The organism is Mangrovimonas aestuarii, assembly GCF_028767185.1.
Lineage (GTDB): Bacteria > Bacteroidota > Bacteroidia > Flavobacteriales > Flavobacteriaceae > Mangrovimonas_B > Mangrovimonas_B aestuarii.
Genome location: NZ_JARACK010000003.1, coordinates 115,344 through 173,014, shown reverse-complemented (window position 1 = coordinate 173,014; position 57,671 = coordinate 115,344). Strand labels below are relative to the sequence as shown.

General features: G+C 37.2%; 54 protein-coding genes and 1 tRNA gene (2 of these 55 cut by a window edge). 42 read left to right on the top strand and 13 right to left on the bottom strand.

Annotated features, from left to right (window positions below; genetic code table 11):
- Positions 1 to 211: the end of a hybrid sensor histidine kinase/response regulator gene (locus PWU04_RS05495; protein ID WP_274474858.1), read on the top strand. The gene continues 1,850 nt to the left of window position 1, outside the view; the window shows 211 of its 2,061 coding nt (coding positions 1,851-2,061); its start codon lies off the left edge, out of view; the stop codon is at positions 209 to 211.
- A gap of 146 nt (positions 212 to 357) precedes the next feature.
- Here PWU04_RS05495 and PWU04_RS05490 read toward each other — a convergent pair whose 3' ends face one another.
- Together PWU04_RS05490 and PWU04_RS05485 are read right to left on the bottom strand one after the other, a co-directional pair.
- Complete coding sequence (locus tag PWU04_RS05490; RefSeq protein WP_274474856.1) at positions 358 to 1,800, bottom strand: SLC13 family permease; 1,443 nt, start codon at positions 1,798 to 1,800, stop codon at positions 358 to 360.
- A gap of 7 nt (positions 1,801 to 1,807) precedes the next feature.
- A complete protein-coding gene (locus PWU04_RS05485; RefSeq protein WP_274474854.1) occupies positions 1,808 to 2,740 on the bottom strand; it encodes a hypothetical protein in 933 nt (310 codons plus the stop codon).
- Between the two features lie 81 nt (positions 2,741 to 2,821).
- On the opposite strand from PWU04_RS05485, the gene pdxR reads away from it, so the two are divergent.
- The 8 genes from pdxR (at position 2,822) to PWU04_RS05445 (ending at position 12,979) form a co-directional block, all read left to right on the top strand.
- Positions 2,822 to 4,339: a MocR-like pyridoxine biosynthesis transcription factor PdxR gene (pdxR, locus tag PWU04_RS05480; protein ID WP_274474852.1), complete on the top strand. Its 1,518-nt coding sequence runs from the start codon at positions 2,822 to 2,824 to the stop codon at positions 4,337 to 4,339.
- 101 nt (positions 4,340 to 4,440) lie between these two features.
- The gene (locus PWU04_RS05475; protein ID WP_274474851.1) at positions 4,441 to 5,289 is read left to right on the top strand and encodes a T9SS type A sorting domain-containing protein; all 849 of its coding nucleotides are present in this window, start codon (positions 4,441 to 4,443) and stop codon (positions 5,287 to 5,289) included.
- A 24-nt stretch (positions 5,290 to 5,313) separates the two neighbouring features.
- Positions 5,314 to 6,321 (top strand): lamin tail domain-containing protein, encoded by a 1,008-nt coding sequence (locus tag PWU04_RS05470; RefSeq protein WP_274474850.1) that lies wholly within the window; start codon positions 5,314 to 5,316, stop codon positions 6,319 to 6,321.
- Between the two features lie 9 nt (positions 6,322 to 6,330).
- A complete protein-coding gene (gene dcuC / locus PWU04_RS05465) occupies positions 6,331 to 7,698 on the top strand; it encodes a C4-dicarboxylate transporter DcuC (protein WP_274474849.1) in 1,368 nt (455 codons plus the stop codon).
- Positions 7,699 to 7,702: 4 nt separating this feature from the next.
- Positions 7,703 to 8,854: a beta-aspartyl-peptidase gene (iadA, locus tag PWU04_RS05460; protein ID WP_274474848.1), complete on the top strand. Its 1,152-nt coding sequence runs from the start codon at positions 7,703 to 7,705 to the stop codon at positions 8,852 to 8,854.
- Between the two features lie 10 nt (positions 8,855 to 8,864).
- A complete protein-coding gene (locus PWU04_RS05455) occupies positions 8,865 to 10,166 on the top strand; it encodes a porin (RefSeq protein ID WP_274474847.1) in 1,302 nt (433 codons plus the stop codon).
- A 1-nt stretch (position 10,167) separates the two neighbouring features.
- Complete coding sequence (locus PWU04_RS05450; RefSeq protein ID WP_274474846.1) at positions 10,168 to 11,709, top strand: M14 family metallopeptidase; 1,542 nt, start codon at positions 10,168 to 10,170, stop codon at positions 11,707 to 11,709.
- A gap of 1 nt (position 11,710) precedes the next feature.
- Positions 11,711 to 12,979 (top strand): hypothetical protein, encoded by a 1,269-nt coding sequence (locus PWU04_RS05445; protein WP_274474844.1) that lies wholly within the window; start codon positions 11,711 to 11,713, stop codon positions 12,977 to 12,979.
- Positions 12,980 to 13,233: 254 nt separating this feature from the next.
- Here the strand turns inward: PWU04_RS05445 and PWU04_RS05440 are convergent.
- A tRNA-Leu gene (locus PWU04_RS05440) sits at positions 13,234 to 13,315 on the bottom strand.
- A 160-nt stretch (positions 13,316 to 13,475) separates the two neighbouring features.
- Between PWU04_RS05440 and PWU04_RS05435 the strand changes: the two genes are divergently transcribed.
- From PWU04_RS05435 to pth, 3 genes are all read left to right on the top strand, one after another.
- On the top strand, positions 13,476 to 14,417 hold the full coding sequence (locus PWU04_RS05435; RefSeq protein WP_274474843.1) for a ribose-phosphate pyrophosphokinase: 942 nt from the start codon (positions 13,476 to 13,478) through the stop codon (positions 14,415 to 14,417).
- A 14-nt stretch (positions 14,418 to 14,431) separates the two neighbouring features.
- Positions 14,432 to 15,061 carry a 50S ribosomal protein L25/general stress protein Ctc gene (locus PWU04_RS05430; protein WP_274474842.1) on the top strand — a complete coding sequence of 210 codons (630 nt, stop codon included), beginning with the start codon at positions 14,432 to 14,434 and terminating at the stop codon, positions 15,059 to 15,061.
- Between the two features lie 78 nt (positions 15,062 to 15,139).
- Positions 15,140 to 15,772 (top strand): aminoacyl-tRNA hydrolase, encoded by a 633-nt coding sequence (gene pth / locus PWU04_RS05425; RefSeq protein ID WP_274474840.1) that lies wholly within the window; start codon positions 15,140 to 15,142, stop codon positions 15,770 to 15,772.
- Positions 15,773 to 15,844: 72 nt separating this feature from the next.
- Here the strand turns inward: pth and PWU04_RS05420 are convergent, their stop codons facing one another.
- Positions 15,845 to 18,496: a zinc-dependent metalloprotease gene (locus PWU04_RS05420; protein ID WP_274474839.1), complete on the bottom strand. Its 2,652-nt coding sequence runs from the start codon at positions 18,494 to 18,496 to the stop codon at positions 15,845 to 15,847.
- A gap of 294 nt (positions 18,497 to 18,790) precedes the next feature.
- Between PWU04_RS05420 and PWU04_RS05415 the strand changes: the two genes are divergently transcribed.
- The 10 genes from PWU04_RS05415 to PWU04_RS05370 all read left to right on the top strand — a co-directional run bounded on the left by PWU04_RS05415 (position 18,791) and on the right by PWU04_RS05370 (position 30,856).
- Entirely contained in the window at positions 18,791 to 20,413 is a 1,623-nt protein-coding gene (locus tag PWU04_RS05415; protein WP_274474837.1) for a M43 family zinc metalloprotease, read from the top strand.
- Positions 20,414 to 20,494: 81 nt separating this feature from the next.
- Entirely contained in the window at positions 20,495 to 21,430 is a 936-nt protein-coding gene (locus PWU04_RS05410; RefSeq protein WP_274474836.1) for a bifunctional riboflavin kinase/FAD synthetase, read from the top strand.
- Positions 21,423 to 22,733: an HTTM domain-containing protein gene (locus tag PWU04_RS05405; protein WP_274474834.1), complete on the top strand. Its 1,311-nt coding sequence runs from the start codon at positions 21,423 to 21,425 to the stop codon at positions 22,731 to 22,733. The genes PWU04_RS05410 and PWU04_RS05405 overlap by 8 nt, the downstream gene beginning before the upstream one ends.
- A 96-nt stretch (positions 22,734 to 22,829) precedes the next feature.
- Positions 22,830 to 24,101, top strand: coding sequence for a serine--tRNA ligase (gene serS, locus PWU04_RS05400; RefSeq protein ID WP_274474833.1), 1,272 nt, complete (start codon positions 22,830 to 22,832; stop codon positions 24,099 to 24,101).
- Between the two features lie 473 nt (positions 24,102 to 24,574).
- Positions 24,575 to 26,347 (top strand): tetratricopeptide repeat protein, encoded by a 1,773-nt coding sequence (locus PWU04_RS05395; protein WP_274474832.1) that lies wholly within the window; start codon positions 24,575 to 24,577, stop codon positions 26,345 to 26,347.
- 102 nt (positions 26,348 to 26,449) lie between these two features.
- On the top strand, positions 26,450 to 26,776 hold the full coding sequence (locus PWU04_RS05390; protein ID WP_274474831.1) for a DUF4286 family protein: 327 nt from the start codon (positions 26,450 to 26,452) through the stop codon (positions 26,774 to 26,776).
- Between the two features lie 54 nt (positions 26,777 to 26,830).
- Positions 26,831 to 27,622: a 16S rRNA (adenine(1518)-N(6)/adenine(1519)-N(6))-dimethyltransferase RsmA gene (gene rsmA, locus PWU04_RS05385; RefSeq protein WP_274475021.1), complete on the top strand. Its 792-nt coding sequence runs from the start codon at positions 26,831 to 26,833 to the stop codon at positions 27,620 to 27,622.
- An 8-nt stretch (positions 27,623 to 27,630) separates the two neighbouring features.
- On the top strand, positions 27,631 to 29,001 hold the full coding sequence (gene mgtE / locus PWU04_RS05380; RefSeq protein ID WP_274474830.1) for a magnesium transporter: 1,371 nt from the start codon (positions 27,631 to 27,633) through the stop codon (positions 28,999 to 29,001).
- Between the two features lie 72 nt (positions 29,002 to 29,073).
- The gene (locus PWU04_RS05375; RefSeq protein ID WP_274474828.1) at positions 29,074 to 30,009 is read left to right on the top strand and encodes a 2-hydroxyacid dehydrogenase; all 936 of its coding nucleotides are present in this window, start codon (positions 29,074 to 29,076) and stop codon (positions 30,007 to 30,009) included.
- Positions 30,010 to 30,151: 142 nt separating this feature from the next.
- Complete coding sequence (locus PWU04_RS05370; protein WP_274474827.1) at positions 30,152 to 30,856, top strand: DUF2490 domain-containing protein; 705 nt, start codon at positions 30,152 to 30,154, stop codon at positions 30,854 to 30,856.
- 7 nt (positions 30,857 to 30,863) lie between these two features.
- Here the strand turns inward: PWU04_RS05370 and PWU04_RS05365 are convergent, their stop codons facing one another.
- The 5 genes from PWU04_RS05365 to PWU04_RS05345 form a co-directional block, all read right to left on the bottom strand.
- On the bottom strand, positions 30,864 to 31,781 hold the full coding sequence (locus PWU04_RS05365) for a DMT family transporter (protein WP_274474825.1): 918 nt from the start codon (positions 31,779 to 31,781) through the stop codon (positions 30,864 to 30,866).
- Positions 31,782 to 31,881: 100 nt separating this feature from the next.
- Positions 31,882 to 32,319 (bottom strand): LexA family protein, encoded by a 438-nt coding sequence (locus tag PWU04_RS05360; protein ID WP_274474824.1) that lies wholly within the window; start codon positions 32,317 to 32,319, stop codon positions 31,882 to 31,884.
- Positions 32,316 to 33,572 carry a Y-family DNA polymerase gene (locus PWU04_RS05355; RefSeq protein ID WP_274474823.1) on the bottom strand — a complete coding sequence of 419 codons (1,257 nt, stop codon included), beginning with the start codon at positions 33,570 to 33,572 and terminating at the stop codon, positions 32,316 to 32,318. The genes PWU04_RS05360 and PWU04_RS05355 overlap by 4 nt, the downstream gene beginning before the upstream one ends.
- 88 nt (positions 33,573 to 33,660) lie before the next feature.
- A complete protein-coding gene (locus PWU04_RS05350; RefSeq protein WP_274474822.1) occupies positions 33,661 to 33,867 on the bottom strand; it encodes a helix-turn-helix domain-containing protein in 207 nt (68 codons plus the stop codon).
- Positions 33,868 to 33,869: 2 nt separating this feature from the next.
- A complete protein-coding gene (locus PWU04_RS05345; protein WP_274474821.1) occupies positions 33,870 to 34,385 on the bottom strand; it encodes a DUF2975 domain-containing protein in 516 nt (171 codons plus the stop codon).
- Between the two features lie 123 nt (positions 34,386 to 34,508).
- Between PWU04_RS05345 and PWU04_RS05340 the strand changes: the two genes are divergently transcribed.
- The 10 genes from PWU04_RS05340 to PWU04_RS05295 all read left to right on the top strand — a co-directional run bounded on the left by PWU04_RS05340 (position 34,509) and on the right by PWU04_RS05295 (position 43,585).
- On the top strand, positions 34,509 to 35,060 hold the full coding sequence (locus PWU04_RS05340; RefSeq protein ID WP_274474820.1) for a hypothetical protein: 552 nt from the start codon (positions 34,509 to 34,511) through the stop codon (positions 35,058 to 35,060).
- A gap of 8 nt (positions 35,061 to 35,068) precedes the next feature.
- Positions 35,069 to 36,232 carry an aminotransferase class I/II-fold pyridoxal phosphate-dependent enzyme gene (locus tag PWU04_RS05335; RefSeq protein ID WP_274474818.1) on the top strand — a complete coding sequence of 388 codons (1,164 nt, stop codon included), beginning with the start codon at positions 35,069 to 35,071 and terminating at the stop codon, positions 36,230 to 36,232.
- A gap of 19 nt (positions 36,233 to 36,251) precedes the next feature.
- On the top strand, positions 36,252 to 36,875 hold the full coding sequence (gene bioD, locus PWU04_RS05330) for a dethiobiotin synthase (protein ID WP_274474817.1): 624 nt from the start codon (positions 36,252 to 36,254) through the stop codon (positions 36,873 to 36,875).
- Between the two features lie 109 nt (positions 36,876 to 36,984).
- Entirely contained in the window at positions 36,985 to 37,263 is a 279-nt protein-coding gene (locus tag PWU04_RS05325; protein ID WP_274474816.1) for a GIY-YIG nuclease family protein, read from the top strand.
- 40 nt (positions 37,264 to 37,303) lie between these two features.
- Positions 37,304 to 38,569 carry an adenosylmethionine--8-amino-7-oxononanoate transaminase gene (gene bioA, locus PWU04_RS05320; RefSeq protein ID WP_274475020.1) on the top strand — a complete coding sequence of 422 codons (1,266 nt, stop codon included), beginning with the start codon at positions 37,304 to 37,306 and terminating at the stop codon, positions 38,567 to 38,569.
- Positions 38,570 to 38,649: 80 nt separating this feature from the next.
- On the top strand, positions 38,650 to 39,801 hold the full coding sequence (locus tag PWU04_RS05315) for a beta-ketoacyl synthase N-terminal-like domain-containing protein (RefSeq protein WP_274475018.1): 1,152 nt from the start codon (positions 38,650 to 38,652) through the stop codon (positions 39,799 to 39,801).
- 26 nt (positions 39,802 to 39,827) lie between these two features.
- Positions 39,828 to 40,796 (top strand): alpha/beta fold hydrolase, encoded by a 969-nt coding sequence (locus PWU04_RS05310; protein WP_274474815.1) that lies wholly within the window; start codon positions 39,828 to 39,830, stop codon positions 40,794 to 40,796.
- 32 nt (positions 40,797 to 40,828) lie between these two features.
- Complete coding sequence (gene bioB, locus PWU04_RS05305) at positions 40,829 to 41,914, top strand: biotin synthase BioB (protein ID WP_274474814.1); 1,086 nt, start codon at positions 40,829 to 40,831, stop codon at positions 41,912 to 41,914.
- Between the two features lie 102 nt (positions 41,915 to 42,016).
- Positions 42,017 to 43,129, top strand: a complete 1,113-nt coding sequence (locus PWU04_RS05300) for an NAD(P)/FAD-dependent oxidoreductase (protein WP_274474812.1) — start codon at positions 42,017 to 42,019, stop codon at positions 43,127 to 43,129.
- A complete protein-coding gene (locus PWU04_RS05295) occupies positions 43,130 to 43,585 on the top strand; it encodes a GreA/GreB family elongation factor (protein ID WP_319946478.1) in 456 nt (151 codons plus the stop codon).
- Here PWU04_RS05295 and PWU04_RS05290 read toward each other — a convergent pair.
- Positions 43,580 to 44,536 carry an ABC transporter ATP-binding protein gene (locus PWU04_RS05290; RefSeq protein ID WP_274474811.1) on the bottom strand — a complete coding sequence of 319 codons (957 nt, stop codon included), beginning with the start codon at positions 44,534 to 44,536 and terminating at the stop codon, positions 43,580 to 43,582. The two genes, PWU04_RS05295 and PWU04_RS05290, sit on opposite strands and share 6 nt — an antisense overlap.
- A gap of 459 nt (positions 44,537 to 44,995) precedes the next feature.
- Here PWU04_RS05290 and PWU04_RS05285 point away from each other — a divergent pair, with 459 nt between their 5' ends.
- The 8 genes from PWU04_RS05285 to PWU04_RS05250 all read left to right on the top strand — a co-directional run bounded on the left by PWU04_RS05285 (position 44,996) and on the right by PWU04_RS05250 (position 52,999).
- Positions 44,996 to 45,958, top strand: coding sequence for a hypothetical protein (locus PWU04_RS05285; protein WP_274474810.1), 963 nt, complete (start codon positions 44,996 to 44,998; stop codon positions 45,956 to 45,958).
- A gap of 51 nt (positions 45,959 to 46,009) precedes the next feature.
- Entirely contained in the window at positions 46,010 to 46,456 is a 447-nt protein-coding gene (locus PWU04_RS05280; protein WP_274474808.1) for a hypothetical protein, read from the top strand.
- Positions 46,457 to 46,547: 91 nt separating this feature from the next.
- Positions 46,548 to 48,005 (top strand): oligosaccharide flippase family protein, encoded by a 1,458-nt coding sequence (locus PWU04_RS05275; RefSeq protein ID WP_274474806.1) that lies wholly within the window; start codon positions 46,548 to 46,550, stop codon positions 48,003 to 48,005.
- A gap of 39 nt (positions 48,006 to 48,044) precedes the next feature.
- Positions 48,045 to 48,479: a dUTP diphosphatase gene (gene dut, locus PWU04_RS05270; RefSeq protein ID WP_274474805.1), complete on the top strand. Its 435-nt coding sequence runs from the start codon at positions 48,045 to 48,047 to the stop codon at positions 48,477 to 48,479.
- A gap of 81 nt (positions 48,480 to 48,560) precedes the next feature.
- Positions 48,561 to 49,580 (top strand): sugar phosphate nucleotidyltransferase, encoded by a 1,020-nt coding sequence (locus PWU04_RS05265; RefSeq protein ID WP_274474804.1) that lies wholly within the window; start codon positions 48,561 to 48,563, stop codon positions 49,578 to 49,580.
- Positions 49,581 to 49,613: 33 nt separating this feature from the next.
- Positions 49,614 to 50,975 (top strand): tetratricopeptide repeat protein, encoded by a 1,362-nt coding sequence (locus tag PWU04_RS05260; RefSeq protein WP_274474802.1) that lies wholly within the window; start codon positions 49,614 to 49,616, stop codon positions 50,973 to 50,975.
- Positions 50,975 to 51,754: a DUF4292 domain-containing protein gene (locus PWU04_RS05255; RefSeq protein WP_274474801.1), complete on the top strand. Its 780-nt coding sequence runs from the start codon at positions 50,975 to 50,977 to the stop codon at positions 51,752 to 51,754. Before PWU04_RS05260 ends, PWU04_RS05255 begins: the two co-directional genes overlap by 1 nt.
- Positions 51,755 to 52,999: a murein hydrolase activator EnvC family protein gene (locus PWU04_RS05250; protein ID WP_274474800.1), complete on the top strand. Its 1,245-nt coding sequence runs from the start codon at positions 51,755 to 51,757 to the stop codon at positions 52,997 to 52,999.
- 3 nt (positions 53,000 to 53,002) lie between these two features.
- Here the strand turns inward: PWU04_RS05250 and PWU04_RS05245 are convergent, their stop codons facing one another.
- Both PWU04_RS05245 and PWU04_RS05240 read right to left on the bottom strand, forming a co-directional pair.
- A complete protein-coding gene (locus PWU04_RS05245; RefSeq protein ID WP_274474799.1) occupies positions 53,003 to 53,512 on the bottom strand; it encodes an acyl-CoA thioesterase in 510 nt (169 codons plus the stop codon).
- Positions 53,513 to 53,646: 134 nt separating this feature from the next.
- On the bottom strand, positions 53,647 to 54,615 hold the full coding sequence (locus PWU04_RS05240) for an HU domain-containing protein (RefSeq protein WP_274474798.1): 969 nt from the start codon (positions 54,613 to 54,615) through the stop codon (positions 53,647 to 53,649).
- A gap of 103 nt (positions 54,616 to 54,718) precedes the next feature.
- Between PWU04_RS05240 and dprA the strand changes: the two genes are divergently transcribed.
- A complete protein-coding gene (gene dprA, locus PWU04_RS05235; RefSeq protein WP_274475015.1) occupies positions 54,719 to 55,816 on the top strand; it encodes a DNA-processing protein DprA in 1,098 nt (365 codons plus the stop codon).
- On the opposite strand, the gene trpS is transcribed toward dprA, so the two are convergent.
- Positions 55,813 to 56,781, bottom strand: a complete 969-nt coding sequence (trpS, locus tag PWU04_RS05230) for a tryptophan--tRNA ligase (protein WP_274474797.1) — start codon at positions 56,779 to 56,781, stop codon at positions 55,813 to 55,815. The genes dprA and trpS overlap by 4 nt on opposite strands.
- A 444-nt stretch (positions 56,782 to 57,225) precedes the next feature.
- Between trpS and PWU04_RS05225 the strand changes: the two genes are divergently transcribed.
- A protein-coding gene (locus tag PWU04_RS05225; RefSeq protein ID WP_274474796.1) for a lysophospholipid acyltransferase family protein crosses the window boundary here: on the top strand, positions 57,226 to 57,671 show its 5' portion. The gene runs 325 nt beyond the window's last position; only the first 446 of its 771 coding nucleotides appear in the window; its start codon is at positions 57,226 to 57,228; its stop codon lies off the right edge, out of view.

The following is a 57,671-nucleotide window of genomic DNA, read 5'->3' as shown; positions in this document are numbered from 1 at the left end:
GCCGGAAATGGATGGTTTTCAGGCGACCAAACAGATTAGGGAAAATCTCAAGGATGTAATTATTTTTGGTTATTCTGCAAATGTAACCAAAGAGGCTAAGGATAAATCGAAAGAAGTGGGGATGAATGCTTATCTTATTAAGCCTGTGTCTCGTGAAAAATTGTTCAAATTTATTAGGAAGTACTTTAAGGATTCGTATTCTATGAAATAATTAAACGTTACATTTTTGTAGATCCTTTATTTAGAATGTTGATTTTTTACTCATAGAGATTTGGGAGATAAGGAATTAAAAATCCAGTACTTTTTATGGTTCATTGAGTGTTTTTAATTTGGAGCTATTCATGTTAAGTATACTTTTTAGATTAAACCCCATATTAACGGTAGAATATAATAAACAGTAAAGGTCATAAGGATAATGGAAATAATGTTCATCCAAATCCCCTTTTTTACCATATCCTCAATTTTTAGATACCCAGAACCAAAAACCACTGCATTTGGAGGTGTAGCAACAGGGAGCATAAATGCACAAGAAGCGGCTAGAGTTGCGCTTACCAAAAGTAAATAGGGATGAATGTTTACAATTTTGGCCAAAGGAACTAGAACAGGTAATAACATAGCTGTAGTAGCCATGTTTGAGGTTATTTCGGTTAGGAAATTAACGGCAGTAATTATAATTAAAATTAAAATAAAAACTGAAAATCCAGTAAATGATGTTAACTGTTCCCCAATCCAAGTGGCTAGTCCACTTGACTCAAAGCCTAGAGCTAATGCCATTCCTCCGCCAAAAAGAATTAATATCCCCCAGGGTAACTTAGTTGCATCTTCCCAGGATATTAATGCTTCTTCTCCATTTTTCCTTGGTACTAAAAATAAAATTATTGAGGCTAGAATAGCTATAATAGTATCGTCAATTTGAGGAAGCCACTTTGAAAGTAAAAATGATCTACAAATCCAAGATGCTGCAGTGAGTGAAAATATTAGTAAAACGGCTTTTTCTTCATAGGATATCTTACCTAAACTTAATAACTGTCTTTGAATTTCTAACTTGCCTCCTGGAAATTCTTTTTGTTTAAACTTAAAAGCAATTTTAGTAAGGTAGATCCAGCATCCTATAAGCAGGATTACGCTTATTGGGAAGCCAAACAAAAACCACTGGGCAAAAGTAATTTCACTATTATAAGTTCTTTCAATCACCCCTGCCAAGACTAAATTTGGTGGAGTGCCTATAAGAGTCGCAATTCCACCTATTGAGGCGCTATAAGCAATGGCAAGCATGAGTGCCTTTCCAAAAATTAGATTTTCATTTTGTATAGTGTTGGGGTTGTCCTCCAATTGGAGAACTATTGCTATACCTACTGGAAGAATCATGACTGCTGTTGCAGTGTTAGAGATCCACATGGATAATAGGGCAGTGGCAACCATAAAACCCAGAATGATCTTATTTACATTGGTGCCTACAATTCTAATAATGTTTAAGGCGATACGTTTATGTAAGTTCCACTTTTCAATTGTAATTGCTAAAATAAAGCCACCTAGAAAAAGAAAAATATATTTATGGCCATAGGATGCTGTGGTGTCCCCTAGGGAAAGCCCTCCAGACAAGGGGAATAAAACAATAGGCAGTAAGGCGGTTACGGGGATAGCTACTGCTTCGGTAATCCACCAAACAGCAATCCAAGCTGTAGAAGCCAAAACAGCATTGCCTTGAGGGCTTAAGCCCTCCGGATGAATCCATAATTTAATTAAAATAAATAGTATCGGGCCTAAAATTAGGCCAAGCCGTTTTTTTGTGAAATTCATTTTAAAGTTAGTTGAATAATAAATCTGCGGCGCTTTGTGATGCAGTTATGTAATTATGATCCGCATCATTGTTAATGTAAAGTTCCCAATTAAATGAAATTGTTTGCTCTTGGGCTAAGTTTTGACTGAATTCAAAAAAATTCACAGCCCTTTCAAGTCGGTTTAGTCCCTGTGCATCTGCAAATTGATTGTGTCTTAAACCAGGTGAGTTTGGATCGTTGTCGTTTTCTCCTACTTGAATTATTAGGTTTTTTGAGAAAAGGTTATCGAGGGAGGATGATTGTAGAAGGCTTTCATTGAATCCATAGGGAAAAGTAATGCTTGAATCTGGAAAGGTGTACCAACCAGAGGCTGATGCTACGGCCCTATAGACTCTGGCGTTAGGCTTGAACATAAGAAATCTATGGACGAATTGCCCTCCTGCAGAATGGCCATACATATAATATGAGTTATTGGTGTTGTTAATTTCATTTTTCATATAATCAAACAAAGGTTCAATAATTGAAAACGCCCAGTCCATTTCCTGGTTTAGGGTGTCTGGGGAGGGGTTATCGCCGTCTTCGAAAACATTTCCTAAATTATATCCGTCACCTCCAGGGTAGTTTGTTTGTGAAAATTCTGGAGCAATTGCTATAAAGCCGTATTCGTTAGCTTTAGTAATCATACTATTTCTATAATCTTCTGCATTTCGCCCCGCTCCATGAAGTACAAAAACTAGAGGGGCTGTTTGCGTTGTGTTTTCTGGAACGTAATAAAATACATTCAAAGATTTGCTTCCATTAGAGGTAGAATAGTTAAAAGAAGTTGTGCCAGGCCCTACATTGATATTTTCCGTGGGGTTTGAGTTAGAGTCATTTGAGTCATCATCACTATTGCATGAAATGAAGAGAATTGTCAAAAGGACAAACAAGAGAATATTATTGTTTTTTATTGATTTCATTTACTAATCTGTAAGTTTTCGTTTAAAAAAATAAAATAATCTTAAAAAGAATTATTTTTAAAATACCAATCATCTAAAATAATGAATACCAAAAATAAGTTTGCTGTCGAACGGATACAAAATGAATACTTATACCAAGTTAAGCAATATCCAAATAACAAATATGTTATGTTGTATAGGTCTATAAAACAATGTATCCTAAACACAGAGCTGCCCAATGACTGGGTTTTGCCTTCTACTAGAATTCTTTCCGAAGAGCTTGATTTGTCAAGGACTACAATAATAAAAGCTTATGAATTGCTTAGCTTGGAGAAGTTAATCGTCTCAAAAGTTGGTTCTGGAAATAGAATATCAAGTGAATCTTGGGTAAGAAAAAATGGCAAAAAAAATATTGCTTCAAAAATAAACTGTAATGATTATCCTAAAATATCGAGAAAAGGGTTATCCTATCTTAATAATATCTCGTTAATAAATAGATTGCCAAATGAAAATATCGCATTTAGACCAGGTTTGCCTCCACTAGACGTTTTTCCCGTGAATAAATGGAAAAATCTTCTAAACACTTATTGGAGACATGTAAAGTCTTCTTCACTTTCTTATTCACAGACTACTGGTCTAAATGAACTAAAAAATAGTGTTTGCAATTATTTGAACATCAGTAGAAAAATAAAATGCAGTCCAGATCAGATTATAATTGTTTCTGGATCTTTACAATCCTTATATCTAATATCTAATACCCTAATAGATGAAGGAGATTGTGTTGTCTTAGAAAATCCCGTTTTCCCAAATGTTCATTCGGTCTTTAAAAGTATTGGAGCAGATATTGTACCTGTAGGTGTTGATCGAGAGGGAGTTTCGTTGCGTTCCTTAAAGAGTATCAATAATAAGAAACCTAAGTTAATTCATGTGACACCTTCTAACCATTATCCTTTAGGGATAAAAATGAGTCTAGAAAGACGTAAGGAAATTTTAAGTTGGGCATCGAAACATAAAGCTTTAATAATTGAAAATGATTACGAAAATGAAATTGCAAACACAACTGATCAAACTCCTTCTATATATAGCATAGATACTGAGGATAGAACTATTTATATGGGTACTTTCAATCGTTTATTGCATCCTTCTATTCGTTTAGCTTATATGGTTGTTCCTTCCTATTTAGTCGAGACGGTTCAGGCGCTTCAGGAGCACTCTCATCGTTTTGTTTCCCCTTCCATCCAGGTGGTTATGAACCAGTTTATTGAAAAGAATTACTTGTTCCAACACATTAAAAGTAGTGTTCAAGTTGCGAAAGAGAGATACGAGTTATTTTGTTTAGAGTTTAACGCCTGTTGCAAAACCATGTATGTGGAAAAACTGCCATTTTCAAGTTTTCATCTAGTTGCCTATTTTAAGAAAGAGATTACACCTGGTCAGGAATCAAAAATAATTGTCAAACTTAATCAAAACAAGATAACGGCTTTTTCATTGAGTAAATGTTATATCGGTATTCCTGAAAAGTTTGGATTAATTATTGGTTATTCCTCAGTTCGATCATCTATTATGAAACGAAAAATAAAAAAAATGACTGAATTAGTTGATTGTGAGTTGTTAGGTTGATTTTATTGGTATTATTTTTTTTTGTCAATTGGTATCTTTTGTAGTCTGAGCTTCTCGTTAAATTGTAGTTTGATTAATTATTACTTCTAAAACCACTAATTATGAAAAAAAACTACTTTTTACTCTTATTATTGAGTGCGATGACCTTTGTTTCTGCTAACTTGTTTGGGCAGGACCTTGAGCTTAAGGGTGTTATAGATTTTACAGTTCCTGAAGGAGGAAGCTCAGGAAAAGCTATACATCTATATGTGATAAACAATATTACTGATTTAAGTCTGTATGGAATAGGGGTTGCAAATAATGGAGGAGGAACAGATGGAGAGGAATACACCTTTCCCGTGATGGCTGCAAATGCAGGTGACCATATTTTATTGCCTAGAGATACTGCTGCTATGACAAGTTATATGGAAAGCTTAAACCAGTTTGATATTGTTATAGAAGCCGATGTAGCAACTCAGAATGGTGATGATGCGATAGAGTTGTTTTTTAACGGAGCTGTAATTGAAACATTTGGGGATGTTGACTGTCAGCCGTCAGAGGATGGAGTGACAACAACTTGTCCGAACTTTGATTATTATGAGAATGCCTGGGCTTATAAAAATGGGTCAACCTGGGTTTTTGCTGAGGCCTTTTGTACAGATGATGGCACTACAACGTCTGCATCATCATCTTGTCCTTATCCTTTTTCGGATCCTAGTCTTTCTGTTCTAGAATTTAAAAACTCTTCATTTTCTGTTTTTCCAAATCCTGTAACAGATGGTCAATTAAATATAGAGACCTCTTTTCAAGGGCCAAAACTATATGTCATTTATGATCTTAATGGTCGAGTTGTTTATGAAGAGACTAAAGGTGGTTCTGTGTTAAATGTAAGTCATTTGAATTCTGGAGTTTATTTGTTGAAAATTGAGGTGGATAATCAATTTCAAACAACTAAGTTAATTATTAAATAATATTCCCAAAAATACCTTTAACAGATGAGCACCATCAGTTTTAAGTTTAAAATACCTGCGATATTTTTTGTTTTGTCTGTATTCTTGTCATGTTCAACAGATGATGTCGATCCCTCTCTTGTAGAGGTAGGTGTAAGTGATACAAGTTTGAGTGAAACTGATGGTGTTGTTATTTTAACGGCAACCTTAAACGCTCCAGCTCCAAAAAATATATCCATTCCTTTAACCTTTGAAGGGTCTGCCACATTGAATGAAGATTATGAATCATCTGCAAATTCTATCGAAATAGATTCAGGTGATAGTTCTGGGCAAATTCTAATAATGGGCGTCCAAGATAATATGGTAGAGGAAATTGAAACCATAATAATTATAGTTGGAGAGAATGAAAATTTTGTTTCATTAACAAGTTTCGAAATCAATATTGATGTTTTGGATGCAGATTCTGACTCAGATAATGATGGTGTTGTTGACTCAGAGGATGAATGTCCGGATACTCCTGGTCCAGCAGATAATAATGGGTGTCCATTTCTTGGCTTTATCATTAATGAGGTAAATTATGACCCAGCTCCAGAATTAGATGGAGATGCCAACGGTGATGGTGTTAGGGAACCTAATGAAGATGAATTTATAGAGTTTTTTAATTCAGGACCAGATTTAGATATAAGTGGTTATACAATTTCAGATGCAGAGACTTTAAGACATACTTTCCCTACAGGGACAATTGTTCCGTCAAATAGTGCTATTGTTGTTTTTGGTGGAGGCACACCAACAGGAACGTTTGGAGGAGCATTAGTTCAAACCGCTTCAGAGGGGTTGCTGAACATGAATAATGCAGGTGATTTTGTAACCGTTCAGGATGCAGATGGTAATGTTGTTGTAACATTTGATGTAGAAGTTCTATCTGATAATCCGAATGAATCTTATACGCGAAATCCAGATATTACCGGAGAATTTGTCCAACATGCAGGGATAGACGAGGCTAATGGAGCATTGTTTTCACCAGGAACTAAGGTAGATGGTACTTCATTTTAAGTTGGTATTATGGATGGATTCGGGCCAATAATATCGTTAGTTTTTATCGCTGCTGCTGCATGGTTGCTACTAAAAAAGTACCACCCTCATGCTGTGCTTATTATTTCGGGTTTGTTAATGCTGGGTGTTTCTATGGTTTTAGAGCAAAAAATGCCAGCACTGCAAAAACCTACAGGGTTTTCAATATTTGATTTGTTTAGATACATTAAGGAGTCGTTTTCCAAGACCAATGCCGGAGTAGGGCTTATGATTATGGCTATTGGCGGATTCGTTGCTTATATTGGTAAAATAGATGCTTCTAATGCTCTTGTACATGTTTCTATGAAACCACTGAAATGGTTTAAGTCTCATCCCTACGTGGCGGCATCGTTGGTGATTCCTATTGGTCAAATTTTGTTTGTGGCAATACCCTCTGCTGCCGGCTTAGGGCTGTTGCTTATGGCTTCACTTTTTCCTATACTAATTAATATTGGAGTAAGTAGGTTGTCTGCAGTATCTGTAATTACTGCAAGTACGGCGTTTGGTATGGGGCCGGCATCGGCTATTACTGTCAGTGCCACTAGTATTGCAAAAATAGATGTTATCACATACTTTTTAGATCATCAGATCTTATTAGTCTTACCCTTAAGTGTTTCTATGATGATTACTTATTTCTTCGTCAATCGTTATTTTGACGCAAAAGATGTGGAGACAAATAATACAGTACATAAAAAAGTAGAGGAGAAGCCATTGGCTGTACCGCTTATTTATGCCGTAATACCAGTACTTCCGATAATCTTACTCATTGTATTTTCTGAGTTGTTTAACTTTTTTTCTAGGCCTATAACGCTGGATACTACTACAGCCATGTTTATTAGTTTGTTTATAGCTATGCTTTTTGAGCTTATAAGGACAAAAAGTGTAAAGGTGGTATTGGGATCCTTCAAAATATTTTGGGGAGGTATGGGAGATATTTTTAAAACCGTTGTAACTCTTATTATTGCTGCAGATATTTTTGCAAAGGGTTTGATTAGTCTAGGGTTTATAGATGGGCTAATCAATATTTCTACTAGTATGGGCTTAGGGGCTATTGGAATAGGTATTGTAATGACCGTTATGATCTTTCTAGCCTCAATGCTTATGGGGAGTGGTAATGCATCATTTTTTGCTTTTGGCCCTTTGGTTCCAAAGATTGCAACTAAACTAGGTGTGAAAAGCACTTCAATTATTTTACCAATGCAATTATCGGCTTCTATGGGGAGAACGGTTTCTCCTGTTGCAGGGGTTATTATAGCTGTTTCTGAAATTGCAGGTGTTTCAACTCTCGCAATAGTAAAACGAAACTTAATTCCTTTAACAGTAGCGTTGATAGTAATGCTTTGTTTTCATTTTTTATAATTCTATGCTAACATTAATAAAAAACGCAGATTTATATACTCCTGAGTCCTTGGGTAATCAGGATATTTTAATATCTGGTGAAAAAATAATAGCTGTTTCAGATAATTTAGATGGCTGTCGAGAGTTTGCTAAAGTTTTGGATTTCAGTGGGAAAATTGTGACTCCTGGGCTTATTGACCAGCATATTCATATTACAGGTGCTGGAGGTAAAAATGGATTCTCATCCATGACTCCTGAGGTAACATTAAGTGAGTTAATTTCATGTGGTACAACAACAGTGGTAGGCTTATTGGGTACCGATGGAACAGCTAGAAATATTCGAAGTTTATTTAGTAAAGCCAAGGCCTTAGAGCAGGAGGGGATTTCTGCCTATATGTTTTGTGGTTATTATGGAGTAGATTCAGTAACTATCACAGACAGTATTCAAGGGGATATGATATTTGTTGACAATGTTCTTGGGTGCAAAATAGCAATTAGCGATGTGCGTTCATCGTATCCTACTTCTAGGGAGTTGTTGAGAAAGCTTAGGGAAGTCAGGGTTGGAGGATTCATAGGAAATAAAAAAGGAATCTTACATATCCATTTGGGTAACTTAAATACCAAAATGGATATACTGTTTGATTTAGTTGAAACGTATCAGTTTCCCATTGAGCACATTTCTCCCACACATGTGGGGAGAACAAAAGAACTCTTTGATCAGGCAATTGAATTTGCCAAGCTTGGAGGAATAATTGATATAACTACAGGTGCTTCAAAATACACTGATCCATATAAATCTGTACAATATGCTCTTGAGCGAGGGGTGTCTATTGATAAAATGAGCTTTAGTTCAGATGGACATGCTGGTTTATCGGTTTTTGATAATAAGGGAAGGCAGATTGGTGTAAAAAAGGCTCCCATTGATCAAAATTTAGAACAGGTTATACATTTGATTAAACTGGGTGGGGTAAAAATAGGTGATGCTTTTAGGTTAATAACTACTAATCCAGCAACAAATTTAGGTCTAAAAAATAAGGGTAGGATTGCTGTTGGCTGTGATGCTGATTTATGCGCATTTAATACTGAGTTTGAACTAAAGGATGTTTTTGCAAGAGGTCAACAAATGATGAGTGACTCCAAAATATTGGTAAAAGGAAATTTTGAAACCAAGAAATAACAGCATTAATATGAAACAATATAAATTATTGCCATTAATTGGTTTTTTGTTTTTGATTCATCAAATACAAGGGCAAAATATTCGCTTGAATACCTATTCGTTTGGTGAAGGTCTGCAGTTTAGTACAGAAGATGGTAAAGAACTTAAAATTAGTGGCTATTTACAACCTTATGCAGAAACCAAGAGTTATACGGATGTAGAGGAGCTAGATAATCAAAACAGGTTTAGGATGCGTCGAGCTCGATTGAGAATTGAGGGGAATTCTAGTAACAAAAGGTTTTCTTACAGGTTTCAAGCTGATTTAAGTGGGTCTTCTGAAGTTGATGATGCGGCAGATAGTTACTTGATGGATGCTTATGTTTCGTATAGTATTACAAATAGAATCAATGTTTCTTTTGGGCAACGCTCAACCTATACAGATAATAGAGAGTTATTTATGAATTCTTATGCTTTACAATTGATTGAGCGTAGCAGAGTAACTTCGGCTTTTGCATCTATTCGTGAATTTGGTTTATTCATGCAAGGCCGATTTAGAACAGGGGGAGGAACTTTTCTAAAACCCTATTTTGTGTTAACAAATGGTGATGGTCGAAATGTGTTTGGCAAAGATCATGGAGGTTTAAAAGTAGGTGGTAGGGTAGACTTTTTGCCATTTGGTTTGTTTACAAATTTCGGGCAGTTTAGACAAGTAGATGTTGTCAGGGAGCGGTCGCCTAAATTAGTGGTTGGGGTTAACTATAGTCTTAATAATGGTATGAGCAGTAGGCGTGGGCGGGAAAGTGGCGCTATAATTTATCTTAATGATTCTGATGAGGAATCTCTGCCTGATTATACCAAATTTGGAGTTGATTTCCTTTTCAAATATCTCGGGTTTTCTGCTTTAGGAGAATTTGTGAAAACAACTGCGTCTGTTCCTTCAGATATTACTCAACGTGTGAGAAATGATGGGACGGTTTCCACTACGTTTGAGGTTAATGGTATTCAGGATGTTGAAAACTACGTGAAAGGTAGAATGATGCTTGGGGAAGGGTATAATATACAAATGGGTTATTTGTTTAAAAGTGGATACTCTGTTGATGCAAGATTCACCCATTTGGAGGCAGATGAACATTCTTTTTTAAATAATGGAACCTTCTATAGTAGGCCTAATTATTACACCATTGGAGTAACTAAATACTTAGCCAGGAACTATGGTGCTAAAATACAAACTTCATTTACATACATTGAAGGGGATACTATCAATGATTTTAATAGCAACCCTATTGATGGTAATGAGTGGATTGCACGATTAATGTTAACCTTTTCCTTTTAAGATGAAAAAAATTAGTCTAGTATTTCTCTGTTTTTTATATGTAATACCTGCTGTTTCACAACTTAATCCTCAATCTAAGAAGATTACCGAGCGATATTTTAAGGATGCGGATACCTTGGGTCTAGTAACGCCAGCACTAAAGAAAAAAAGAGGATTTACCAATTATGATGAGCTAATTCAGTTTATAAGTTCGCTTAAAGAAACTTACCCAGATAAGGTCGAAATGACTTTTATTGGTGAGAGTCAGAAAGGGTATAAAATTCCTTTAGTTAAGCTCACAAATCCAGATTCAGACAAGGAAAAAATAAAGGTTTGGATGCAGGGAGGGCTTCACGGTAACGAACCTGCAAGCACAGAAGGGTTGCTATATCTGTTACACAGTTTATTAAACAAAAACGATTGTAGGTACTTGTTGGATAGGATTGAGCTAGCAGTGATTCCTATGGCAAATATTGATGGCTATCTCAAGCACAGTCGTTATGCGGCTAATGGGTTGGATTTAAACCGTGACCAAACTAAACTAATGGCGCCGGAAACTATTGTTCTAAAAGAAGCTGCTTCTGCATTTAATCCAGAAGTGGTTGTTGATTTTCATGAGTATAATGCCTTTCGTCGTGACTTTTCTAAGATGGGGTCTTTTGGTATAGCCTCAGTGTATGATATTATGTTTTTATATTCAGGAAACCTTAATGTTCCTGAAAACATGAAAGATTTAACGAAGTCTGTGTTTGTGAAAAATGCAAGAGAGATTCTTGATGAAAATAACCTTAGGTATCATGATTATATGTCCACTACAGATTACTATGGAGATATTCACTTTAACCTTGGCTCAATAAACGCCAGATCAAGTGCGACTTCTTATGCATTAACAAATGCCGTTTCTACTTTAATAGAAGTGAGAGGCGTAAATCTAGGAAGAACCTCATTTCAGCGCCGAATAGCGACTACCTATCTAGTAGGAATATCTTATTTAAAGTCAGCTTATGAAAATGTAACGCTAGTTAAATCTGAAATAGATAAGGCAATAACCACCGAAATAAAAAGTACGGTAACTAGTAAACGAAAAGTTCAAGAAGGTAGTATAGAGGTTCTAGATTTAGATACTAAAGAGATTATTGATATGAATGTGATGATAAGAAATGCTTTAGAGTCTAGTCCTGAATTGGTTAGGGATAAGCCTCAAGCTTATATAATTGACAAAAAGTACGAAAATCTAATTGAAAAATTAAACACCTTAGGGATAAAAACTAATGTGTTAGGTGAAGAAACGGAGTTTAATGTTGATTGTTATAAAGTGATAGATTTTGATAAGGAAGATAAGCCTTATGAGAAAATGATTCGTCAATCTGTAAAGACTAAACTTGTTAAAAAATCATTGGTTTTTCCAGTAGGAACATATTTTATTTCAACAGATCAAAAAAATGCCCCATTACTAACAGAACTATTAGAGCCAGAGGCTTTAAACGGCTTTGTAAGCTTTGGAGTTTTAAAAGTAAAATATAATCAAGAATTACCTATATACAGATTATCTAAAAAGAATTAATATGCAATCAATTATTAAAAAATCAATTTTCCTATTCATATTATTCGGCATAAACGTTTTAAGTGCTCAAGAACCCCAAGAGCTTGAAGAAGGTCAGGAATATCAAGAAGTCCAGTATACCCTTAAAAACCAAGCAAACTTTAAACTAGGTGAAGGATTAAATTTTTCTTTTAATGAAGGGGCCTATCAGTTTAATTTAGGAGGATTCATTCAGCCAGCTGTAAATTATGAAAAGATAGAGGATATGGATGCGGAATATGAATTCAACTCAAAGCGAACCTATTTAATTGTTGGGGGTAAAGCTGTTAAGGAGAAAGTAAGTTTTTTAATTCAAACAGATTTTAGTTTAAGCCAATCCCTTTTGGATGCCTGGATAGCGTATCACCCTTTTCAATGGTTAACCATTACAGGAGGGCAAAAGCAAACATTCCTTAATAATCGAGAAATGTTGTACAGAGAAGATAAACTTCAATTTACTGATAGAAGTTACCTCAGTAGGTTATACAGTAATACAGGGCGTGAATTTGGACTGTTTGTGGAAGGTAAGTTTGGTAGTAAAATTGGTATTGCTCCTAGCTTTGCAGTTACTTCTGGTGATGGAAGAAATTCTTTTGGGCAAGATTCTCGTGATGCTGATTTGGGAGGCTTGAAAATTGGTGCTCGGTTGGATGTTTATCCTTTAGGGTATTTTTCTGAAGGTAATAATGAGTATACTGCAGATATCATTCATGAAGAGTCTCTTAAAATTTTAGTGGGAGCTGCAGTAAGTGAAAATAATGGAGCGAGTGGTTCAAACGGTGAGGATCATGGTGCATTTTTATTCTATGATGGTAATGGTCAAAACCTTTTACCAGATTATTCACAATTTTTTGCAGATGTACTTCTAAAATATAAAGGATTCTCTTTTTTGGGAGAATATGCTAGTAGCGGTGCCAGTGACTTGGGTGTTCCTTTTTTAGATATTGATGCTACAGAGTTGTTGGCTCCCCAGCAAATTAGTGAATATCTTGTTTTGGGAGATAGTTATTGTTTTCAGTTGGGCTACGTCACTAAATCAGGATTTAGTTTTGATTTGAGGTATGAGGGCATGGAGCCAGAATTTAAAGACAACGAAGCTTCATTATTACCTGAGGCTAGTAGTTATACCTTTGGTTTTACCAAATATTTTTTAGGTCATAATTTAAAAATGCAAGCAGCAGTAGGGTCAATTGATTTAGACCAGGGGGCTAATCAGACTGTGGCCGAGTTCCTAGTTCAAATTGTTTTTTAGTTTTCTAGAATCGACTATTTGTAATTCAACTACAACCCAGTATAGTATCCTAATCATAGCATTGTTAATTTTTTTTCAAGAACAAAAATTAACAATGCTATGATTGAAGAAGATAGTTGTTTAATCTATCCTCAGAAAAAATGTTAGTATTTACTTTTTGAAGAATATTTGCGATTGGGGGTGTGGTTTGTTTGTTGAGTAATTACTTGAAAAGTAAAACCCTTGTTAAACAATTGTTTAACAAGGGTTTGTCGTACTCGAGGTGGGAATCGAACCCACACTCCCGAAAGAACTGGATTTTGAATCCAGCGCGTCTACCAATTCCGCCACTCGAGCAAGTGTAATAGGTGTTATTTGCGAGGGCAAAAATAATTGTTTTTATTTAATTTTCAACAAAAAATAGAAGATATTATCCTTTTCAGGTAAAAATAAATTTCTAACTTTGCACCTCATTTGTGGAGACCTTATATAAACCGCTAAAAAACATTGAGTTAATATGCCAAACGTAGTTACCGAAGCTAAGATTTTTACTTGTACTCAAAGTAGAGAACTAGCAGAAAAAATTGCGAAGGCCTATGGTGCAGACCTAGGTAATGTTATTACGTCTACTTATAGTGATGGGGAATTTCAACCTTCTTATGAGGAGTCGATACGTGGAACCCGTGTTTTTATAATTGGTTCTACCAATCCTGGGCCGGAAAACTTAATGGAAATGTTGTTGATGCTTGATGCTGCCAAACGTGCTTCTGCAAGACACATTACTGCGGTAATCCCTTATTTTGGTTGGGCTAGACAGGACAGAAAAGACAAACCAAGAGTGCCAATCGCTGCAAAACTAATAGCTAAAATGCTTGAAGAAGCTGGTGCTACGCGTATCATTACTATGGACTTGCATGCTGATCAAATTCAAGGGTTCTTTGAAAAACCTGTTGATCATTTATTTGCATCAACTATTTTCTTGCCACATTTAAAAGCTTTAAATCTAGATAACCTAACTATTGCATCTCCAGACATGGGAGGGTCTAAGCGTGCTTATGCTTATGCTAAAGCTTTGGAGAGCGATGTGGTAATCTGTTATAAACAACGAGCTAAAGCCAATGTGATTTCACACATGGAATTGATTGGTGATGTAACAGGCAAGAACGTGGTTTTAGTAGATGATATGGTAGATACTGCCGGAACACTTACCAAAGCAGCCGATGTTATGATGGAGCGTGGAGCATTAAGTGTTAGAGCTATTTGTACCCATGCTATTCTTTCTGGTAGCGCATACGAGCGTATTGAAAACTCAAAGCTTCAGGAATTGATCGTTACAGACTCTATTCCTTTAAAGCAAAAGAGTGATAAAATAAAGGTTTTAAGCTGTGCAGATTTGTTTGGAACAGTAATGCAAAGTGTAAACAGTAATAAATCGATAAGTTCGAATTTCATAATTTAATTAATATACTTACAATGAAATCAATTACAATCAATGGATCTCAAAGAGAAAGCGTAGGCAAGAAGTCAACAAAAGCCTTACGTAATGCTGGACAGGTTCCTTGCGTACTATACGGAGGGGATAAGCCAGTGCATTTCTCTGCAGAAGAATTAGCATTTTCTAAACTGGTTTATACGCCTAACGCGCATACAGTTGTGATTGCTTTAGACAACGGTGAGACTTTCAACGCTATCCTTCAGGATATCCAGTTCCACCCTGTAACAGACAAAATCCTTCACATCGACTTCTATCAGTTGTTCGAAGACAGAGCTGTAACTATGGATATTCCAGTACAGTTTGTTGGTAACTCTAGAGGTGTTAGAGCTGGTGGTGTGTTACGTAAGAACAAGCGTAGCCTACGTGTTAAAGCTTTACCAGGTAACTTACCAGACTTTATCGAGGCAGATATCACTCCATTAAGAATTGGAGGTAAACTTTACATCACTACATTGGAGAATGATGCTTACAAGTTCATGCACCCAGATAACACTGTGGTTTGTCAAGTAAGACGTTCTAGAGCTTCTATGAACGTGTCTGATGACGATTTAGATGAAGATGAGTCAACTGAAGAAGCTGGAACTCCAGAAGCTACAGCTGAAGCATAAATTTCACAATAGTTTATATAAAGAAGCATTCTGATTATTCAGGATGCTTTTTTATTTTTATTCCAAAAGAATGTACACATGAAGTGGTTATTCGGTTGGTTTGTAAAAGGCAATAAAGCGTCTCAGGATAATATTAAGGATATGAAAAAGTACTTGGTAGTTGGGCTAGGAAATATTGGGGAGAAATACCACAATACGAGACATAATATAGGGTTTAAGGTATTAGATCATTTAGCTTCAACAGAGGAAAATGTTGTTTTTGAAACTCAAAAGCTTGGTGATGTAGCTACTTATAAATTTAAGGGAAGAACTTTTATACTGCTTAAGCCAAGCACTTATATGAACTTAAGTGGAAAAGCCGTAAGATATTGGATGGAAAAGGAGAATATCCCGTTGGAAAACCTTTTGGTAATAACGGACGATCTTAATTTGCCATTCGGAACGTTACGTTTAAAAGCCAAAGGAAGTGATGGTGGGCATAATGGGCTTAAAGACATACAGGACAAGTTAAATACAGCTAAATACCATAGGTTTAGGTTCGGGATTAGTGATTCATTCAGTAAAGGAAGACAGGTTGATTATGTGCTAGGGGAATGGAATGAAGAGGAAACGTCTAAGCTTAAAGATAGATTGGATAAATCGGTTGAATTGATTAGGTCTTTTGGTACTGCGGGAAGCGCCAGAACTATGAATGCCTTTAATGGTAAATAAACTGTGCTTATCTGAGAAACAAAAGCGGCTTTACATTTGGCCGCTTTATTGTTTTTTAAAGAATGGGTGTTATTAATTAACTATAATTCGTTTAGTGAGATCTCTATGGCCATCGCTTACTTTAACAATGTACATTCCAGATTGAATGTGATTTAAGTTAATGGTTTGGTGAAAGCTCGAAGAGTTGGCGTAGTTCTCTTTGAAAATAACGCGGCCTCTTACATCAAGTACTTGCACATCTATAGTTTCAGAAGAAGCTGTGTCTAGTTTAATAGCAAATACTCCATTATTTGGATTGGGGTAGATGGTGAGGTTTGTCTGGTTTTCAATGTCTTCTATTGCTAAAGGGGTCTCTGTAGTTGTGCAGAACTCAATATACCAGTCATTTAGAGTTCCAGTATCCCCATTCCAAAAGTCAGCAATCGCAATGGTCCAATCTCCCATCGTTTCAAGTGAGTTGAATACGCTTAAGGGAGTTGCAGGAGAATAGGTTCCTGAAACCGGGTTGGCGCATACGATTGAAGTGGCGCCATCTTCAAAAATAACATCCAACCCACTGTTGCTGCCATTGTCGCAGTTTCTTCCCCAAAGGATATTGAAGGTTTCGGTATCGGGGTGGTTTAGTTGTATAACTAAATCTCCTACCCATGTATGGGTAATGTCTACGTTTACCTTCAAGCTTGTAAAGTTATTTAAAGCAGTAGGGACATTAATGACATTAGTTAAAATTGGGCCTTGTTGATTAGGGCTTAATCCGTCAGGTATAGCTAGATCTAAGTTGCTGGCAGATGCATATTGTTCACAGGTTGTGTCAATAGTGTAGTCAATTGAAAAAGATGTTGTGTTTACAGCAAAAAACTGGTTGTTTGTTGGTTCAATCAAGATTCTGCAATAAGGGGCAGGTGTGTCTGGAACAGTTATGGTTTCTGAGCCATCGTTAGGGGTGTTTGTCGCTAAGGCTGTTGAAAATGTAAGGCCTCCATCGGTAGAAAGTAAGATGTTTACATTGGACGATCCTGCAAGGGTGTTTGTGTTGTTTACATTCCATGTTATGGTTTCTGAAGTGTTGGATGCCCAGATAATATCTGATGAGTTTTGTGAGGTAATTTCAAGTGGTCCATAGACTGGGTTAAATGTTATTGTCACGTCATCATGATTATTGTTTGCACCTCCTTCTACATTGTCTCTTACTGTTAATCTGAAGTCGGCCGTTCTTAACACATTTGGTACTTTTTCCCAAGTATTACCGTTAACTCCGTTTTCCAATAAGTCTTCCATTCTGGGAAAAATTCGCTCTGGACTTAAACTAGGATTATATGAGCGGAACAAAACTGAATTCGAGTCAGTAGAATTAGGATTTGGGTAGGTTGATGCTGCATTATTTTCGTCAAATTGTTCCCAACAATAGGTGAGTGTATCTCCGTCTAAATCGGTGGCAGTGCCTATTAGCTTAAAGGCTGTTCCTATGGGGAGGGTAAGGTTGTTTCCTGCATTTACAACAGGTGTAGCGTTTCCGGTATTTGTGTTAACCGAGCAGGTTCCAAATATCTTAATGTAATTGGTGACTTGTTGAATGGAAACGGCATGAAAATATGGGTCGCTATTGGGCTGTAAATCTGTATTTGGTCCGGTAATTCCTGCATAACCCATAATAGTGGAGCCACTTCCGGGTTCCATTTGTGCAATGCCTCCTTCTTGGCTAAATGTAAAAGTGTGGTTTGCGCCAAACTGATGTCCCATCTCATGGGCAACATAATCAATGTCAAAATTTGGGCCTTCAGGAACAGTGCTAGTTGTATACCCGCTTCCTTTTGAGCTGTCGTTGCAAACACATCCAATACAGCCAGCATTACCATTGTTTCCTATTCCAGCCATTAAGTGTCCAATATCATAATTTGCTGCGCCTATAGCGCTATTGAGAGTGCTTTGTAAAACGCTGTTGTAGTTGTTGTCACTGAATCCGCTGTATGGATCAGTAGTCGGATTTAGATAAACAACTTGGTCGTTGGTAGCGATTAATTCCAATGTAACATTAAAGTCATTTTCAAATACGCCATTTACAGTAGTTATGGTAGCATTAATTGCTGCGTTTACAGAGGCTAATGTTCCTCCGTGATAAACTGAATATTCTCCTGATACAGACATAGCCAGTCGGTATTTTCTAAGTATGCTATCGTCTGCGTCACGGTCTGTGGCTTCAGTGCTATTAACGATTTCGGTCATGTTTTCATCGATTGTTTCACAAATGAAATCTCTGTGTAGTTTTCCTGATGAATACTTGTTGACTATTACTTTGTTTGGGTTGTCTGAGGAAGATTTAAATATTGTAGCTTGTTCACTTCCTAAAATAATTCCATTAAGCCCATTGTATGGTGAATAGCTAAATCTCAAGTATGCTGTAGGTTCATCTATTCCGTAACCAGCATAAGAACGAATTTCAGGATATTGCATCTGTAAATCAGGGTGCATTACTGGGGCTTCTACAATGTTGAATTTCTCAAGCATTCCATTGAAGTTTGGGAATTCCATAGTTAGTGATCTATTTAAAGACAGGTCCCTTATTGGCGCCGAGGCTAACTGTTCGCTTAATTTGTTTTGATTGATTTGAAAAGATAAAGAAGATGTTGGGGAGTCAATTTTGTTGAAGATTTCATTTTGAGCTAATGTTGAAAGTGAGAATAACATAAAAGCTAAACTCAAAATGAGCGTTGATTTTTCTTTCATGATAAGTCTGGTTTTAAAATGCAGGTAATTAGCGAGTTGAGGTGTTTTATAAAGTTAATATAAAAATCGAAGCAACTTGTTTTTTCAATTAATATATTAAGAGTCGTTATTAGATTTTTTTTTTTTTAGAGGTCAGGCTCTCAAGATGTTGCTATTACTGCATTGATGTTAATTTGCGTTAATGATCTGTAGTGTTAAAATGACTCTAAAATGTGTTTTTTGTGAATAAAATGAGGTTTTTTTTGCATGTTATCATTATATTAGCGCAATTTTCCAGAAAAAATTGATAAGAATATGAAAAAAATTACCATTAAAGCATTTGCTTTTGGGTGTGGGTTATGGTCTGCAATAGGGCTTGCTCAGCAAAAGCAAATATCCGCTGATGATATGCATGTGTCTCCGGACGGATATATTAGATGTTCGTCGGACCAATACAATAAAGAGATGCTTAAGAGCTATCCTAATATGATGGGTAGTAACGAGTTTGAATCAAGGCTTTCTCAATATATTAAAGATAAAGAGGTATCTCGATCTTCGGAAGTAGATGGGACTGTTATTAGAATTCCTGTTGTGGTACACGTAATTCATAATGGTCAAGCCGTAGGAGTTGGGCCAAATATCTCTGATGCTCAGGTGTTGTCGCAAATTCAGGTATTAAACGACGATTACCGTAGAGCAATGGGAACTAATGGATACAATACCCACCCAGATGGTGCTGATACAGAAATTGAATTTTATTTAGCAGAAACCGACCCGAACTGTAATCCTACAAACGGAATCGATAGAGTAGATATGTCTGCTTATGCTACCTCATGGGGAGGAAGTGGTGCGAGCAGTAACACTAATACGATTTTAAAACCTCAGACCATTTGGGATTCATCTAGGTATTTAAATATGTGGACTGTACAATGGAGTAGTGCCGGTTTGTTAGGATTTGGTCAATTTCCTGGCGGAAACGCAATGACAGATGGTGTTGTTATGGGGTATCAATATTTCGGTTCTAATGATGACCCCAACGTTACTTTAGGTGGGGCTTATAATTTAGGTAGAACAACTACACACGAAGTTGGGCATTACTTAGGGTTGTACCATACTTTTCAAGGCGGATGTAATGGAAGTGGTGATGGTTGTGCCGACACTCCTTCAGTTGATGATGCGAACTACGGTTGCCCAACTTGGCATTCGTCTTGTGGAACGCCTGATATGGTTCAAAACTATATGGACTATACAGACGATTCTTGTATGAATGTGTTTACTAATGACCAAAAGGCAAGAATGTTGGCGGTTTTGGCAAATGAGAGATCTTCTTTGACTAATGAAGGCTTTTCTGTAGAGTCTAGCACAACCCAGATTAATTTGACTATAGTTACAGATAACTATGGAGATGAAACCAGCTGGGAATTTAAAGATAGCAGTGGAGCTGTGCTGTATTCATCGCCAGCCAATACTTACGATAACAATTCTACATATAATGAATCCTTTACTGTAAGTGGAAACCAGTGCTACATTTTTACAATTAATGACGAATATGGGGATGGTATCTGTTGTGATTATGGAGACGGATCGTATGAGCTTTCCACTGGTGATGGTTCTTTAATTTATAGTGGAGGTGATTTTGGAAGTATAGAATCAATTCAAATTACAACGTCAACTTTAGGGACAGAAGATTATTTTGTTGATAATGAAGTAAAAGTGTATCCTAATCCTGCAAAGGATGTTCTTAATATTAAAGTAAACAATAACGATTTGCCAGATTCGTATGTGGTTTACAATGTATTGGGGCAGCGTGTCGCTACTAAAACAATTTCATCTGTATCTGATTTATCAATCAATACAAGTGAATTGAGTAATGGTATGTACTTTGTGAAATTGAGCAAACAAAACGCAAATATGTCTATTCCTTTTATAAAGGAGTAATGACATAGGTTTTATAAACTTTCAAAGAGGATTGAAATGAGTTTCAATCCTCTTTTTTATTTTTGTAGAAACTTAAGACGTTTGAAAATATTACACGAAACAGATGGTGCTTACCATTCGCCCACAGTACTTACTATAGGGACTTTTGATGGCGTTCATATAGGGCATCAGAAAATTGTAAAACGATTAGTTGCTGAAGCTAATCGTATGGGGCTGAAGTCGGTGGTGCTTACGTTTTTTCCGCACCCTCGTATGGTGCTTCAGAAAGATGCGAACATAAAATTGATTAATACTTTAGAAGAGCGAGCAGCCATAATGGAGGGCTTGGGGCTAGATTGTCTTTATGTTAAAAAGTTTACCAAGGAATTTTCAAGGTTAACAGCAGAAGAGTTTGTGGGAAATGTATTGGTTAATGAGCTGAAGGTAAAAAAGATTATTATAGGGTACGATCACCATTTTGGACGTAACCGTACCGCCAATATTGATGATTTAAGAGAGTTTGGAGAGGAATATGGATTCGAGGTTGAGGAGATTTCTGCTCAGGATGTAAATGAAGTTGCAGTCAGCTCTACAAAGATTAGAGCAGCTTTGGCTGAAGGTGACGTTTCAAAAGCTAAATCCTATTTAGGCCACCCTTTCAGTATAACTGGTGAGGTTGTAAAAGGAAAAGGGCTTGGCAGAACCCTTGAATTTCCAACAGCTAATATTGCCTTAAAAGAAGAGTATAAACTTGTGCCTAAAAATGGGGTTTACATCGTTAAATCTATTATTGATGATAAAGTAGTTTACGGGATGATGAATATTGGAGTGAATCCTACTGTCAATGGGGCTAACCAAACCATTGAAGTAAATTATTTGAATCTTAATAAAGATTTGTACTCTAGTACAGTTACTGTTGAATTGCTTGAGCGTATAAGGGATGAAGAGAAGTTCGACTCAGTAGAGGCGCTTCAAAATCAATTGAGAATAGATAGAGAAACCACCTTGGCTTATATTTCAGAACACTTAAATGAATAACCTGCTTTTTCGTCGTATAGACAATTCTGCCCTGATTGTCTTTAGAATTATTTTTGGATTGTTATGTTTTTTGGAGTCCGTTGGAGCAATATTCACGGGCTGGATTAAACGTACACTGGTAGATCCAGAGTTTACATTTTCTTTTATTGGACTTGACTGGTTACAGCCTTTACCAGGAAGTGGTATGTATTTCTACTATGTTATAATGGGGGTTTTCGGTTTGGGTATTATGTTGGGCTATCGTTACAGGTTTAGTGCTTTTATGTTCACTGTAATGTGGGCGGGTGTCTATTTCATGCAAAAGGCATCTTATAATAACCATTATTATTTATTGGTGGTGTTGGGCGTAATAATGGCGATTCAACCAGCCAATAGGTATTTGTCACTTGATGTTAAGCGAAATCCTTCCATACAGAACATTTCAATGCCACAATGGAGTGCTTGGGTGTTTATTTTGCAAATGTTTATTGTTTACACTTACGGCTCTATAGCTAAGATTTATCCAGATTGGTTAGATACTTCGGTTATGGAGATTTTAATGAAATCCAAAGCGAATTATTGGTTGGTGGGTGATTTGCTTCAGCAAAAATGGGTGCATTATTTCTTGGCTTATGGAGGCATTTTATTTGATGGATTGGTAATCCCTTTATTGTTAATTAGGAAAACAAGAAAATGGGCGTTTTTCGCTTCGATATTTTTTCATGTGTTTAATTCTATAGTGTTTCAAGTTGGTATATTCCCTTACTTATCACTGGCGTTTTGTCTCTTTTTCTTTGAGCCTAAAACCATCCACTCCATATTCTTAAAAAGTAAGCCATTTTACAATAGCGATGAAGTGATTGTGCCCAAATTAGCTAATGCTTTTGTTTTGGTTTTGGCAGTTCATTTTGTGGTGCAATTGGCCTTGCCGTTAAGGCATCATTTTATAGAAGATGATGTGTTATGGACCGAAGAAGGGCACAGAATGTCTTGGCGAATGATGTTGCGTACAAAAAACGGTTTTGGCTCCTATCAAATTGTAAACCATACAAAGGACAGTGCGTTTTATGTAAAGCTTCATGATTATGTGAGTGTGAAGCAGAGGAAGATGTTGTTCACTAAACCTGATGTGATTTGGCAATTTTCTCAACGTTTAAAAAGCGAATACCAAGCCAAAGGCGACTCCATATCTGTATATCTCAAACGAAATAAAGTGGTTGTTAATGGTAAGGACAAAAAGCCATTTGTTAACCCTGATATTGATTTGGCTGCTGTAAAGTGGGATCCATTCAAACATAGTGAATGGCTTTACCCATCAAAATAGCAGTAATTTATTTACTCCAACATAAAAACTTCTTATTTTTGCCCTTTATCAGCGATAAAATCGCATAAACGCTAATGTTTTTTAATTTATTAAACCATGTTACAAGTACCATTTATCAGAGAGAACAAAGCTGATGTTATTGCAGGTTTGGCCAAGCGTAATATAGACGCTACAGAATTGGTTGAAAAAGTAATTGCACTCGATGAGGAGCGCAGACAATTGCAAACCCAATTAGATAATACACTGGCAGAATCCAATAGCTTGTCCAAAGAAATAGGTAACTTGTTTAAATCGGGCGAGATTCAGAAAGCTAATCTTCTTAAGGAGAGAACAGGTCAGTTAAAAGAAGACTCAAAGACTTTAAATGAGTCTTTAAACAATAAAATGGAAGAGCTTAACGGATTGTTGTACACTATCCCTAATGTTCCAAATGATATCGTGCCAGCCGGAAACACAGATGAGGATAATGAAGAGGTGTTTCGTGAGGGGGATATACCACAATTGGAAGAAGGGGCGTTACCGCACTGGGAGCTGGCAAAGAAATACGATATCATCGATTTCGAGTTGGGAAATAAAATCACAGGTGCAGGATTTCCTGTTTATAAAGGTAAAGGGGCTCGATTGCAACGTGCATTGATTGCTTATTTTCTAGATAAGAATACTGAAGCAGGGTATACTGAATATCAATTGCCTCTTTTGGTTAATGAAGCGTCAGGTTTTGGTACCGGGCAATTACCAGATAAGGAAGGGCAGATGTATCATGTTACAGGAGATAACCTGTATTTACTGCCTACAGCAGAAGTTCCTGGAACAAATATTTTCCGTGATGTAGTGTTGAACGAATCAGATTTACCTATTGGAATTACTGGTTACACGCCTTGTTTTCGCCGTGAAGCAGGAAGTTATGGAGCTCATGTAAGAGGCTTGAACCGCTTGCATCAATTCGATAAGGTTGAAATTTTAAGGGTAGAGCATCCAGACCGTTCTTACCAAGCTCTTGATGAAATGGTAGATCACGTAAAAGAACTTCTGAGGGATCTTAAACTACCATACCGTATTTTAAGGTTGTGTGGAGGAGATTTAGGGTTTACTTCTGCTTTAACTTATGACTTTGAGGTGTTCTCAACGGCTCAGGACAGATGGCTGGAGATTTCTTCTGTTTCAAACTTCGAAACTTTTCAAGCTAATCGTTTAAAACTTAGGTTTAAGAATGAAGAAGGTAAGAATCAATTGGCGCACACATTAAATGGTAGCTCTTTGGCCTTACCAAGAGTGTTAGCGGGAATTTTGGAAAATTATCAAACTAAGGAGGGGATTTTAGTGCCAGAAGTATTACGTCCGTATACAGGATTTAACATTATAGATTAAGTCAAGAAGAAAGTTTAAGACTACTTTTTGATGCGGTATTTAGCGCATATAATCGACGAACTGCAAATAACAGCTGCTATTCGTCGATTTTTTTTACAAATGTTTTGCGTTTTAAAAAATAATGAGGAAGTTAGTAATCCCAAATCTATTTAACCTGCTTGTTATGAAAAATGTGAAGCGCATACTATTACTAATAACATTAATTCTTGTAGCAAGCAAAATTCTGTTTTCAGGGGAGGAATTACTCAAGCCTGAAAGCAATGTAACAACTGTTGTTGTAAATAATTGAATGTAGTTCTTTTATTTATGGTTTTTTTAGTCCAATCAACTAAATCCTTCTCGTAATTGAGAAGATTAATAGCACATTTATTTTGGTTGGTATAATGCCCGGAAGTCCTCTTTCGGGCATTTTTTTATAAAAACTTTTGCAGCGCCTCCAGCTTCTATTTATTATATTTACCCAAAGTACTACCATGAGGAGGATTCTTATTGTTTGTCTGTTATTATTTACTGTCAATATGTGGTCGCAAGACGATATTATTGCGAAGGAGTATTTTAATAATGGAGAATTCAATAAGGCGCTCTTGGCTTATCAATCACTTCTCAATAAACAGCCCAACAATGTGAATTACATTGCCCAATTGGTTAGTATTTATCAACAGTTGGAACAATACGACGAAGCCGAAATTTTTCTTCTTCAAACATTAGAACGAATTAAATATGCTTCTTTATGGGTGGAACTGGGATATAACTATCAGCTAAAAGAAAATTTTAGTTTAGCTAATGATAATTATGCTAAGGCCATTGCTGCAATCGACGAGAATGTTAATTATTCCTATTCAGTGGGAAAAGCTTTCGAAGATCATTCGCTTCTTGAGGAAGCTGCAACCGTTTATAAAAAAGCCATGGCGATTAAGCCAAGTATGAACTTTAATATGCAATTAGCGAGAATCTACGGTGAACAAGGGGATGTTGAGAGTATGTTTACAAGCTATATAGATTTCGTTGAAAAGAATCCAAAATACCTTAACAACATTAAGCGAGCCATTACAGATTTTATTAGTGAAGATGGTTCAGCGTCAAACAATGTTATGTTGAAAAGGGCGCTGCTTAAGAAAATTCAGGATACTCCAAATTTAATGTGGAATGAAATGTTGAGCTGGTTGTTTGTTCAGCAGAAAGAGTATTATAAGGCATTTATTCAGGAACAGGCTATTTTTAATCGTCAACCAGAGAGTTTGAGTAGAGTTGAGGAGCTGGGACTAATTGCAGTTAATGATAAATCGTTCGACATCGCCGAAGATATTTTCACATTTTTAGTTGAAACGGCCCAAGATATGGATACACAGCTTGAGGCCCAGTATCAACTGCTTCAAATTCAGGAAATGGAAGATGAAAAGCTCCAAATTGTGAATAAGACCTATTTGGGCTTGTTTAATACCTATGGTAAATACCCTCAAACTATAAAGTTACAGGTGGCTTATGGACATTTTTTGGCATTTAAAATGCATAAAACTTCCGAGGCGATTACTTTTTTAAAAGAAAGTTTAGAGTTGCCACTATCAGAATATCAACAGGCCCAGGTTAAATTAGAGTTGGGAGATATTTTGGTTTTCGAAGAAAGGTTTAATGAAGCGTTGATTTATTACACTCAAATTCAAAGAAACCTTAAAAATAGTACACTTGCTCAAGAGGCGCGTTATCGAGTGGCGAAAACAAGTTATTACAAAGGGGATTTTAAATGGGCGGAATCCCAACTTAAAATACTGAAGTCATCAACATCCCAACTTATCGCAAACGATGCTCTGGATTTGATGCTATTGATATCGGACAACAAGTTTGAAGATTCTACACAAACGGCATTGAAGCTTTATGCAAAAGCAGATTTAATGGCTTATCAAAACAAGCCTGAAGAAGCGATTAGAATATTGAATTCTGTTTTGGAAAATCATAAGACCGAAACAATTATGGATCAAGCTCTCTTTAAGCAAGCGCAGTTGTTTAAAGATACTGAGCAGTATCAGAGGGCAGCAGATAATTACCAAAGCATTATTGATAACTACAAAGATGAAATTCTTGCAGACGATGCATTTTACTATTTGGCCAGACTTTATGAAGATCAGTTAAAACAGCCTGAGAAAGCCAAGCCTCTTTACGAAGAAATCATTTTTAATTACGAAGACAGTATCTACTTTGTCGAGGCAAGAAAGCGATTTAGGGCGCTACGTGGCGATACTATCAACTAAAACCTGTAATTTAAGGGATTATTGGGCGATATTGGGAAAAACACCTTGTCCTTATTTTGAAGACAGCCAATAACTTCTGTTATTTGCAAAAATATTTTCACCATGATTATTTATAACGTTACAATAAACGTAGACGATTCGGTTCACGATGAGTGGTTGACTTGGATAAAAGAACACATTCCACAGGTGTTGGCAACGGGAAAATTCACCGAAGCAAAACTTACCAAGGTATTAGTGGAGGAGGAAATGGGCGGAACAACCTATTCGGTTCAGTACCGTGCTAAGTCTCGTGAAGATCTTGAGGCTTATTATACTGAGCATGCCGATAGACTGCGCCAAGATGGTTTGGCTAGGTTTGCCGACAAGATGTTGGCTTTTAGAACAGAATTGGAGATAGTAGACGAATATTCGGTTACCTTCAAGGATTAATTTTTAGATGTATTCTGTGGCTTAATAGTCCACAATTTGAATCCCAACATTTCTATGGCTAAAGAACAACAAGTACGAGCTAAAAAACACTTAGGACAACATTTCCTTACGGATGAAAATATTGCCAAGAAAATTGCAGATACCCTAACCTTAGAAGGGTATTCTAAAGTGTTGGAGATTGGTCCGGGAATGGGAGTGCTTACAAAATATCTTTTGGAAAAAGATATTACCACATATGTAGTGGAAATCGACACCGAATCGGTAGAATATTTACAGGCAAAATATCTTGGCCTTTCAGGAAGAATTATAGAACAAGACTTTTTAAAATACGACTTAACGCAAGTGTTTGGCGAAGAACCGTTTGCTATTATTGGGAACTTTCCTTACAACATCTCATCACAAATCGTTTTTAAAACTTTGGAAATGCGTGAGCAGATTCCTGAATTTTCAGGGATGTTTCAAAAAGAAGTAGCTCAACGTATCTGTGAAAAGGAAGGGAGTAAGACCTATGGCATACTATCGGTGTTGACTCAGGCTTTTTACGATGCCGAATATCTTTTCACTGTTCCACCATCGGTGTTTAATCCGCCGCCAAAGGTTGATTCTGGAGTGTTGCGACTTAAACGAAAAGCTAATTATAAATTACCATGTGATGAGGCGCTGTTGTTTAAGGTTGTAAAAGCAGCTTTTAACCAACGTAGAAAAACACTTCGTAACAGTTTAAAAACATTTCAACTAAGCGATAATTTAAAAGCAAACGCTATCTTTGACCGCCGTCCGGAACAAATATCCGTAGACCAGTTTATAGAATTGACTTCTTGGGTTGAAGAAGATCTAAAAAAATAAGGGGTTTGGTGGAAGAGAACAATACACATAGCAAATTTGAGATTACCAAAGAGCTTATAGCTAAGGTGGAAAACCTTATCGATGAGCGTGAGGATGATCAAACGTTGGAATTACTTCACGAAGTCCACCATGCAGATATTGCCGATATTTTAGATGAGCTTAATCTAGAACGGGCCACTTATATTATAAAGCTTCTCGACAGTGAGAAGACCTCTGAAATTCTTATGGAAATGGATGAGGATAATCGGGAGAAAATCTTATCAAATCTTTCAGCCAAGGAGATTGCAGAGGAGATTGAAGAGCTCGATACTGATGATGCTGCTGATATTATTGCCGAACTTCCACAAGAGCGCCAGGAGCATGTAATCTCACAGATAGAAGATCACGAACATGCTCAGGATATTAAGGATCTCTTGAGGTATGACGATGATGTAGCTGGGGGATTAATGGCTAAGGAGCTTGTTAAGGTAAATGTAAACTGGACTGTGACCCGTTGTGTGCGTGAAATGCGTTCTCAGGCCGAAAATGTAACCAGAGTACACTCCATTTATGTGGTTGATAACGATGGTAAACTAATTGGACGTTTATCGCTGAAAGATTTGCTTATTGCACCATCAAGAGCCAATATCGCTAGTGTATATATTCCCAAGGTTGATTATGTTACCGTTGATGAGGATATTGAGGAAGTTGCCAAAATCATGCAGAAGTATGATTTGGAAGCTATTCCTGTGGTTGATGATAACAAGGTATTATTAGGGCGTATTACCATTGACGATATCGTTGATGTAATTCGTGAAGAAGCCGATAAAGATTATCAGTTGGCTGCAGGTATCTCTCAAGATGTAGAGGCTGACGATAGTATTTTAGATCTTACAAAAGCAAGATTACCTTGGTTGGTGCTTGGTTTGTTTGGAGGTTTGGGTTCGGTATTTATCATGGAAGGTTTCGAAGGGGCTTTGGCTAAATACAAAGAGCTCTTTTTCTTTACTCCACTAATTGCGGCCATGGCAGGAAATGTTGGGGTACAATCCAGTGCGATTATTGTGCAAGGACTTGCTAACGATGTGGTAAAAGGAAGTTTGTTCAGCCGCTTGCTGAAAGAGGTTGGGCTGAGTATTATCAATGGTTTGGTGCTTGGGCTTTTAGTGATTTTTTTCGGTTATTTTATGGGGCTACAACTTTTATTTAGCTTAACTATAGCCATTTCCATGTTATGCGTGATTATAGTTGCGGCGCTAATCGGAACTTTTGTTCCAATTATTCTAGACAAACGTGGTATTGATCCCGCTATTGCTACGGGCCCATTTATCACTACTAGTAATGATATTTTTGGGATTTTCCTTTTCTTCTTTATGGCTAAGGTGATTCTTGGGTTTTAATACAATTCTTACTGCAAATCTTTTTAATTTTGGGAGGATAGTTAAGTTGACTATTTCTGAAAATAAATTCCCATGAAAATCCTTCACCTAGATACCAATCACCCTTTACTTATTCAACAATTAAAAGACGCAGGGTTTACCAATCACGAAGACTACACATCCAATAAAGAAGCTGTAGAAGCTAAAATAGCAGAATATGATGGAATCATTATTCGCAGTCGTTTTACTATCGATAAAGCGTTTTTGGATAAGGCGACCAATTTGAAATTTATTGGCCGTGTTGGTGCAGGTTTGGAAAATATAGATTGCGATTATGCTGAATCAAAAGGTGTAAAACTGATATCAGCTCCAGAAGGAAATCGAAATGCTGTAGGCGAACAAGCGCTGGGAATGTTGTTGTCGTTATTTAATAAGCTGAATAAATCCGATAGGGAAGTGCGACAGGGGAAGTGGTTGCGCGAGGAAAACAGAGGAGTGGAACTCGATGGGAAAACTGTTGGTATTATTGGCTATGGAAACATGGGGAAGGCTTTTGCTAAAAAGCTTAAAGGGTTCGATGTTGAGGTGCTGTGTTACGACATCGTTGAAGGTGTAAGTGATACCAATGCTAAGCAAGTAAGCTTGGAAGAGTTTATTGAAAAAGTTGATGTAGTTAGTTTGCATACACCACAAACTTTACAAACCACGGCAATGATTGATAAGAATTTTATCAGCGTCTTTAAAAAGCCATTTTGGTTTATCAATACTGCTAGGGGGAAAAGTGTTGTTACAGCTGATTTAGTCGATGCTCTTAAAAGTGGAAAGGTTCTCGGAGCCGGATTGGATGTTCTTGAGTATGAAAAGGCGTCTTTCGAAAGTTTGTTTTCCAACGAAATGCCTGAAGCTTTTCAGTATTTAATACAAGCAGATAATGTTTTATTGACGCCTCATATCGCAGGCTGGACTGTAGAGAGTAAAGAAAAATTAGCACAAACTATCGTTGATAAAGTAATAGCAGCTTTTTGTTAGCTGTTAAAATGGTCCTTTCATTTAGCTAGTGCTTTATTGAGGTTCTTTATATGGTGTTAAGAGATTTTGAATCCTATATCGAATCCTATATTTTTGCTATAAGCTATTAAAAACTACAATTCAATTCCCAAAAAAATCTTTTATGAAAAAAAGAACAACATTCTTTTTTGCAGTTATTTCATTTCTTTTTTGTTCGTATTCAGCATCTAGTCAAATTGACGAAGATAAGCTTGGTGCGTGGTATATGTATTTTTGGAATACAACACTTAAAGAGAGTTCTTGGGGATTCCAGGGAGATGTGCAATATCGTAACTGGAACCTTATGGGTGATTTGGAGCAGTTGTTGTTAAGAGGAGGTGTAACTTATAAGCCAGAAAATGCTAATGTTAAGTTCACTTTAGGGTATGCCCATATAACCACTGGTGACTACGGGACGGATAATGATGATACTACTTCAGAAAGCCGTATTTACCAAGAAGCGTTGTTGCCTCAAAAGGTAGGGGGATGTTTTTACTTAACACACCGTTTTCGTTTTGAGCAACGCTTTGTTGAAGATCAGGATTTCAGAACACGCTATCGCTATAATTTATTCGTAAATGTGCCGTTAAACAAAAAGATTATCGAAAAGAATTCCATTTATTTAGCGTTGTATAATGAGCTTTTCATTAATGGTCAGCGTCAAATTGGTGATGGCAGAAGTGTGGAGCTTTTTGATAGAAACAGAACCTACGTTGCTTTAGGCTGTGGAATAAAAGATAATCTAAGAGTGCAATTCGGTGTAATGCGTCAAGTAACTAATAGTTGGTCAAAAGACCAGTTACAGCTAAGCTTACATCATAAGTTCTAACTTGGGATTATCGAACAGTTTCAACTTCTTTGATCTGCCTTTTGTTATTCGAGTAAAATTTAGGTTTGAAAAGAATAGGTCGATTGTAAAAGGTAATACGTATTCCTAAAAGTAAAAACAGACCACCAATTATCATTTGCAAGCTTATAGCTTCATCTAAAAACAACCATGCTAAAAATGAAGCTAATATGGCTTGACCCAATAAGCTTACCGAAACTCTTGTAGCTCTCATTTGTTTAGTAGCATAGCTGATAAGTAGCCAAGCTAATAGCTGGCAAACTATACCTTGAGCAAACAGCACGAGCCATCCGGATGAGGAAAATCCGTTAAAAGGTTCGTTAAGAGCGTAGCTTACACCGGCCAAATGAATCACCGATGCCATTAAACTTAAACTCATGAAGGTCATAACGTTCATGGTTTCGAGAACTCTTTTGCTTATTAGCATATAAAAGGCATAGAGTACGCCGGAAAGCACACCAAAAACAAAAGCCCTATCAAAACTAAAGGATAGAAATACATCAAGCCCAACTAAGAGAATCATTCCAAAAATGGCAACGATAGTGCCTATCCAAAAGTTTTTAGAAGGTTTATCTTTTAAAAAGAGAAAGGCTAAAAAGCCAACCCAAACAGGAGAAAGATTAGTAAGTAAAGATGCTTGTGTAGCTGTAGATTCTTGAATGGCAATATTCCATACTGCTACATCGCTTCCAAACAAAACACCACAAAGCAAGGCCAACAATGTTGTTTTGAGAGATTTGAGCTTGAACTGTTTTTTTAAAATAACATATGGCAGTAGAAGAGCCAAGGCAATGGCCATTCTATAGAATGCAGAGATCAAACCAGGGGTTAAGCTCAGTTTTACCAATATTGGGAATATAGAAATACATAATACCCCAATCGCCAATGCAATACGTGGCTTTGTCATAGCGCTGTTATAGAAAACAGCAAATCTAGTAAATTGTGCAACAGGTTGTTATTCCTGATAATAACAATTTTGTGTTAAAAAAGTTGAATGTTTTGAGAGGTTATACCCTCTTAATGACATTGGTAACAATCCCCCAAATAACGAACTCATTATCCCGTGTTACTGGAATTATTGGGTAATCTGGGTTTTCGGGTTGTAGCCATACTTTTCCATCTTCCACCTTCAAGCGTTTTACGGTAAATTCTCCGTCTAAAAAACAAACGGCAATTTTATTGTTTTCAGGGGCTAAGCTACGGTCTATCACTAGGAGGTCATTGTTGTCCAATCCGGCGCCAATCATCGATTGACCATTAACGCGAGCAAAGAATGTAGCTTCCTTGTTTCTTACAAGTTCTTCGTCGAGACTTATACGTTGTTCTTTAAAGTCTTCTGCTGGAGAAGGAAAACCTGCAGAAATACCGGCGTCGACCATTACGGCTCCCCCATTGGAATCGCCTGGTAAAAAAAATGTCAATCCTTTTGTTTCCTTAGCTGTCATTTTACTTTTATAATGTCGTTAATGTTAGTGGTGTATTTGGGAGATAGTCGTTCTTGGCGCATCTTCCAGGTCTTTTTTAAATCTTGGCTGCCCAACTTTATCTTGTCGCCATGATATTTTTTATTCAGTTGGTCAATGGCTTTCATTAAAGGTTTGTGTCTCGGGTCTTCTGTTGAAAACATATCCAATTGATAATTGTCATTGGGAACCAATCCCATAACAATTACACCTGCACGTTTATATTTTATTCCGGGCTTAAAAATGGAACTTGCCGCTTTTGCAGCTTCCTTGCCAATTACTAGTGAGGAGTCTGTTGGATAGGACAGATGAACCATTTTTTTAACATGATGTTGCGGAGCATCCTGTTTATGGCGATCGCTACTCAAGGTTACCATGATCATGTAGCAGCCCGATTTTTGTGCGCGCAATTTTTCGGCGCAACTTACGGCAAAAGTGGAAATACGCTCTTGAATATTGTCAATGTCAGAATAGGTGTACTCAAAGCTTCTGGTTGTTGCAATGGCACGTTTTTCAACGTGTTCATCTAACTGCAATGTAGTAATGCCTTCAAGATCTTTTTTTAGCTTGTATTCTGTAATAGAGAATTCCTTGCGAACCCAATCGTCTGGCAACATGGTGAAATCATAGGTGGTCATACAGCCTTTCACTCGTAAGCGTTTGGATAAACGTCTGCCTATGCCCCAGGTTTTTTCAAGCTCCAACCACTTCAGGGCTTTTATACGTTTAACTTCTGAGTCAATAACGTAAACACCTCCTGTTTCCTTTGGAAATTTTCGTGCAACTTTATTGGCTACTTTGCTAAGTGCCTTAGTGGGGGCAATACCTACGCAGGTGGGTATCCCTGTCCATTGTAAAATACGTGATCGAATATCGGCGCCATAATCGTTAAGGTTAAACGTGTCAAAGCCTTTAAACTGCAAAAACGCTTCATCTATGCTGTACACCTCCACATCTGGAGTAAATTGATGGAGAATAGACATCACCCGACTGCTCATGTCACCATAAAGGGGGTAATTTGATGAAAACACTTGTATGCCATGCTTCTTGAAAAAAGCTTCGTACTTAAAAGCAGGAGCTCCCATAGGCAACCCAATAGCTTTAGCTTCATCGCTTCGGGCAATAACACAGCCATCATTATTGGATAGAATGGCTATAGGTTTTCCTTGCAAGTTGGGATTAAACACTCGCTCGCAAGATGCATAAAAGTTATTACAGTCAACAAGTGCAAACATATCTGTAAAGATACGGCAATTTGATAAGGTTGATTGTAAAAAAATGAGTTGGGAAAAATACCTTTTGGAGATCGGAAATGTTAGGGTGCTAATCCTCTGTAAATTCCAAAATATCTCCTGGTTGGCATTCCAAGACTTTGCAAATAGCTTCGAGAGTTGAAAATCGAATGGCTTTCGCCTTTCCCGTTTTTAAAATGGAGAGGTTGGCGGTAGTGATGCCTATAGCTTCGGCTAGTTCGTTGCTTTTCATCTTGCGCTTGGCGAGCATTACATCTAGGTTTACAGTAATAGCCATAGTTATACAGTTAATTCGTTTTCTTCTTTGGCGGCTTTGGCGATTTTGAATATTTCACTGAGAATCATAAAAAATAAACCTAGGCATACAATAGGAATAAAGGGAACAATGGTGAATGAAATATTTGGTTTTAGATGGTTTGGGAAATGAACAGAATATAGAATTAAGGATAAGCTACTAGATAATGAGCCGATAATAATCAGACGTCCTATTTTGGTAAAGGATTTGATTACATAATCATCAAATGGTTCTCGTTTTTTAAAGTAACCTAATACTTCGTCAAATAAGTAAATGCCATAAATAAATAGAGCCGCTGAAAAAATAATAACTGCATTTAAAATTTGAAATTCAATTGTTGTTTTGCCTTTTGCTATTTCGTCACCGTTTAATCTCAGGTTAAATATATCCTTTCCAGTAAATAGTGTATAAATATACACACAGGTTAGTATAAAGAGTGCTATCCCCCAGCTAATCCACATGTACTTGACAAAAGCTCTCAAAACATTCAGTTTTTTCATAGTGTTTGATTTGGTTAACTCGGGCAAACATAACAATTAATTATTGAAAAACGATAATTAATTTATTTTTAATGATAATTGTTTAGCTGTTTTGGTTAGCTTTTCTTTGTATATCTTTGAGCCATGGAAAAAAGAGATGTCATAGTTTCAGAACGAAGAAAGCCTCTTCTTTATAGAGTAATCTCTGCTCTGCTTTTTACTATTGGTTTTGGACTTTTAATTTATTATTTCATTTATACTAATTGGGTGCATAATGATTATCGTGTAGATGCTTCTGTTATTCGGGTGGTTATAGGGGCACTTGGGTTAGGTGCATTTTTTGGTCATACTAGATGTGTTTTTATAGATTTAAAGGAACATAAGTTTCGAGAGACTATTGCAATTGGTCCATTGAAATTTGGAACTTGGAAAACTATAAATAATCCGGAATACATATCAGTGTTTAGGCAGCCTTTAGTTACTGGAGAACACATTTTTGAGGTGAATTTATGGTATGATAGGAATAAACATTGGCAGCTTTATGAAAAACCATATTCGTCAGAGGCTTTTGAAATAGGTTATGAGATATCTGAACAATTAAAGATTGATCTTTTGGATGCGACAGATCCCCATAATAGAAAATGGGTAGATAAGGAAAGTTTCAAGTTGACAGGAGAACTGACTTATTTCAGTTAATTTTACTTATGGTACAATTCCCAAACAAGCTCAATAAAAAACTAGAGCAGCGAAAAGTTCAGAACACATTGCGTAAACTTGGCGAGCCCAACAGGCTTGTCGATTTTGCATCGAATGACTATTTGGGGTTTGCCCGTTCTTCCAAGATTTTTGAGGAATCCCATAAGCTGTTGTTGGATTCTGAAGCAATTGCCAATGGGGCAACTGGTTCTCGATTGTTAAGTGGAAATCATCAGTTGTATACCGAAGTGGAGGCATTATTATGTCAGTTTCACCAAAGTCAGGCGGCTTTGGTATGTAATTCGGGTTATGATGCCAATATTGGATTTTTTTCTTCGGTACCTCAAAAGGGAGATATTATCTTTTATGATGAGTATATCCATGCTTCCATTCGTGATGGTATTTCCATGAGTCATGCGAAATCGTATAAGTTTAAACATAACAATCTGGATGATGTAAAGAGTAAACTTGAACGGCTAGTCGAGAGTGCATCTGATGCTGAGGTTTACATTGTAGCCGAATCGGTGTATTCTATGGATGGCGATAGTCCCGACTTAAAGGCTTTTGTGTCATTTTGTGATGAGAATGATTTCCATTTTATTGTTGACGAAGCTCATGCTCTTGGTGTGTTTGGAGAACATGGAGAGGGATTGGTGCAGCAACTCGGTTTGGAAGACAAGATATTTGCGCGATTGGTGACTTTTGGTAAAGCGCTTGGGTGTCATGGCTCAGCTATTTTGGGATCGGAAAAGCTCAAGCAATACTTAGTTAATTTCTCTCGAAGCTTTATTTATACCACGGCTTTGCCACCACATGCCTTGGCAACAATCAAAACTGCTTATAGTCTTTTAAAGAGTGCTTTGGATGAAGGAAATCATCCGATTCTAAAATTGCATGAAAACATCGGCTTTTTTAAACAAAAGTATATTGAGTTGGGATTAGCCGATGTGTTTATAGAAAGCGATTCAGCTATTCAAGGATGCATCATTTCCGGAAACACAAGGGTAAAAGAAATCGCTTCCAATCTTCAAAAAAAAGGTTTTGATGTAAAGCCTATTCTTTCTCCAACGGTTCCGCAAGGTCAGGAACGATTGCGTTTTTGTTTACATAGTTATAATTCCCAAGAAGAAATTGCCGAAGTCTTAAAGGTGTTGGCTACTTTTGTAGCCTAAAATCCAAAGACACATTGCCATGGCGCAAAAAAAATATTTCATAACAGGTATTTCTACCGACGTAGGGAAGACTGTTGCTGCTGCAATTGTAACTGAAGCGCTTGAGGCCGATTACTGGAAACCTGTTCAAGCAGGGGAATTGGATAACTCCGATTCGCATAAAATCAAGAAATACATATCTAACGAGAAAACGGTTATTCACGATAACAGTTATGCGCTTGAAACACCTATGAGTCCGCATGCTGCAGCGCATATTGATGGAGTGACCATAGATGTTAAGAATATAAAAGAGCCCAAAACAAAAAATCATTTAGTGGTAGAAGGAGCAGGTGGATTGCTTGTTCCGTTGAATGATAAGGAAACCGTTTTAGATATCATTAAACCTGAATATAAAGTAATTGTGGTATCCCGTCATTATTTGGGTAGCATTAACCATACCTTATTAACGGTTAAGCTTCTTCAAGAAAAAGGGTTTGATGTCTCAATTATTTACAGTGGGGATGAGCATCCTTCAACGGAAGCAATCATAAAAAACATGACAGGAGTTTCTGTCATAGGGCGTATAGAAGAAGAACCGTATTTTGATGCTAACGTTATCAAAGAATACGCTGATAGATTTAGAGAGAATTTAGAGAGCGAATAACGTCACCCTGAACTTGTTTCAGGGTCTCATTATGGCTGTGTTTGCTGTTTGGTATTCTGAAATAAAACCAGAAAATGTAGTATTAGTTCTTTAGCTTTCTTATTTAGATATGCAAACAAGCTATATTTATATACTGACCAATAAATACCGGACTACATTTTATATAGGGGTTACTGCTAATCTTGATAAGCGGTTGGAAGATCACAGAAATGGTATTGGTTCAAGGTTTACAAAAAAGTACAACGTTAAAGATTTGGTATACTTTGAAGTGTTTTCAGATATCAATCAAGCCATTGCAAGAGAAAAGCAATTGAAGAACTGGCACAGAGAATGGAAATTGAATTTAATTAAGTCAATCAATCCACGTTTAAAAACATTACAATACTAACTAAAATGCGATGCTGAAACAAGTTCAGCATAACGATATTATGACTTTACAGGAACGCGATAAAAAACACCTTTGGCACCCATTAACACAGCATAAATTACATCCAGAAGCTATAGCAATAACAAAAGCTCAAGGATGTAAACTATGGGATGAAAACGGATATGAATATATAGACGGGATTGCTTCTTGGTACACCTGTATGTACGGGCATTGCAATTCGTATATCACCCAAAAGGTGAGCGAGCAAATGCAGAAACTGGATCATGTTGTATTTAGTGGGTTTACGCATGAGCCAGCTGTTAAGCTTTCCGAAGCATTGATGGAAATCCTACCTGATAACCAGAGTAAAATATTCTTCGGGGATAATGGTTCTACAAGTGTAGAGATTGGGATAAAAATGGCGCTACAATACCATTTCAATAAAGGAGAAAAGCGCAATACGCTGATTGCTTTTGAAGATGGTTTTCATGGTGATACTTTTGGGGCTATGAGTGTTTCCGGACTTTCGGTTTACAATGGGCCTTTTGAAGAATTCTTTTTGGATGTAAAACGCATTCCTACACCTGATGGTTCAAACCACGACGAAATATTAATGATTTTAACTGATATAGTTGCCAATAATAAAGTAGCAGGTTTTGTTTATGAGCCCTTGGTTCAGGGAGCGGCAGCGATGAAAATGCATGATGCTGAAGGGCTCGATGCTATTTTATCGTTCTGTAAAGAAAACAATATTGTAACCGTTGCCGATGAGGTGATGACTGGTTTTGGTAAAACGGGACAGTACTTTGCTTCATTGCATATGGAGAACCAACCAGACGTAATGTGTTTGAGTAAAGCACTTACTGGAGGACTACTTCCAATGTCATTAACCACGTGCTCCCAAGAAATTTATGATGCTTTTTATTGTGATGATATCGGTAAGGGCTTGTTTCACGGGCATACTTATTCTGCCAATCCATTAGCATGTACGGCAGCTATTGCTGGTATTGAGCTATTGCAATCGGAAGAGATGCAGGCTAATATTCAGAGAATTATAGCGTCTCATAAGGAATTCGATATTAGGATTAAATCGCATCCAAAAGTGAAGAGTACAAGGCAAACAGGTGTAATCTATGCTTTGGATTTAAATATTGAAATGGAGCGCTATGGTAATTTGCGCGACAAACTGTTTAAATTGTTTATGGATAGCGGTGTGTTTTTAAGACCGTTGGGCAGCACCATTTATATTCAAGCACCTTATGTGGTTACAAGCGAAGAACTGGATAAAATCTATGGTGCCATAGAAATGGTGTTGGATACTTTATAATCTAATTGTTTAGGATTAAGCCGCTTTAGATTTAATATTCACTGATAGAAACCTTATTTTTGCCAAAAGCTTTTTTTATGGTGCAACAGCCCATTTCCATTACAGCCTTGGCGTCTATTTCCCCTTTAGGAGAATCACTTGAGGAGACATGGGGTAGATATAAGGAAGATTCCCATTGTTTTTCAGAAAGGCCGGTAGGCTTTATTGAAGCGCTGGTCGCAGAATTGCCAGAAGCGGTTCGAAATGAAATAGATGATTTACGACAATCTGATTTAAAATACCGTTCGCTTGATGATTCGGTTCTATTTGCTATTTATACAGGCAGAAAGGCTATGAAGCAAGCGGGGTGGAAACCAAACGATGATTTTGGGATAAATATTGGCTCGTCTCGCGGGGCAACAGCCTTGTTCGAACAATATCATTCCGATTTTATTAAGAATAACAAAGCTCAGGTGTTAAGTTCGCCAACTACAACTTTAGGGAACATTTCTTCTTGGGTGGCTCACGATCTTCAAACGAAAGGACCTGAAATTAGCCATTCAATTACTTGTTCTACGGCTTTACATGCTCTGCTTAATGGTGTAGCATGGATAACTTCAGGAATGAGCAAAAGGTTTATGGTGGGAGGTAGCGAAGCGCCATTAACGCCGTTTACCGTAGCGCAAATGAAGGCGTTAAAAATTTACGCCAAGCAAAATGGGGAGTACCCTTGTAAGGCATTGGACTTTACAAAAAACAAAAATGGGATGATCTTGGGGGAGGCCGCTTCTATGGCTTGTCTTGAACCAGGAGAGAAGGAAAATGCTTTGGCAATTATTAAAGGTATAGGTTATGCTACTGAAGTATTAGAGCACAATGCTTCATTATCCACTAATGCCGATTGTTTTCAAAGGTCTATGCGTATGGCATTGGGAGGGATCTCTCCAACAGAAGTAGACGTTATAGTTACACATACCCCTGGAACAGTTAAGGGAGACCTAGCCGAAATGAATGCCATTGAGGCTGTTTTTGGAGAGAACCTTCCAGCGTTGACAACAAATAAATGGAAAGTTGGACATAGTTTTGGGGCTTCGGGAATGTTAAATATAGAAATGGCAATACTCATGTTGCAGCATCAGGAATTTATTCCGGTGCCTTATGTTGAAAGTGTTTTTCCAGAAAGAGTTAAAACCATTTTAGTTAATGCTGTAGGATTTGGAGGAAATGCCGTGTCGGTTCTTTTGTCAAAATAATTATATTTATCACCTAAATTCATTTTATGACATCCCTCAACATTAAAATGTTAGCGTTGCTGTGTTTCTTTACGACAGTGCTTTCAGCTCAGAAAAACAACAGTATTTACGACCAATTTGAGTCTAAGTTTTATACCATAGACGGGTATAAAATTAATGTGGAAATGAAAGGAAAAGGAGATCCTGTTTTCTTCCTTCCAGGAGGCCCCGGTAATTCCCATGACTACCTACAGGGGAATTTCGGCCAATATTATAAAACCAATACGGTAGTGTTTTTCGATTTTTTGGGTCGAGGGAAAAGTGACAATGCCAAAGATGTTTCCGAATATTCTGTAGAGAGTGATGTTGAGCTTATTGAGAAGCTTAGAAAGCAATTAGGATTTAAAAAAATATCTTTAGTAGGGCATTCCTATGGAACGGTTCCTGCTCAAGCCTATGCCATAAAATATCCCCATAGTGTAAATAAGATGGTGTTGATAAGTGGGTTTCATAGTGGTGAAATGTGGCAGGCTAACTGCGATAGTTATAATCATTACGCTAAGACCCATTTTCCGGAAAAATGGAAACAAGTCGATTCATTAAGAGCGTTGGGCTATGTTTCCAGTGAAGAACCTCTTAAAAGTGTGTATGCCGATTTCCCTACGAAGTATATTTACTATCATAATACTAGTCTGAAACAAAAGCAACCGGGTTATAAATACAGAGGGTGGTCTGATGATGTGTACACGCAAATCATTGGACGAGATGGCGATTTTTATGTAGGCGGAAGCATGATCAATCAGGATTATCGCAGAAAGCTCAAGGCTGTTACTGCTAAAACCCTTATTATTGCAGGGCGTTACGATGGTGTAAGCACACCAGAGTTTGCTGTTCAGTATAAAACATTTATGCCGCAAGCACAATTTGAAATGTTCGAGAACAGCGCGCACAATCCTTATTTAGAGGAGCCTGAGAAATTTTATGCCCTTTTTGAGGAGTTTATGAAAATAAAATAGGTTATTTTTGACCAAATTTTAGAAACGATTCTATGAGTGAGATAAGACACAACTGGACGAAAGAAGAAATTCTAGAGATATACAATAAGCCAATGATGGACCTGCTTTACGAAGCAGCAACCCTTCACCGTGAGCACCACGATCCGAATACTGTACAAGTTTCAACCTTACTTTCAATAAAAACTGGAGGATGCCCGGAAGACTGTGGTTACTGTCCGCAAGCGGCACGTTACCATACCGATGTTGAGGGGAACGACTTGATGACTGTTAACCATGTAAAAGCTCAGGCGTTGCGTGCTAAGGCTTCGGGAAGTTCTCGTGTATGTATGGGAGCGGCTTGGAGAAACGTAAAAGACGGTGAGGAGTTTGATCAAGTATTGGAAATGGTACGTACTATCAACAAACTGGATATGGAGGTTTGTTGTACACTTGGGATGCTTACCGAAAACCAAGCGCAGCGTTTGGCAGAAGCTGGATTGTATGCTTACAACCATAACTTGGATTCATCTGAAGAATATTACAAAGAGGTTATTTCTACAAGAGGTTACGAAGATCGTTTGCAAACTATCGATAACGTTCGTAAAACCAATGTAACTGTATGTAGTGGTGGAATTATCGGGATGGGAGAAAGCATTGAAGATCGTGCAGGAATGCTGGTAGCTTTATCAACTTTGAATCCACAGCCAGAATCAGTGCCAATTAATGCGTTGGTAGCAGTTGATGGAACACCAATGGAAGATCAAAAACCGGTTGAAATCTGGGAAATGATCAGAATGGTGGCTACAACCCGAATTGTGATGCCAGAAACCCAAGTACGTTTAAGTGCTGGGCGTACTCAAATGAGCCGTGAAGGGCAAGCTATGTGTTTCTTTGCAGGAGCGAACTCTATTTTTGCTGGTGATAAGTTACTTACAACTCCAAATCCAGACGTAAATGAGGATATGGAAATGTTCAAGATGTTGGGCTTAAACCCTCAAAAGCCTTTTATTAAAAAGATGCAGCCTGAAACGGTAGAAGCCGAGGATTCACAATTCCAAGCTTTGGGAGAAAAACCAAAATGGTCACGCCCGGAGCACAAAATTGAGCGTAACGAGTTGGCGAGACAAAAATCGAAATAACAACCGATTACAGATACATTTAAAAATTCCGCAATCGCGGAATTTTTTTTGTCCATTATTCTAAGTGATGAACCAATACTATAAAACTGTATTTTTATACCTATGGAACTTTCATATTGGGAATTCGATTCATGGTTTAGCAACGTAGATTTCACTATAGTTGGGAGTGGTATTGTAGGTCTTAGTGCTGCGTTGCACTTAAAATTAAAGCGCCCGAAAGCGAAGGTGTTGGTTTTAGAACGAGGTGTGCTTCCTTCTGGAGCGAGCACCAAGAATGCTGGCTTTGCTTGCTTTGGTAGTGTCAGTGAGCTTTTGGAAGATTTAAATAAACATAGTGAAGCAGAGGTGGTAGCTTTGGTTGAAAAGCGAGCTCGAGGTCTCCAGCTTTTAAGGGAAACATTAGGTGATGATGCTATAGGTTATCAACAGCATGGTGGATATGAATTGTTTGGTTTAAAGGATACTGAACTTTTAGATCGATGCTTAAGAAAGCTTGATGACGTAAATGAATTGTTGAAATCCGTTTTTAATTCGCAAGTGTATTATGATAAGGATGTTCCTTTCGGGTTTGGTCAAGTTCAGGGCAAGTGTTTGTATACCCCTTTTGAAGGACAGTTGAATACCGGTAAAATGATGTCGGAATTATTGAAATTGGTGCAAAGTAAAGGTGTGAAAATATTGAACAGCGTTGAAGTGAAAGGATTTTTGGAAGCGAATGAAGTTGTGTTTGTAAACACTAATGTTGCTGATTTTAAAACATCCCGACTTTTAATCACTACAAATGGTTTTGCGTCTCAATTAATTGATGAAGCTGTTGTTCCGGCAAGGTCGCAAGTGCTCATCACAAAACCGATTGAGAACCTCAAAATAAAGGGAACGTTCCACATGGATAGAGGGTATTATTATTTCAGAAATATAGACAAGAGGATTTTATTTGGGGGCGGTAGAAATTTGGACTTCAAGGGAGAAGAGACTTCAGAATTAGGAACAACTGATTTGATTCAAAATCGATTAGAAGAAATACTTAAAAGCTGTATTCTTCCCGAATATGATTTTGAAGTTGATTATCGTTGGAGTGGTATTATGGGGATGGGGGCTCAAAAGAAAGCTGTAGTAAAGCAACTTTCCAATCACGTGTTTTGTGGTGTTCGATTGGGAGGTATGGGTATTGCTATTGGTAGTGAAATAGGTAGGGAATTGGCAGAATTAGTTTAAATGGATATATCTGTAAAACAAGAGTTGTACGATCAGTGCAAGAACAAGGTCCAAGAGCGTTTGAATAGTGTTCTGCGTACTATTTCGGGCTTGGAAGAATCATTGCAAAGTGAAACAAAAAGCAGCGCGGGCGATAAACACGAAACGGGTCGGGCCATGGTGCAGTTAGAGCGCGAAAAAGCTGGGGTGCAATTGTCAGAAATACAGAAGCTTCAAGAGGTCTTGAGTAAAATAGATACTTCCAAAACAACTCAAGCCATTTGTTTGGGAAGTGTGGTAGTTACCAATAAGGCCAATTATTTCGTGGCAGTTAGCTCTGGGGAGTTGTATGTTGGTGGTAAAACATTTTATGCCATTTCTCCCAATAGTCCAATAGGACAGTTGTTGCTTTCCAAAAGTGTTGGAGATAGTGTCGCTTTTCGGGGAGAGTCTATGGAAGTGCTTTCGTTGTTATAGTACTCCTGCTTTAATTCTGAAGCAAAACGTTTTACCTTTCTCCAAATTCTCTTTGTGATTAATCCAAATGGTTTTGTTGTTGAAGCTCGCTTCTATCGTGTAATGACTTCCTTTAAAATAACTATCAATTACTGTAGCCTGTAACGGTGTATTTTCCTTAACCTCTAATTGATTAGCGTAAATGAAAATGTCATGGTTAGGACTATCTTTCAGATCTAGTTCTTTAGTGGTAAATCTATTGTGCTCTCCAAAAAAAGCAGCAGTCAATTCGTTTTGGGGGCGACGGTATAGTTGCTCCGGATGATCTTTAGCCAAACACTCTCCCTTGCTCAAAACCATCATTGAGTCTGCAAAACCAAGAACGTCATCTTTATCGTGAGTAGCAACAATACAAGCGATATTGTTTTCTTTCAGGTAATGAAATAAACTTCGTCTTAACGATTGTTTTTTAAAGTTATCAATATTGCTAAAGGGTTCATCCAAAAGTAAAATTTCTGGACGCTTTGCCATGGCTCGTGCTAAAGCTACCCGTTGTTTTTGTCCACCGCTCAAGAATTTTACTTTGGTCGAGGAAAATTCAGAAAGTTCAACAACTTTGAGCAGCTCTTCTATGCGTTCCTTTTTCTCTTCTGGGTAAAAGTTAGAGAGGAATTGCCCTATGTTTTCGGCTACCGTTGTAAAAGGCATTAAGTCGAACTCTTGTGATACATATTTCATAAAGTCATAGCCTATAACGAGGTTGAATGCAGGACCCAATACTTGGGTGTCTTTCCAGAACACTTCTCCATGGTGCAGATCGTAGGTGCCGTAAAGAAGTTTTAATAAGGTAGATTTTCCCGATCCGCTTTCGCCAATAACAGCTAAGTTCTCGCCTTCTTTTAGCGTGAATGAAATGTTGTGTAGTTGACGGGAGTTGTTGTAGCCAAAACTCAGTTGATCGACTTTTAACATGCTATTGCGAGTTTTAGGGCAAATGTAAAGGAATTATATAGAATGCCGAGATATCTCTTAACGCTATATGGATTATTATTTGAGTGTTCTAGCTCTGATTTTCGATTAATTAAAACATGGTGATTTTTTTCAGAATTTATAGCTATGTGTAAAAGTGCTAAGGGAACCTGAAACAAATTCAGGTTGACGAAACTTTTCTTTTTTTTGTTTCTGAACAGAAAATTATGTGTCATTGCCAATTGGGTTTTTGGAGCGCAACGTAGCAGTCTGTTTCCAGAGGGGTTAGGAGCATTATGTATTCAGTTCCCGCTTGCACTAGGAAACATAACCATGTCGCAACCTCTCCTTGTTATAACGTTTCAAAGGCTTTTCAATGGAATGATTTTTCATTCTAAAATTTGAAAAATGTAGGACAATGCGTAACTTGATAGTGGTTAAGAAACAGTAAAACAGTTTGTTATGAATATTTTGAAAAATAGTGCAAAAATAATTGGTTTCATGGTAATGCTTGCTGTAGTAGGCTGTAAGTCTGAAAAAAAGCAAGAGCTCCCGGTTGAAGAACCTGTTGTGGAAGAACCAAAGGTTACATTGTCATCTGACGTGCATGTGGAAACAGAGCATATGGAGTTTAAAGCTCCAGACAGCATTCCTTCGGGTTGGGTGACATTTACATACGAAAACCTTTCGTTTGAACCTCATTTTTTTATTCTTGAAAAATTGCCGGAAGGAAAACGTATTGACGATTACAAAAATGAAGTGATCCCTGTTTTTCAAAATGGTATGGATTTGTTGAGTGCCGGTAAGACTAATGAGGGATTTGAGTCTTTTGGAGCTTTGCCAGAATGGTTTGGTCAAGTGGTAATTTGTGGAGGATCTGGCTTGATTTCGCCTAAAGTAACAAGTGTTACAACGCTTAAGCTTGAGCCTGGATATTATTTAATGGAGTGCTATGTTAAAATGAGTAATGGCCAGTTTCATTCAGATATGGGCATGTTAAAGTCTTTAGTGGTCTCGGAAACAGCTAGTGAAAAGCAAGAACCTAGCGCGACTCGAGTAGTTACGGTTTCGAAGGCAGAGGGAATGAGCTTGAACATTCCTATGACAAAGGGTGCTCAGACAATCGAAGTCCTATATGGAGATCAAGAACCACATGCCAATTTTGTAGGTCATGATGTGCATTTAGTGGCTTTGGAAGAAGGGGCTAATCTTGAAGATTTAGAGCATTGGATGGATTGGACTCAGCCTAAAGGTATGATGAGTCCGGGGCCGGCAGGGTCAACCTTTATGGGGGGTGTGCAGGAAATGCAGGCTGGTAACAAGGGGTATTTTGATGTGGATTTGAAACCTGGTAAGTATGCTTTTATTTCTGAGGTTCCTGAGCCTTCCAAAAAGAACTTGATGTTGGTTTTTAAGGTGGAATAGTGTTTGTCCTTATTGAAGGAAATTTAACTTGATATAACTTTAAAATTAACGATGTACAGATTATTTATTATTACTTTAATTGTGTTGATTATGGCGGCTTGTTCATCAACAAAAGTCGTTCAAGAACAATCGCCTTTTAAGATAAAATCTGTAACGATGGAAACCTCCACTAAAGATCTTAGAGATGTTGTTGTATTAACTTTAGATTCGTTGCGGCAGGATGTTTCATTAGATTCGCTTTATTTTAGAGGGGAAACCTCTCCTTTAAATCGAGGCTATGCTCCAATGGAATATCGAGCTGTTTTTGTGGCTAAGGAAAAGAATGATTTCATTATGAGTAATGATCCTACGGCAGAATATGGTAACCAATTTCCAGACGGTATTTTGGCGGTATCAGATAGTATTAATCCAAATACTTGTTTTATTCGTTACAGTATAGGCAAAAAAGCATTTTTTCATAAATATGATAATGTTATAGAGATGCCTTCGAAAGATTAATATTTGCAATGCCCTTTTTGGGGAATAATGAGTTAAATGCTTTTATACCTTAGTGTAATTCAATATTTTTAGCCCCATATTTCAATTCCTATTGAGCGCACTTAAAACTCTTTTTAAGCAAACCTTTATCTACGGCTTGGCAACGGTTTTGCCAAGAATGCTTAGCTTTTTATTGGTGCCCCTTTATGTGTGGGTACTTCCCTCACGTGCCGATTATGGAGAGGTGTCGTTTATCTTTTCCTATTTTGTCTTATTTAATGTTATCCTTGCTTATGGGATGGAGACGGCTTTTTTTAGGTTTTACAATAAAGAAGCAGATAAGGAAAAGGTAGTTGGTACATCGGTGATGTCGTTAGTGATTAGTTCACTTGGATTTTTTATTCTGGGTTATTTATTCCAAAATACCATAGCCAATCTTACAGATATTAGGGTTGATTATATAAAACTGGTGATTTGGATATTGTTACTGGATGCTATGGCAATCATTCCCTTTGCTTGGTTAAGGGCTATAGGAAGACCTGTGCAGTATGCTGTAATAAAGATTGTAAATGTTGTTGTTAATATAAGTCTCAACCTTTTTTTTCTATTATGGTTAAAAGACCTCTCTTTTGGTAGTGGTTTGTTCTACAGTATCTGCAAAGATAATTTTGAGATTAGTTATATTTTCATTGCAAATGTGGCGGCAAGTGCTGTTACATTATTGCTTTTATTGCCTTTTTATATAAAAGCCAAATATCAGTTTAATGCCAATTTATGGAAACAGATGATGCGTTATGCGTTTCCTGTGCTTTTGGCTGGAGTGGCATTTTCTATTAACGAGACCTTCGACCGCATTCTTTTAGAGAAACTATTGCCTAAAAATATAGCGATGACAGAAATAGGGATGTATTCTGCATGTTACAAAATAGCGGTATTTATGACCCTTTTTGTGACGGCTTATAAACTGGGAATAGAACCCTTTTTCTTCAGTCAGGCACAAAGTGAAAACCCGCAAAAAAACTATGCTAAAATCCTGGAGTTTTTTGTCGCTTTGGGGGCGTTGTTGTTTTTAGGGATTGTGGTATTCGCCGATGTATTGAAGCCTTTTATTGTAACACGTTCCTCGTATTGGGAAGCAATGTGGGTTGTGCCAGTTATTTTGTTGGCCAATTTTTGTCTGGGCATATACCATAACCTGTCGGTTTGGTATAAAATTACGGATCGTACCAAGTTTGGGGCATATATTTCTATCTTTGGAGCAATCATTACTTTAGGGCTTAATTTTTGGTTGATTCCAATAATGAGCTATCGTGGTTCTGCCATCGCTACGTTAGCAGCTTATACCAGTATGATGGTAATCTCGTATTGGTTAGGAAGAAAATATTATCCCATTCCGTATAACCTAAAGAAAATAGGAGCTTACCTGGTGGTGTCTGTTTTGTTTTCGGCCATATCCTTTTATGGGTTTAGATATAACCTTCTGGTGGGTGTTGGGTTACTGTTAGCGTTTTCTGGAATGGTTTATGCTCTAGAACGACAAGATATAAACCGATTGATTAAACGGAATTAAAAAATATGGAAGACTACGTCTTTCAGATACGATATAATTATGCAAATAAAAATTATAAATACTTCTGGGCATGAGTTGCCAAGTTATGAAACCATAGCTTCGGCTGGAATGGATTTGAGAGCCTGTATAGCTGAGCCAATAACCTTACAGCCTTTGGAACGAAGCATTGTAAAAACAGGTTTGTTTATTGAACTTCCCATTGGTTACGAAGCTCAGGTGCGTCCTCGAAGCGGGCTTGCGGCCAAAAAGGGAATAACTGTTTTGAATGCTCCTGGAACAGTAGATGCTGATTACCGGGGTGAAATAGGAGTGATTTTGGTTAATCTCTCAAATGAAGCCTTTACAATTGAAAATGGTGAGCGCATTGCCCAAATGGTTATAGCCAAGCATGAACGTGCCGAGTGGCTAGAGGTAGAGGCACTTACTGAAACAGTTCGTGGCGAAGGAGGGTTTGGTAGTACTGGTGTAAAGTAAGTAAGGCCAAATGCCTAAAATGACAAATAAAATCTTAAAAGTTTAACTTAATAAGAACTCCGTTTACACGGGAAAACATATATGAAAATTATAGTACCTATGGCAGGTAGAGGATCTCGCCTGCGACCACATACCCTAACTGTTCCAAAACCTTTAATTCCGGTTGCAGGACAGCCTATTGTACATAGATTGGTAAGGGATATTGCTAAAGTTCTTAATCAACCAATTGATGAGGTTGCATTTGTTTTGGGGGACCCAGCGTTTTTTGGTGACGATGTAGTAGAAAGTCTGACCCAATTGGCCGAAAGTCTTGGAGCTAAAGCATCGATATACCGACAAGATAATCCACTTGGGACTGGTCATGCCATAATGTGTGCTAAGGATTCTTTGTCCGGGCCAGTAGTAATTGCATATGCCGATACTTTGATCCGTGCCAATTTTGATTTAGATGAGGATGCTGATAGCGTAATCTGGACCAAAAAGGTTGCTAATCCTGAGGCTTATGGAGTTGTAAAACTAAATGCTCAGAACCACATTGTGGAGCTGGTAGAAAAACCGGAAACATTTGTTAGCGATCAAGCTGTAATAGGCATTTATTACTTTAAAGATGTTGCTGTTTTAAAGCAAAAGCTTCAAGAGGTTTTAGATGAGAATATAATGAACGGTGGCGAATACCAAATCAACGACGGTATTAAGCGCATGATGGCCGAAGGAAAAGTGTTTAAAACAGGAACTGTAAGCGAATGGATGGATTGTGGGAATAAGGCGGTTACTGTAGAGACAAACAGTAAAATGCTACATTTTTTAAGCGTAGATGGAGATGAGCAATTGGTGCATAGTTCTGTGCAATTAAACAATTCGCAAGTTATAGAGCCTTGTTACATTGGTAAAAATGTAGTGCTGAACAATAGTACTGTTGGTCCTAACGTTTCTATTGGAAACAACTGTGTCATTGAAAACGCAACCGTTAAAAATAGTTTAATACAGACCAATACAAGCATTAAAAATGCTAATTTAGACGAAGCCATGATAGGAAATCACGTTAAGTACGACGGCAATTTCAAATCTATCAGTATTGGGGACTATTCTGTTTTGGAATAGAATATATCCGCTTTTGGCAGTGCTAACTGAACAATGCTAGTTAAAAAATACATATTTACTATCGTATTCAGCCTTATTATGGGCTCAGGGATACTTATTGCACAAATTGACTTTAACAAGACTCCTGATGATGATTTAGGAAATGTTTCTGATGCTTTTCAGGAGCATTTTTTTGAAGCGTTAAAACAAAAGGGTATTGAAAACTACGATCGTGCAGTTAGTGAGCTTTTAAAATGTCTTGAAATAGACGATTCAGAATCTGTTGTATACTATGAGTTAGGGAAAAATTATAATCAGCTTAAAAATTTTGGGGCTGCAGAAGATGCTCTAAAAAAAGCTGTTAGAAAAGAACCTGACAATGAGTGGTATCTAGATGAACTTTATGATGTATATGCTCAGCAAGATGACTACGATAAAGCCATAAAAACCGTAAAACAGTTGGTTAAGTATCATCCAGATTACAAAGAAGACCTTGCTGCACTTTATGTGAAAACCGAACGTTATAATGATGCATTGGAAATACTTGATGAGCTGGATGAGGATTTGGGAATTTCCTTTAGAAGGGATCAATTGAGAAATCAGATTTACGATATAACTGGCCGTAAAAAAGACCAGATTGAAAATCTGGAAGAACGTGTGGAAGACCATCCGGATCAGGAGTCGAATTATTTGGCGTTAATTTATCGTTACAGTGAAAATAATGAAAAGGAGAAGGCTTACGAAACAGCTAAAAAGTTGCTGGAAATTAAGCCTAATTCCCAAATGGTTCACTTAGCTTTATACAAGTTTTATCTGGATGACAATAAGCCAGATCAAGCTGTCGAGTCAATGAAAATAGTAATGAAAAGTCCACAGATTAAGCCAGAAGCAAAAATGTTGGTGCTTTCAGATTTTGTAAAGTTTGTAGGAGATAATCCTCAATACGAACCAAACTTGGTTGAAGCGACCACCATATCAGGAGATGTTAACTCTGCTACCAGCTACGTTGAAGTGGCCCAATATTTCTTGTCTAAGGGTGATAAAAATAAGGCCTTGAAGTATTATCAAGAAGCCTTGAATTTAGAAAGTGATAATTTTGGTGTCATCCGAAATATTCTATTGCTTCAAATCGATCTTAAACAATTTGAAGAAGCGCATAAAGGAAGCGGAAGAGCAATTATTAAGTATCCTTCGCAGCCTGTGCTGTACCTTATAAATGGTGTTGCACTTAATAACCTTAACGAACCTCAAAAGGCTATTACCACTCTGGAAATGGGCTTAGATTATATAATCGATGATGCTGCAATGGAGGCCGATTTCTATCAACAATTAAGTGAGGCTCATACGCTGCTTAACAACATTGACAAAGCAAAGCAGTTTAATGATAAGGCCAAACAGTTACAAATATCAAATTAATGCGAAATAATCGTTTTTTAAGCATACTCTTAGGGGCTATGATGGTTGTTTTAGGTGTAGGATGTAAATCAGCCCGTATTGCGACATCTGATACTCCTGATTTAACACTTACGGCAAAACAGGTGGTTAAGGAAAATAACCGAAGAACAGCTAAGTTTAAAACATTAACGGCAAAAGTAAAAGCTAACTACACTACTGTAGATGATAGTAAGGGAACTACAATAAACTTGAGGATGGAAAAGGATAAGGCCATCTGGATGAGTGCTCCCTTTTCTATGGCTAAATTGATGATAACTCCTTTGGAAGTTAGGTTTTATAATAAATTGGATAACACCTTTTTTGAAGGTGATTTTGAATTGTTGACCAACTTATTAGGGACTGAAGTTGATTTTCAGAAAGTTCAGAATTTGTTGATGGGTGAAGCACTATTTGAACTTAAAGGTAATGATTGTGAGTTGTCTGTTCATGAAAATGAGTATTTACTGCAGCCAAAACAGCAACCTTTGTTATATGAGTTGTTTTATATTCTTAGTCCAAAAAATTTTAAGATTAGTTCTCAGCAATTGGCACAGAATTCCCAGTCTAAATTATTGCAGATAGACTATTTAAAATATCAAGACATTGGAGACCAGATTTTGCCAGAGCGAATCAAGGTTATTGCCTTAAATGTAACCGAAGAAACTATCATTGATTTGGAGTTTAAAACAGTATCTTTGAACGATGAAGTAAGATTCCCATTTAAAATACCCTCTGGGTTTAATGAATTAGTGCTCAAATAAATGAAGTTACCTATAGCTTTCAAAACATCCCTTATAGTATGTTTTATGTTGTTGTCTTCTGTGGTTTGGTCTCAAAGCCGAAAAAAACAGGAGTTAGAAGATCGCAGACAAGCTTTACGCAGTGAGATTGCTCAAATTAATAAGCTTTTATTTGAGAACAAGGGCAAGCAAAAATCGCAATTGTCGTTGATAGAGGATTTGAACTATAAAATAAACGTTCAGTCTAATCTTATAGCAGTAACCAATGAACAGGCAAATTTGCTTACTCGAGAAATCAATACTAATCAAAAGCAAATTACCAAGCTAAGGGAAGAGCTCAATTCCCTTAAAGAAAGTTATGCAGAGATGATCGTTCATTCTTACAAAAGTAAGAGTGAGCAGAGTCGAATTATGTTTTTGCTATCATCATCAAATTTTAAGCAGGCCTACAAAAGAGCTCAGTATATTAAGCAGTATGCCGATTACCAAAAACAACAAGGCGAGACAATTAAGCTAAAAACAGAAGAGCTTCAGCAAATAAACCAGAAACTGTCAGACCAAAAAGAAGAAAAACAACAGCTTATTGTCGAGAACAAAAAGGTTCAAAATCAATTGGAGGGAGAGCGTAAGCAACATCAAAGTTTAATGGCTTCCATACAAAAGGATTTGAATAAGTATGCCTCACAAATTAAGGAAAAACAAAAAGAAGCCGATAAAATAGATAATGAGATTGAAAGGTTGATCCGCGAGGCAATAGCCAATGCCAATAAAAAGGCAGGAAAGGCCAGTAGCTCGACCTCGGCATTCACAATCACTGCTGAGGCAAAAGCTCTTGCGGCCAATTTTGTTAATAACAAAGGTAAGTTGCCGTGGCCTGTTGAAAGGGGGATTGTCACCTTGCGATTTGGTAAACAACCTCATCCTGTGGTGAAGACTGCAATTATACAAAGTAGTGGTGTTCGCATTGCTACAAATAAAGGCGAGCAAGTACGTACTGTTTTTCAAGGTGAAGTATTGGCAGTACAAGCCTTAAAGCGTGGGAATCCAACCGTATTAATTCAACACGGAAATTATATAACCGCCTACAAGAATCTAGGTAAGGTATATGTTAAAAAAGGTGATAAAGTAAACACCAAGCAGCCAATAGGCGAGGTGTTTACAGACCCTTCAGATAGTAAAAGTGAACTAACCTTTAGTGTAATTCAAGTAAGTAGTAAGAATCAAACAGAATTTCAAAATCCAGCCCTTTGGATTTATAAAATGTAGTGTTTATTCAAAAATGGCCTTTAGTTCGGTTGCGTCATGAGGTTTCATTTTTCCTGCAAGTACCAAACTTAATTGACGACGACGTAAAGCGGCATTAAAGCGTTCTTTTTCCAGATCTGTTTCCGGAACGATTTCAGGTATCTCCACAGGTCTTTCGGTTTCATCTACAGCTACAAAGGTGTAAATGGCTTCGTTGGCCTTGGTTCTCATGCCCGATTCTCGATCTTCAATCCATACGTCTATAAAAACCTCCATAGATGTCTTGAAAGCACGGGATACTTTGGCTTCTACGGTTACTACGCTGCCTAATGGAATAGAACGATTAAACGCCACATGGTTTACCGATGCCGTTACCACAATTCGTCTTGAGTGGCGTCTGGCTGCAATACTGGCTGCTCGATCCATTCTTGCCAATAATTCTCCTCCGAATAAGTTGTTAAGTGGGTTGGTTTCACTTGGTAAAACCAAATCTGTCATAGTTGTTTTAGATGCTTCTGGTGTCTTGGCCTTCATTTGTAAGATTTTTAATCTAGTACAAAGGTACTATGAATTATTATTTTAGCTTATTCATTTAGAATTTTATAACAATAAATGAAAATCCCGAAAGTTTTTGCTTTCGGGATTTTTATATTGTTGGATAAAGAGTTTTAGTCTAAAGCTTTTACCAATAGCCAAGCATCACGATTGCTGGATTTTCGAATCCCTTCTAAGGCTTCTACGGCTTCTTCCCTTGTGTTGTAGCTTTGGTACACTACTTGGTGTAGTCCATATTTATTAACACCTATGTCATGAGCGCGATACCCTAATGCACGAAGTTCTTCAACTTTTTTATCTGAGTTTTCTTTGACTCTAAATGCACCTGCTATAATATGGTAATTGCCATTTTGTTTTTCAATGGTAAGTGTAGCTGCAGGTAGTGGGTTGTCTATAATAAATGTAGCCTCTTGAATCTTGCTTTCCAATTGTTTTGTAGCTTCCTTTTGAGCCAATTGGTTTTGTGATTCAATTTGGTTTTTATAATAATTAGAACTTGTAAACCCAGCTACGGTTAAGCCTATGGTTACGATGGCAGCATATCGTAAATAAGGTCTGGATTTTTTTGTTTCAGTAACTTTTTCTTGAATTGTAGAGATAGCCGGCTCGACAGTTTTTTCAATTTCTGTACTTTCCTGATGCAATGTAAATACATCTTCAGCGCGTGATACACAAGGTGAAACAAACTGCGATAACCCAAAGGCATCGGTTAAATAGTTAAGATGGTATGATGGTTCAAAAACCATTTTTCCTTCACCATTGTTCTTAAGATTTCCTATGTTTTTAAAAGATAAGAGCTTGCCTGCTGCTAGTTCTGACTTTAGATAGGTTACTTGTTTTTCAATCTTTTGAACAGCTACTTCAAAAGGAATCTTTTCCACATCGGCTATGTAGTGTGCCAAAAGGCCGTCGTTGTTTTTTATTTGCTCATTAAACGACAGTACTTTTTTTGGTGGATAAAAGGCATGTGTTGTGTCGTGCACCTTTGCTGACACGCGTTGTGTTAAAAACGCTCCAAAGTTTGGAACAATAACACAGTCATATCGGTACAGTAAATCGCTGATGTAAGTTTCTAATTGCATAAAAACAAATTTAGAAATTTTTGAATTGGGATAAAATATCTTGTTAACTATTTATTAACAGCGTAAAATTTACTTAATTGTATCTGAAAAACAGAGTTATATGATCAACGATAGCGATTTAATCGCAATTTTAGCCTTGCAGCAAGTACGAAAAATTGGTGACACAACAGCCAAAAAACTCATTGCTGCCTGCGGAAGTGCAAAGTCTGTGTTAGATGAAAAACCTCATACTTTGGCCAAAATTGATGGCGTAGGAACAGTGATAGCCCAATACCTTAAGCATGTTGATTTTTCTTCGGCTGAAGATGAATTACGATTTATAAAAGATAATAATATTCAATACTGGTATTTTACCGATAACGACTATCCCGAAAATTTAAAACATTGTATTGATGGTCCGGTGTTATTGTTTGGAACAGGGAATATCGATATCAAGCACAAACCAATAATCAGTATAGTAGGTACACGTCAGATTACTGTGAATGGTAAGTCTTTTTGTGAGGAGTTGGTTGAAACTTTAGCCCCCTACAATCCTATTGTTGTTTCTGGTTTTGCTTATGGTACCGATATTACGGCCCAAAAAGCAGCTATTGATAATGGGCTGCAAACCATTGGTTGCTTAGCCCATGGACTTAATCAGATATATCCAAAACCGCATAAACGCTATGTTTCCAGAGTTGAAGAAAACGGTGGTTTTATGACCGATTTTTGGAGTACAGCCAATCCGGATCGGGAGAATTTTTTAAAACGAAACAGAATTATTGCAGGATTGAGCCAAGCGACTATTGTAATAGAGTCGGCGGAGAAAGGAGGTAGTTTGGTGACCGCAGATATTGCTAACTCTTATAACCGTGAAGTGTTTGCAGTTCCTGGTAGGGTGACCGATAGCCAAAGCTCAGGGTGCAACAACCTTATAAAGCACCAACAGGCGCATATGTTGACCACTCCTTTAGATATTCCTTATATGTTGAATTGGGAGTTGGAAACAGAAGGTAAACCAATACAAAAACAACTCTTTGTTGAATTGGAAAACGAAGAGAAAACCGTTTATCATTTTTTGAAAAGTAACGGAAGGGAATTGTTGGATGGAATAGCCCTAAACTGCAATATGCCCACATTTAAGGTTGCAGGCATATTGCTGAATATGGAGTTAAAAGGAGTTGTGAGACCTCTTCCGGGAAAATGGTTCGAAATAATTTAATATCCCACTTTTTCCCTAACACGTTTTAAAACAGAATCAGCTACATTATGAGCTTTTTTAGCACCTATAGCTAGAGATTTATCAAGCTCTTCTAGATTTTCCATGTAATAATGGTACTTTTCACGTTGATCGGCAAATTGTTCTAAGATCAATTCATAAAGAGCTTGCTTTGCATGTCCGTAACCGTAGCCACCATTTTCGTAATTGGCTTTCATTGTTTGAGTTTGTTCATCTGATGCTAAGAGCTTATAGATAGCAAACAGATTGCAGGTGCTCCAGTCTTTTGGGTCCTCTAAAGGTGTACTATCTGTTTGGATAGACATTATTTGCTTGCGCAGTTTTTTGTCTGGTAAGAAAATGTCTATAATGTTGCCCTTGCTCTTACTCATTTTTTCACCGTCAGTACCGGGAATAAGCATAGTGTTTTCTTGAACACGTCCTTCAGGAATAACAAAAGCTTCACCCATTAAATTGTGAAAACGAGAGGCGACATCTCTTGTCATTTCAATATGTTGTAATTGGTCTTTACCTACAGGGATAATTTCTGCGTCGTACATTAAAATGTCTGCAGCCATTAGCATTGGGTAGGTAAACAATCCTGCATTAACATCACTTAATCTGTCGGCTTTGTCTTTAAAACTGTGTGCCAGTGTAAGTCTTTGGTATGGAAAAAAACAGCTTAGGTACCAGGTAAGCTCTGTGGTTTGGGGAACGTCGCTTTGTCTGTAGAATACCACTTTGTCAATATCCAGTCCAAAGGCAAGCCATGTTGCGGCAACGCTATAGGTGTTTTGGCGCAGTGTGGCAGCATCTTTAATCTGTGTTAAAGAGTGCATGTCTGCAATGAACAAAAACGATTCGTTTTCCGAAGTTTTAGAGAGCTCGATAGCCGGCATAATGGCTCCTAGAATATTCCCTAAATGAGGGGTGCCGGTACTCTGGATTCCTGTTAGTATCCTTGCCATAATATTAATTTTTTACAAAAAAACGGAAATTATTTATGTTTCTTAAACAAATGGGAAAGTAAAGTCTTGCAGCTTATTCTATTTAACACTAAAATGATAAAATTATATACTGGTAACTCTCTGAAGTGACCCGCTTAGAGTCGGTCTAAGCCTTAGTTTATTGGACAAGTAAGTGTTCGCTAATGTGATTTTAATTGTTTATAGTATAGCAGTATGGGCTATTTACAAACGATATCTTTTTCCGTTTCTTGTTTGTGATTAATAGAGATAGAATGTTAAATCATTTATTGAGCTAAAATTATTTCTAGACGGGAGTTTCCATTAAGAAAAATCTCCTTTTTTTAATTACGACAAGATTTATTAGGTTGCCTTCTAATGGTTTTTACCATTTATAAGGGGGGATTAGATAAAATGCGTTAAGTATTTTTTGATACATTTGCTCACATGAGTAATCCGTTCAAGAAAGTTTTTTACATATTATGGCGCATATGGTTTTATCTATTAATGGGTATTACCATAATCGTATTGTTTCCTTTCTTACTTGTATCTATAATGCGGGATGAATGGTATTCTCTCTTTTTTAGATTGGCTAGGCTTTGGGCGAAAACAGTGCTTTTAGGTATGGGATTTGTTTGGAAGATTGAAAAGGAAGAATCCCCCGAAAAAGATAGCAGCTATATGTTTATCGCAAACCATACTTCTATGACCGATATTATGCTGATGTTGGTAAGTGTAAAAAATCCTTTTGTTTTTGTAGGTAAGAAGGAATTGGCTAAAATTCCTTTGTTTGGTTTTTTCTATAAGCGCACCTGTATTTTAGTGGATAGATCCAGTACCGAAAGTAGAAAAGCCGTTTTTTTAAGAGCACAACGACGATTAAAACAAGGTTT

Coding starts and splice junctions, on each gene's coding strand:
- PWU04_RS05490 (WP_274474856.1), bottom strand. CDS start 1,800: ATGAATTTCACAAAAAAACGGCTTGGCCTAATTTTAGGCCCGATACTA.
- PWU04_RS05485 (WP_274474854.1), bottom strand. CDS start 2,740: ATGAAATCAATAAAAAACAATAATATTCTCTTGTTTGTCCTTTTGACA.
- pdxR (WP_274474852.1), top strand. CDS start 2,822: ATGAATACCAAAAATAAGTTTGCTGTCGAACGGATACAAAATGAATAC.
- PWU04_RS05475 (WP_274474851.1), top strand. CDS start 4,441: ATGAAAAAAAACTACTTTTTACTCTTATTATTGAGTGCGATGACCTTT.
- PWU04_RS05470 (WP_274474850.1), top strand. CDS start 5,314: ATGAGCACCATCAGTTTTAAGTTTAAAATACCTGCGATATTTTTTGTT.
- dcuC (WP_274474849.1), top strand. CDS start 6,331: ATGGATGGATTCGGGCCAATAATATCGTTAGTTTTTATCGCTGCTGCT.
- iadA (WP_274474848.1), top strand. CDS start 7,703: ATGCTAACATTAATAAAAAACGCAGATTTATATACTCCTGAGTCCTTG.
- PWU04_RS05455 (WP_274474847.1), top strand. CDS start 8,865: ATGAAACAATATAAATTATTGCCATTAATTGGTTTTTTGTTTTTGATT.
- PWU04_RS05450 (WP_274474846.1), top strand. CDS start 10,168: ATGAAAAAAATTAGTCTAGTATTTCTCTGTTTTTTATATGTAATACCT.
- PWU04_RS05445 (WP_274474844.1), top strand. CDS start 11,711: ATGCAATCAATTATTAAAAAATCAATTTTCCTATTCATATTATTCGGC.
- PWU04_RS05435 (WP_274474843.1), top strand. CDS start 13,476: ATGCCAAACGTAGTTACCGAAGCTAAGATTTTTACTTGTACTCAAAGT.
- PWU04_RS05430 (WP_274474842.1), top strand. CDS start 14,432: ATGAAATCAATTACAATCAATGGATCTCAAAGAGAAAGCGTAGGCAAG.
- pth (WP_274474840.1), top strand. CDS start 15,140: ATGAAGTGGTTATTCGGTTGGTTTGTAAAAGGCAATAAAGCGTCTCAG.
- PWU04_RS05420 (WP_274474839.1), bottom strand. CDS start 18,496: ATGAAAGAAAAATCAACGCTCATTTTGAGTTTAGCTTTTATGTTATTC.
- PWU04_RS05415 (WP_274474837.1), top strand. CDS start 18,791: ATGAAAAAAATTACCATTAAAGCATTTGCTTTTGGGTGTGGGTTATGG.
- PWU04_RS05405 (WP_274474834.1), top strand. CDS start 21,423: ATGAATAACCTGCTTTTTCGTCGTATAGACAATTCTGCCCTGATTGTC.
- serS (WP_274474833.1), top strand. CDS start 22,830: ATGTTACAAGTACCATTTATCAGAGAGAACAAAGCTGATGTTATTGCA.
- PWU04_RS05395 (WP_274474832.1), top strand. CDS start 24,575: ATGAGGAGGATTCTTATTGTTTGTCTGTTATTATTTACTGTCAATATG.
- PWU04_RS05390 (WP_274474831.1), top strand. CDS start 26,450: ATGATTATTTATAACGTTACAATAAACGTAGACGATTCGGTTCACGAT.
- rsmA (WP_274475021.1), top strand. CDS start 26,831: ATGGCTAAAGAACAACAAGTACGAGCTAAAAAACACTTAGGACAACAT.
- PWU04_RS05375 (WP_274474828.1), top strand. CDS start 29,074: ATGAAAATCCTTCACCTAGATACCAATCACCCTTTACTTATTCAACAA.
- PWU04_RS05370 (WP_274474827.1), top strand. CDS start 30,152: ATGAAAAAAAGAACAACATTCTTTTTTGCAGTTATTTCATTTCTTTTT.
- PWU04_RS05365 (WP_274474825.1), bottom strand. CDS start 31,781: ATGACAAAGCCACGTATTGCATTGGCGATTGGGGTATTATGTATTTCT.
- PWU04_RS05360 (WP_274474824.1), bottom strand. CDS start 32,319: ATGACAGCTAAGGAAACAAAAGGATTGACATTTTTTTTACCAGGCGAT.
- PWU04_RS05355 (WP_274474823.1), bottom strand. CDS start 33,572: ATGTTTGCACTTGTTGACTGTAATAACTTTTATGCATCTTGCGAGCGA.
- PWU04_RS05350 (WP_274474822.1), bottom strand. CDS start 33,867: ATGGCTATTACTGTAAACCTAGATGTAATGCTCGCCAAGCGCAAGATG.
- PWU04_RS05345 (WP_274474821.1), bottom strand. CDS start 34,385: ATGAAAAAACTGAATGTTTTGAGAGCTTTTGTCAAGTACATGTGGATT.
- PWU04_RS05340 (WP_274474820.1), top strand. CDS start 34,509: ATGGAAAAAAGAGATGTCATAGTTTCAGAACGAAGAAAGCCTCTTCTT.
- PWU04_RS05335 (WP_274474818.1), top strand. CDS start 35,069: ATGGTACAATTCCCAAACAAGCTCAATAAAAAACTAGAGCAGCGAAAA.
- bioD (WP_274474817.1), top strand. CDS start 36,252: ATGGCGCAAAAAAAATATTTCATAACAGGTATTTCTACCGACGTAGGG.
- PWU04_RS05325 (WP_274474816.1), top strand. CDS start 36,985: ATGCAAACAAGCTATATTTATATACTGACCAATAAATACCGGACTACA.
- bioA (WP_274475020.1), top strand. CDS start 37,304: ATGACTTTACAGGAACGCGATAAAAAACACCTTTGGCACCCATTAACA.
- PWU04_RS05310 (WP_274474815.1), top strand. CDS start 39,828: ATGACATCCCTCAACATTAAAATGTTAGCGTTGCTGTGTTTCTTTACG.
- bioB (WP_274474814.1), top strand. CDS start 40,829: ATGAGTGAGATAAGACACAACTGGACGAAAGAAGAAATTCTAGAGATA.
- PWU04_RS05300 (WP_274474812.1), top strand. CDS start 42,017: ATGGAACTTTCATATTGGGAATTCGATTCATGGTTTAGCAACGTAGAT.
- PWU04_RS05295 (WP_319946478.1), top strand. CDS start 43,130: ATGGATATATCTGTAAAACAAGAGTTGTACGATCAGTGCAAGAACAAG.
- PWU04_RS05290 (WP_274474811.1), bottom strand. CDS start 44,536: ATGTTAAAAGTCGATCAACTGAGTTTTGGCTACAACAACTCCCGTCAA.
- PWU04_RS05285 (WP_274474810.1), top strand. CDS start 44,996: ATGAATATTTTGAAAAATAGTGCAAAAATAATTGGTTTCATGGTAATG.
- PWU04_RS05280 (WP_274474808.1), top strand. CDS start 46,010: ATGTACAGATTATTTATTATTACTTTAATTGTGTTGATTATGGCGGCT.
- dut (WP_274474805.1), top strand. CDS start 48,045: ATGCAAATAAAAATTATAAATACTTCTGGGCATGAGTTGCCAAGTTAT.
- PWU04_RS05265 (WP_274474804.1), top strand. CDS start 48,561: ATGAAAATTATAGTACCTATGGCAGGTAGAGGATCTCGCCTGCGACCA.
- PWU04_RS05260 (WP_274474802.1), top strand. CDS start 49,614: ATGCTAGTTAAAAAATACATATTTACTATCGTATTCAGCCTTATTATG.
- PWU04_RS05255 (WP_274474801.1), top strand. CDS start 50,975: ATGCGAAATAATCGTTTTTTAAGCATACTCTTAGGGGCTATGATGGTT.
- PWU04_RS05250 (WP_274474800.1), top strand. CDS start 51,755: ATGAAGTTACCTATAGCTTTCAAAACATCCCTTATAGTATGTTTTATG.
- PWU04_RS05245 (WP_274474799.1), bottom strand. CDS start 53,512: ATGAAGGCCAAGACACCAGAAGCATCTAAAACAACTATGACAGATTTG.
- PWU04_RS05240 (WP_274474798.1), bottom strand. CDS start 54,615: ATGCAATTAGAAACTTACATCAGCGATTTACTGTACCGATATGACTGT.
- trpS (WP_274474797.1), bottom strand. CDS start 56,781: ATGGCAAGGATACTAACAGGAATCCAGAGTACCGGCACCCCTCATTTA.